The 43,196-nt window shown below is 65.5% G+C and carries 33 protein-coding genes, 1 tRNA gene, 2 pseudogenes and 1 CRISPR repeat array; of the genes and pseudogenes, 22 read left to right on the top strand and 14 right to left on the bottom strand.

The genetic code is table 11. From position 1 onward, the window contains the following. Nucleotides 1–138 precede the first annotated feature (138 nt). Nucleotides 139–3,558 carry an acyl-[ACP]--phospholipid O-acyltransferase gene (locus FV227_RS15665; protein ID WP_147859407.1) on the bottom strand — a complete coding sequence of 1,140 codons (3,420 nt, stop codon included), beginning with the start codon at nucleotides 3,556–3,558 and terminating at the stop codon, nucleotides 139–141. Between the two features lie 205 nt (nucleotides 3,559–3,763). Between FV227_RS15665 and FV227_RS15660 the strand changes: the two genes are divergently transcribed. The 3 genes from FV227_RS15660 to FV227_RS15650 all read left to right on the top strand — a co-directional run bounded on the left by FV227_RS15660 (nucleotide 3,764) and on the right by FV227_RS15650 (nucleotide 7,939). After that, entirely contained in the window at nucleotides 3,764–4,384 is a 621-nt protein-coding gene (locus FV227_RS15660; protein ID WP_246686535.1) for a WHG domain-containing protein, read from the top strand. A gap of 60 nt (nucleotides 4,385–4,444) precedes the next feature. Continuing rightward, a complete protein-coding gene (locus tag FV227_RS15655; protein ID WP_147727157.1) occupies nucleotides 4,445–6,076 on the top strand; it encodes an alpha-D-glucose phosphate-specific phosphoglucomutase in 1,632 nt (543 codons plus the stop codon). Between the two features lie 210 nt (nucleotides 6,077–6,286). After that, nucleotides 6,287–7,939, top strand: coding sequence for an ABC transporter substrate-binding protein (locus FV227_RS15650; protein WP_147859406.1), 1,653 nt, complete (start codon nucleotides 6,287–6,289; stop codon nucleotides 7,937–7,939). Between the two features lie 138 nt (nucleotides 7,940–8,077). Here FV227_RS15650 and FV227_RS15645 read toward each other — a convergent pair whose 3' ends face one another. Further along, nucleotides 8,078–9,016 carry a LysR family transcriptional regulator gene (locus tag FV227_RS15645; RefSeq protein WP_147727088.1) on the bottom strand — a complete coding sequence of 313 codons (939 nt, stop codon included), beginning with the start codon at nucleotides 9,014–9,016 and terminating at the stop codon, nucleotides 8,078–8,080. Nucleotides 9,017–9,113: 97 nt separating this feature from the next. Between FV227_RS15645 and FV227_RS15640 the strand changes: the two genes are divergently transcribed. After that, the gene (locus FV227_RS15640; protein ID WP_147727087.1) at nucleotides 9,114–9,491 is read left to right on the top strand and encodes a hypothetical protein; all 378 of its coding nucleotides are present in this window, start codon (nucleotides 9,114–9,116) and stop codon (nucleotides 9,489–9,491) included. A 70-nt stretch (nucleotides 9,492–9,561) separates the two neighbouring features. On the opposite strand, the gene FV227_RS15635 is transcribed toward FV227_RS15640, so the two are convergent. Next, complete coding sequence (locus FV227_RS15635; protein WP_147843372.1) at nucleotides 9,562–10,509, bottom strand: LysR family transcriptional regulator; 948 nt, start codon at nucleotides 10,507–10,509, stop codon at nucleotides 9,562–9,564. Nucleotides 10,510–10,646: 137 nt separating this feature from the next. Here FV227_RS15635 and FV227_RS15630 point away from each other — a divergent pair, with 137 nt between their 5' ends. The 4 genes and pseudogenes from FV227_RS15630 to FV227_RS15615 all read left to right on the top strand — a co-directional run bounded on the left by FV227_RS15630 (nucleotide 10,647) and on the right by FV227_RS15615 (nucleotide 12,633). Beyond that, entirely contained in the window at nucleotides 10,647–11,222 is a 576-nt protein-coding gene (locus tag FV227_RS15630) for a YceI family protein (protein WP_147859412.1), read from the top strand. Between the two features lie 52 nt (nucleotides 11,223–11,274). After that, on the top strand, nucleotides 11,275–11,880 hold the full coding sequence (locus FV227_RS15625; RefSeq protein WP_147859405.1) for a cytochrome b: 606 nt from the start codon (nucleotides 11,275–11,277) through the stop codon (nucleotides 11,878–11,880). Between the two features lie 98 nt (nucleotides 11,881–11,978). Next, a pseudogene (locus FV227_RS15620) lies at nucleotides 11,979–12,443 on the top strand (YceI family protein); the annotation flags it as partial. 7 nt (nucleotides 12,444–12,450) lie between these two features. After that, nucleotides 12,451–12,633 (top strand): hypothetical protein, encoded by a 183-nt coding sequence (locus tag FV227_RS15615; RefSeq protein WP_147727084.1) that lies wholly within the window; start codon nucleotides 12,451–12,453, stop codon nucleotides 12,631–12,633. Between the two features lie 6 nt (nucleotides 12,634–12,639). On the opposite strand, the gene FV227_RS15610 is transcribed toward FV227_RS15615, so the two are convergent. From FV227_RS15610 to FV227_RS15600, 3 genes are all read right to left on the bottom strand, one after another. Then, nucleotides 12,640–12,843, bottom strand: coding sequence for a hypothetical protein (locus FV227_RS15610; RefSeq protein WP_147727083.1), 204 nt, complete (start codon nucleotides 12,841–12,843; stop codon nucleotides 12,640–12,642). A gap of 130 nt (nucleotides 12,844–12,973) precedes the next feature. Beyond that, the gene (locus tag FV227_RS15605) at nucleotides 12,974–13,225 is read right to left on the bottom strand and encodes a hypothetical protein (RefSeq protein WP_147727082.1); all 252 of its coding nucleotides are present in this window, start codon (nucleotides 13,223–13,225) and stop codon (nucleotides 12,974–12,976) included. A gap of 25 nt (nucleotides 13,226–13,250) precedes the next feature. Then, nucleotides 13,251–13,412, bottom strand: coding sequence for a YqaE/Pmp3 family membrane protein (locus FV227_RS15600; protein ID WP_187274833.1), 162 nt, complete (start codon nucleotides 13,410–13,412; stop codon nucleotides 13,251–13,253). 437 nt (nucleotides 13,413–13,849) lie between these two features. Between FV227_RS15600 and FV227_RS15595 the strand changes: the two genes are divergently transcribed. Continuing rightward, nucleotides 13,850–14,923 carry a hypothetical protein gene (locus FV227_RS15595; protein WP_246686536.1) on the top strand — a complete coding sequence of 358 codons (1,074 nt, stop codon included), beginning with the start codon at nucleotides 13,850–13,852 and terminating at the stop codon, nucleotides 14,921–14,923. Between the two features lie 440 nt (nucleotides 14,924–15,363). Here the strand turns inward: FV227_RS15595 and FV227_RS15590 are convergent. Then, nucleotides 15,364–15,440, bottom strand: a tRNA-Arg gene (locus FV227_RS15590). Nucleotides 15,441–15,697: 257 nt separating this feature from the next. Further along, nucleotides 15,698–16,453, bottom strand: coding sequence for a DUF72 domain-containing protein (locus tag FV227_RS15585; protein ID WP_246686537.1), 756 nt, complete (start codon nucleotides 16,451–16,453; stop codon nucleotides 15,698–15,700). Between the two features lie 368 nt (nucleotides 16,454–16,821). On the opposite strand from FV227_RS15585, the gene FV227_RS15580 reads away from it, so the two are divergent. The 3 genes from FV227_RS15580 to FV227_RS15570 all read left to right on the top strand — a co-directional run bounded on the left by FV227_RS15580 (nucleotide 16,822) and on the right by FV227_RS15570 (nucleotide 21,143). Then, a complete protein-coding gene (locus FV227_RS15580) occupies nucleotides 16,822–17,901 on the top strand; it encodes a PQQ-dependent sugar dehydrogenase (RefSeq protein WP_147859411.1) in 1,080 nt (359 codons plus the stop codon). Nucleotides 17,902–18,000: 99 nt separating this feature from the next. Beyond that, complete coding sequence (locus tag FV227_RS15575) at nucleotides 18,001–18,579, top strand: c-type cytochrome (RefSeq protein ID WP_246686538.1); 579 nt, start codon at nucleotides 18,001–18,003, stop codon at nucleotides 18,577–18,579. 293 nt (nucleotides 18,580–18,872) lie between these two features. Then, complete coding sequence (locus FV227_RS15570) at nucleotides 18,873–21,143, top strand: CRISPR-associated endonuclease Cas3'' (RefSeq protein WP_147859402.1); 2,271 nt, start codon at nucleotides 18,873–18,875, stop codon at nucleotides 21,141–21,143. Nucleotides 21,144–21,246: 103 nt separating this feature from the next. Continuing rightward, nucleotides 21,247–22,703: direct repeats of the CRISPR family, unit length 31 nt; unit sequence GTTTCGATCCGCGCCCCCGTGAGAGGGCGAC. A gap of 44 nt (nucleotides 22,704–22,747) precedes the next feature. On the opposite strand, the gene cas7c is transcribed toward FV227_RS15570, so the two are convergent. From cas7c to cas5c, 3 genes are read right to left on the bottom strand one after another with little or no spacing between them, the layout of a single operon-like run. Then, the gene (gene cas7c / locus FV227_RS15565) at nucleotides 22,748–23,674 is read right to left on the bottom strand and encodes a type I-C CRISPR-associated protein Cas7/Csd2 (RefSeq protein WP_147859401.1); all 927 of its coding nucleotides are present in this window, start codon (nucleotides 23,672–23,674) and stop codon (nucleotides 22,748–22,750) included. Nucleotides 23,675–23,678: 4 nt separating this feature from the next. Continuing rightward, nucleotides 23,679–25,463, bottom strand: coding sequence for a type I-C CRISPR-associated protein Cas8c/Csd1 (cas8c, locus tag FV227_RS15560; RefSeq protein WP_147859400.1), 1,785 nt, complete (start codon nucleotides 25,461–25,463; stop codon nucleotides 23,679–23,681). Beyond that, nucleotides 25,460–26,134, bottom strand: coding sequence for a type I-C CRISPR-associated protein Cas5c (gene cas5c / locus FV227_RS15555; RefSeq protein WP_147859399.1), 675 nt, complete (start codon nucleotides 26,132–26,134; stop codon nucleotides 25,460–25,462). The genes cas8c and cas5c overlap by 4 nt, the downstream gene beginning before the upstream one ends. Nucleotides 26,135–26,731: 597 nt before the next feature. Here cas5c and FV227_RS15550 point away from each other — a divergent pair. After that, nucleotides 26,732–27,106 carry a hypothetical protein gene (locus FV227_RS15550; RefSeq protein WP_147859398.1) on the top strand — a complete coding sequence of 125 codons (375 nt, stop codon included), beginning with the start codon at nucleotides 26,732–26,734 and terminating at the stop codon, nucleotides 27,104–27,106. A 176-nt stretch (nucleotides 27,107–27,282) separates the two neighbouring features. Continuing rightward, complete coding sequence (locus tag FV227_RS15545) at nucleotides 27,283–28,311, top strand: hypothetical protein (RefSeq protein ID WP_147859397.1); 1,029 nt, start codon at nucleotides 27,283–27,285, stop codon at nucleotides 28,309–28,311. Nucleotides 28,312–28,634: 323 nt separating this feature from the next. On the opposite strand, the gene FV227_RS15540 is transcribed toward FV227_RS15545, so the two are convergent. Together FV227_RS15540 and FV227_RS29075 are read right to left on the bottom strand one after the other, a co-directional pair. Then, complete coding sequence (locus tag FV227_RS15540) at nucleotides 28,635–29,444, bottom strand: site-specific integrase (protein WP_348642517.1); 810 nt, start codon at nucleotides 29,442–29,444, stop codon at nucleotides 28,635–28,637. A gap of 846 nt (nucleotides 29,445–30,290) precedes the next feature. Continuing rightward, nucleotides 30,291–30,455 (bottom strand): hypothetical protein, encoded by a 165-nt coding sequence (locus FV227_RS29075; protein WP_187274831.1) that lies wholly within the window; start codon nucleotides 30,453–30,455, stop codon nucleotides 30,291–30,293. Between the two features lie 774 nt (nucleotides 30,456–31,229). On the opposite strand from FV227_RS29075, the gene FV227_RS15530 reads away from it, so the two are divergent. Further along, nucleotides 31,230–32,984, top strand: a complete 1,755-nt coding sequence (locus tag FV227_RS15530) for a patatin-like phospholipase family protein (protein WP_147859396.1) — start codon at nucleotides 31,230–31,232, stop codon at nucleotides 32,982–32,984. Nucleotides 32,985–33,820: 836 nt separating this feature from the next. Here FV227_RS15530 and FV227_RS15525 read toward each other — a convergent pair. Continuing rightward, nucleotides 33,821–34,627, bottom strand: a complete 807-nt coding sequence (locus FV227_RS15525; RefSeq protein WP_147859408.1) for an alpha/beta fold hydrolase — start codon at nucleotides 34,625–34,627, stop codon at nucleotides 33,821–33,823. Nucleotides 34,628–34,745: 118 nt separating this feature from the next. Between FV227_RS15525 and FV227_RS15520 the strand changes: the two genes are divergently transcribed. The 7 genes and pseudogenes from FV227_RS15520 to FV227_RS29880 form a co-directional block, all read left to right on the top strand. Further along, nucleotides 34,746–35,378, top strand: a complete 633-nt coding sequence (locus FV227_RS15520; protein ID WP_147859395.1) for a GntR family transcriptional regulator — start codon at nucleotides 34,746–34,748, stop codon at nucleotides 35,376–35,378. A 19-nt stretch (nucleotides 35,379–35,397) separates the two neighbouring features. Continuing rightward, on the top strand, nucleotides 35,398–36,918 hold the full coding sequence (locus FV227_RS15515) for an aldehyde dehydrogenase (RefSeq protein ID WP_187274835.1): 1,521 nt from the start codon (nucleotides 35,398–35,400) through the stop codon (nucleotides 36,916–36,918). 83 nt (nucleotides 36,919–37,001) lie between these two features. Further along, entirely contained in the window at nucleotides 37,002–38,390 is a 1,389-nt protein-coding gene (locus tag FV227_RS15510) for an MFS transporter (protein ID WP_147859393.1), read from the top strand. Nucleotides 38,391–38,842: 452 nt separating this feature from the next. Then, nucleotides 38,843–39,808, top strand: a complete 966-nt coding sequence (locus FV227_RS15505; RefSeq protein ID WP_210246723.1) for a serine hydrolase — start codon at nucleotides 38,843–38,845, stop codon at nucleotides 39,806–39,808. Nucleotides 39,809–40,199: 391 nt separating this feature from the next. Next, on the top strand, nucleotides 40,200–40,442 hold the full coding sequence (locus tag FV227_RS15500; protein ID WP_147859391.1) for a hypothetical protein: 243 nt from the start codon (nucleotides 40,200–40,202) through the stop codon (nucleotides 40,440–40,442). Nucleotides 40,443–41,401: 959 nt separating this feature from the next. Further along, nucleotides 41,402–42,931, top strand: coding sequence for an acyltransferase (locus FV227_RS15495; RefSeq protein WP_246686639.1), 1,530 nt, complete (start codon nucleotides 41,402–41,404; stop codon nucleotides 42,929–42,931). Between the two features lie 148 nt (nucleotides 42,932–43,079). Continuing rightward, nucleotides 43,080–43,196, top strand: a pseudogene (locus tag FV227_RS29880) (amidase); the annotation flags it as partial.

The following is a 43,196-nucleotide window of genomic DNA, read 5'->3' as shown; positions in this document are numbered from 1 at the left end:
CCCCCCCCCCCCCCCCACCACCCCCCCCCCCCCCCCGCGCCCGCGCCCCCCCCCCCCCCCCCCCCCCCCCCCCGCGCCCCCCGGGGCCCCCCCCCCCCCCCCCCCCGCAAGGGGGGAGGGAAGACGTGCCCTAAGCGATCACGCCGCCGTCGCCTCCTGCCCGCCCGCGCGCTCCTGCGCGAGCTTGGTCACCGCCACCTGATCGACCTTGCCGGTGCCGAGCATCGGGATCGCGTCGACCACCACCACCTCGGCCGGGATCGCGAGGTCGGGGGCGCCCCGGCCCTTGGCGAAGGTCTGGTAGGCGGCGCGCGTCGCGTCCTTGCGCTGGGTGAACAGCACCAGCCGCTCGCCCTTGCGCGCGTCCGGCACCGCGGCCACCGCGCTCGGGCTGTCCGGCCACAGGTCGGCGGCGGTCGCCTCGATGCCGGCGAGCGAGATCATCTCGCCGGCGATCTTGGCGAAGCGCTTGGCGCGGCCCTTGATCGCGACGAAGCCCTGCGCGTCGATGGCGACGATGTCGCCGGTGTCGTGCCAGCCGTCCGGCGGCGGCTCCAGCACGCCGGGGTTCTCGGCGCGCAGGTAGCCGAGCATGATGTTGGGGCCGCGCACCACGAGGCGGCCGCCCTCCTCGATGCCGGGGACCGGGTCGAGGCGGTGCTCCATGCCCGGCACCAGGCGCCCGACGGTGCCGAAGCGGTTGAACATCGGCGTGTTGACCGCGACCACCGGTCCGCACTCGGTGACGCCGTAGCCCTCGAGGATGCGCAGGCCGAACTTCTCCGCGTAGGTCCGGCGGGTCGAATCCTTCACCGGCTCGGCGCCGGCCACGACGTAGCGCAAGCTGCGCAGGTCGTAGGCGTGCGCCACCTTGGCGTAGCCGGTCAGGAAGGTGTCGGTGCCGAACAGGACCGTGGCGTTCGAGCCGTAGACCAGCTCCGGCACGATCCGGTAGTGCAGCGGCGACGGGTAGAGGTAGACCGGCACACCCGAGACCAGCGGCAGCACCAGCGCCGAGGTCAGCCCGAAGGCGTGGAAGATCGGCAGCACGTTGAACACCTTGTCGGATGGCCCGAAATCGATCCGGGCCGCGACCTGGGCGACGTTCGAGAGCATGCCGCGGTTGGCGACCATCACGCCCTTCGGCGTCCCCTCCGAGCCGGAGGTGAACAGGATCGCGGCCGCATCCTCTCCGGTCCGCGCCACGAGGGGCCTGCGCGCTGCCAGCAGTCCGCGGATCTTGTCGCCCGTCGTGATCGTGGCGCGCACGTCCTCCAGGTAGATCAGCTCGACCTTGTCCTTGATCGCCTCGACGAGGGGCCCGAGGCGGCCCTTCTCGATGAAGGCGCGCGAGGTGAAGATCTTCGTCACCTGCGCCGCCGTGCACGCGGAGAGGATGTTGGCCGCGCCGGCCGAGAAGTTGATCATCGCCGGCACCCGGCCGGCGGAGGCCAGCGCGAAGAACGTCACCGCGGCGCCGTTCGCGTTGGGCAGCATCAGCCCGATCGCCCGCCCCTCCCCCGCCAACGGCATCAGCTTGCGGCCGAGGATGTTGGCGCCCATCACGAGGCGGGAATAAGTGAGCTTGCCCGAGACCGGATCCTCCAGCGCCGTGCGGCGCCAGCCGAAGCGCTCGGCGGCCGCGATCAGCGCCGTCATCACGCTCCGGTCGATGTCGGTTGTGTCGAACACCAGCTCGGACATGATGCCGTAGAGCGCCGCGCCCGCCGCCTGCCGGCGCGCCTTGCCCTTCAGCTCCGGGTCGACCCCGAGCTTGACCGGCGGCATCACCGTGACGACCACCTTCGGCCACCAGCGCCGCTTCACCTGATCGCGGGACAGCCGCGAGAACACGGTCTTCTCGAGCCCCTCGATCCGCACCGGCAGGACCATCGCGCCGGACTTGTCGGCGATCAGGCCGGCGCCGTCGTAGACCTTCATCAGGCTGCCGGTGACGGTGAGGCGGCCTTCGGGGAAGATGATCAGGGTCTCGCCGCCCTTCACCGCGTTGATCAGCGAGCGGGTGGCGAGCGGCCGGGTCGGATCGAGCGGCATCGCCTTGGTGACCCGCAGGAACGGCTTCACCCACCAGCGCTGCGCGATGCCGTGGTCGACGGCGAAGACCGGCTCCTGGTCGAGCAGCGACAGGGCGAGCGGCGCGTCGAGGAACGAGACGTGGTTCAGGGCGACGATGCAGTTCGCGCCGGCCTTCTCCACGTTGTCGAGTCCGCGCACCTCGAGCCGGTAGAACGCCCGGAACAGGATCGACAGGAAGTCGCGGAACGGGCTCGTCTCCAGGGTGACGAGGACCACGACCGCGACGACGAGGTTGAGCACCGCCACGAGCGCCAGCAGCGTCGCGCTCGAGAAGCCGGCGCCCTGAAGCGCGGCGAGCGCCAAGGTGCCGCCGACCATGAAGGCCGCGGTCATCACGTTGACGGCGCCGATGATGCGGGCGCGCTTGTCCTTGTCGGTCCAGGCCTGCACCGCGGCAAACGACGGCACGATGTAGAGGCCGCCGGCCATGGCCAGCCCGAGGAAGTCGATCGCCACCCGCAGGCCGGAGCCCGTGCGCAGGAAGTCGGCGGCGCCGATCATCGCGCCGGGCTCGGGCGCGTGGTGGGCGACCGTCCAGGCGAGGTCGAGGCCGAACAGGGCCATCAGCAGCGCGCCGACGGGGGTGGGCAGCAGCACGATCCGCCCGCTGCACAGCCACGAGGCCAGGCCCGAGCCCAGCGCGATGCCGACCGAGAACACCGCGAGCAGCAACGTGACCACCGTCTCCGAGCCGTTGAAGTCGTGCCGCACCAGCAGCGGCAGCAAGGACAGCACCACCACACCGACGAGCCAGAACCAGCTGACGATGATCGAGCCGCGCCACAGGCGGCGGTCGCTCCACAGGTCGCGCAGCAGGGCCACGGTGGAGCGCGCGACGTTGCGGTCGACCTGCAGGTCGGGCGCGCCCTCGCCGGTACGCGGGATCGCCCGCGCCGCGAGCCAGCACAGCACGGCAAAGGCCATGATCAGGCCGCCGAAGACGAGGTGCGAGCCGCCCATGGCGCTGGCGAAGCCGGCGGCGATCGTGCCGAGCAGGATCGCGAGGAAGGTCGCGGCCTCGACCAGCGCGTTGCCGGCCGGCAGCTCCTCGCGGCGCAGGTGGTCGGGCAGGATGCCGTACTTGATCGGCCCGAACAGGGCCGCGATCGTCCCGAACAGCCCGAGCGCGACGAACAGGATCGGCACCGAGGCGAGGAAGAACCCGAGCACCGCGGTGCCGGCGGCGAAGATCTCGGCGAACTTCAGCCGCTTGGCGATCACCGCCTTGTCGTAGCGGTCGGCGAGCTCGCCCCCGAGGCCCGACAGGATGAAGAACGGCCCGATGAACACGGCGCTCGCCAGCGTCACCAGGATGCCGGAGTCGGAATCGCCGCCTTGCGAGACCTTGAACAGGATCAGGAAGGCGAGCGCGTTCTTCAGGAAGTTGTCGTTGAAGGCCGAGAAGAACTGGCACCAGAACAGCGGCGCGAAACGCCGGGCGGTCATCAGCGAACGGAACATGGCGGTCTCCCCGGCTGGGCCATGACTGGCTCAACCCGTGCGGTCGCGTCAAATCCCGGGCCCGGTGCGATCCACGCTGGACGACGGCATTTGAACAACGTGCAAACTAAGCGATCGCGGGCGGTGCGCAAGCTTGTTCTTGCACGCCGTGCAATCTATCGCTGCATCCCGTGCGCGACCGCACGGGACACCGCGGATGCATAGCGTGAAGACCGTTAAGAAGCGCGCCGCCGGCCCGCGCGGCGACGTCGACCGGGCCGGCTTCCTCGCGCTGGTCTGCGAGGCCGCCGAGGGCATCGTCCGGAACCAGGGCGTGCGCGCCCTCGGGATGCGGCCGCTCGCCGCCGCGATCGGCTACGCGCCGAACTCGATCTACAATGCGGTCGGCGATCTCGACGCGGTGCTGCTGCGGGTGAACGCCCGCACCTTCGCCCGGCTGCGGGACGCGCTCGCGGCGGCCCTCGACCCGGCGGGGTCACCGCGGGCGAACGCGGCGGCCCTGGCCTCCGCCTACCTCGCCTTCGTCGCCGCGGATTCGGCGATCTGGAGCCTCGTCTCCGACGAGGCGCCCGCGCGCGGCGCCGCGGTGCCGGACTGGTACTGGGAGGCGTTGGCCTCCGCGACCGGCCTCGTCGACGGAACGCTGGAGCCGCTGCTGCCCGACGCCGCCGAGCGCGCCCAGGCGGTGGCCGCCCTGTGGGCGTCGCTGCACGGGCTCGCCTCGCTCTCGACCTCGGGCAAGCTCGGGGCGCTGACCGACGCCGCCCCCGCGGACCTCGCGCGGATGCTCGTCGCCCGCTTCCTGGCGGCGGATCCGGCGGGCTGATTGACCGCTCCCGCGAAACCGGGTTGTTGGGCGGAAAGTCCCTGAGAGATCGAGCGAACCATGGTCCTGAAACGCGTGCCGACGACGCCGTTCTCCGATCAGAAGCCCGGCACGTCCGGCTTGCGCAAGAAGGTCGCCCACTTCCGCCAGCCGCACTACGTCGAGACCTTCGTTCAGGCGATCGTCCAGTCCGTCGCCGGCCGCGAGGGCGCGACCCTGGTGCTCGGCGGCGACGGGCGCTTCTTCAACCGCGCGGTGGTCCAGACCACGCTGAAGATCGCCGCCGCCAACGGCTTCGGCCGCGTCCTCGTCGGCCGGGGCGGCCTGCTCTCGACGCCGGCCGCGTCCTGCGTGATCCGCAAAGCCGGCGCGATCGGCGGCATCATCCTCTCGGCGAGCCATAATCCCGGCGGGCCGGACGGCGATTTCGGCATCAAGTTCAACACCGCCAACGGCGGCCCGGCGCCCGAGAGCGTCACCGAGGCGATCTATTCCGCGACGAAGACGCTGACGGAATATCGCATCGCCGACGTGCCCGACCTCGACCTCGACCAGGTCGGGGCGACGCGGATCGGCGACATGGTCGTAGAGGTGATCGATCCGGTCGCCGACTACGCCGCGCTGATGGCCGAGCTGATCGATTTCGACGCGATCCGCCGCCTGTTCGCATCCGGCTTCCGCATGCGCTTCGATGCGATGAGCGCGGTGACCGGCCCCTACGCCCACGCGATCCTCGAAGGCATGCTCGGCGCCGAGCCCGGCACGGTGGTCAACGGCGAGCCGAAGGAGGATTTCGGCGGCCACCACCCCGATCCGAACCCGGTCCACGCCCACGACCTCTACCAGCTGATGCTCGGCCCCGACGCGCCGGATTTCGGCGCGGCCTCGGACGGCGACGGCGACCGCAACATGATCGTCGCGCCGGGCCTGTTCGTGACCCCGAGCGACAGCCTCGCGATCCTGGCGGCGCACGCAAGCGTCGCGCCCGGCTACGCATCCGGGCTCGCCGGCATCGCCCGCTCGATGCCGACGAGCCGCGCGGCCGACCGCGTCGCGGCCCGCCTCGGGATCGGCGCCTACGAGACGCCGACCGGGTGGAAGTTCTTCGGCACGCTGCTCGATGCCGGCTTGATCACGCTCTGCGGCGAGGAGAGCGCCGGCACCGGCTCGAACCACGTCCGCGAGAAGGACGGGCTGTGGGCGGTGCTGCTCTGGCTCAACATCCTGGCCGCGACGGGCAAGCGCGCCGACGCGATCGTGCGCGAGCACTGGGCGGAGTACGGGCGCGACTACTACACCCGGCACGATTACGAGGAGATCGCCTCGGACGCCGCCAACCGGCTGATGGACGGGTTGCGGGACAAGCTCGCGGAGCTGCCCGGCCGGCGGATCGGCGACGTCACGGTCTCGGCGGCGGACGATTTCCGCTACGTCGACCCGGTCGACGGCTCGGTGAGCGAGCGCCAGGGCATTCGCGTCACCTTCGCGGAGGATGCCCGCATCGTCTACCGCCTGTCCGGCACCGGCACGGCGGGCGCGACGCTGCGCGTCTACATCGAGCGCTACGAGGCGGCGCCGGACCGGCTCGAGCGGCCGGTCGCCGCGGTGCTGGCTCCGCTGGTCGCCGTCGCCCGCGAGCTGGCGGAGATCGAGGCGCTGACCGGACGGGCCGAGCCGAGCGTGGTGACGTGAGCCGGAACCGATCCCGGTAGACTACCGGTTGCGGAGGTGCCGGGCGGCGCTTGGCATATTGTGTGCCTCCCATGTCGGCACGAGCCCACGCGGCGGAACGCAAGGAGGTCCTCCTTGCCCGTGGATCGGTGATGCCGTCCGATCGACGGAGGGCGTCGCCGTTTCCTTCGACGCGCGGATCGTTCCCGTTCCGCGATCGAAAAGTGCCCGATGAACAAGACTTCGCTCACGCGCCGCAACCTCGTGCTCGGCAGCGCCGCCCTCGGCGCGCTCGGGGTGGGCTGGCCGCTCGCCGCGCCCGGCGCCCTCGCCCAGGGGGGCTCGGCGCCCGGCGGCAAACCCGCGGGCACCCTGACCTACAGCATCTCGATGTCGGACCTGCCGCTCACCACCGGGCAGCCGGACAAGGGCGCGGGCGGCTACCAGTTCACCGGGCTGACCCTCTACGATCCGCTGATCGCCTGGGAGCTCGACGTTGCGGACCGCCCCGGCAGGATGGTGCCCGGCCTCGCGACGTCCTGGGAGAGCGACCCGGCCGACCGCAAGAACTGGACGTTCCACCTGCGCGACGGGGTGAAGTTCCACGACGGCTCGGCCTTCGATGCGGACGCGGTGATCTGGAACTTCGACAAGGTGCTCAACAAGGAGGCGCCGCACTTCGACCAGCGCCAGGCCGCCCAGGTGAGGCCGCGCCTGCCCGGCGTGGCGTCGTATCGGAAGCTCGATGCGATGACCGTGCAGGTGACGACGAAGACCGCCGACAGCCTGTTCCCCTACCAGATGCTGTGGTTCCTGATCTCGTCGCCGGCCGGGTTCGAGGCGGCCGGGCGCGACTGGTCGAAGTTCGCGTTCCAGCCTTCCGGGACCGGGCCTTACAAGATCGGCCAGCTCCAGCCCCGCGTCCGCCTCGAGCTCGTGGCGAACGAGGCCTACTGGAACCCCAAGCGCGCCCCGAAGCTCGCCAAGCTGACGCTGGCCTGCGTGCCCGAAGACCTCGCCCGCGTGAACGCGCTCCTGTCGGGCAACGTCGACCTGATCGAATTGCCCGCGCCCGACGCCGTGCCGCGTCTGAAGGCCGCCGGCATGCGGATCGTCGGCAACGACACGCCGCATGTCTGGAACTACCACCTCTCGATGGTCGAGGGCTCGCCCTGGCGCGACATCCGCCTGCGCAAGGCCGCCAACCTCGCGATCGACCGCGACGGCGTGGTGCAGCTGATGGGCGGCCTGGCCGCCCCGGCCGTCGGGCAGGTGCAGGCGTCGAGCCCGTGGTTCGGCAAGCCGACCTTCCAGATCAAGACCGACGTCGCGGCGGCCAAGACGCTCGTGGAGGAGGCCGGCTTCTCGGTGAAGAACCCGGTCAAGGCGACGATCCTGATCCCCACCGGCGGCACCGGGCAGATGCTGTCCCTGCCGATCAACGAGTTCATCCAGCAGAGCTGGGCCGAGATCGGCATCCAGGTCGAGTTCAAGACCGTCGAGCTGGAGGTCGCCTATACCGGCTGGCGCCAGGGCGCGGCCGACCCGAGCCAGAAGGGCGTCTCGGCCGGCAACATCGCCTACGTCACCTCCGATCCGTTCTACGCGATCCTGCGCTTCTACGATTCGCGCCAGATCGCCCCGAACGGCGTGAACTGGAGCCACTGGAAGAACGCCGAGGTCGATGCGCTCTGCGACAAGGTCAAGGCCAGCCTCGACCCGGCGGAGCAGGACAAGCTGCTGGCCCGCATCCACGAGATCGTGGTCGACGAGGCGGTGCAGGTCTGGGTCGTGCACGACACCAACCCGCACGCGCTCTCGCCGAAGGTGAAGGGCTACACCCAGGCCCAGCACTGGTTCCAGGACCTGACGACGCTGGCGTGATGGGGCGGCGCGGGTTTCCTTCGCTACCGGATCGCGCAGCAGATGCGTGACGGGTACTCCCTCCCCCGCAGAGGGGGGAGGGAAGAGCGTGGTCAGGGATGCGGGGTCGGCGATGCGCCGGCCCCCTGCCCCACCCCGTTAAAGCCGCTCGACCTCGGCCGTCTCGCCCGCCAGCCGCACCAGCACCTGCCGCAGCCAGCGGTGGGCCGGGTCGTCGTCGTAGGAGGCGTGCCACAGCATCGAGACCGAGACCGCGTCTAGCTCCACCGGCGCCGGGCTCACCGTCAGCCCGAGCGCGTCGGCGAAGTAGGTGGCGAGCCGCGCGTGCATCGTCGTGATCACCGGGGCGGCGCGTACCAGGAACGGCACCACCAGGAACCGCGGCGTCGTCAGCGCCAGCGTCCGCGCCCGCCCGAGCTTGGCCAGCGCGTCGTCCACGACACCGTGGGCGGTCTCGCGCAGGCTGGTGAGGATGTGCGGGAAGCGGAGGTAGTCGTCCAGGGAGATCGGCGGCGCGAGCCCGACCTGGCCGGCGTCGAACAGGCAGACGTAGGTGTCGCGGTAGAGCAGGCGCTGCTTGTGATGGGTCTGCCCCTCGAACCCGAAGCCGATGGCGAGGTCGACCCGGTCGGCGTCGAGCTCCTCCAGGATGTGCGTGCGGTCGACCGAGCGCAACAGCAGGCGGATGCCCGGCGCCTCGGCGCGCAGGTAGCCGAGTAGCCGGGGCCCGAGCAGGACCTCGGTGCTGTCCGGCAAGCTGACCGTGAAGGTCCGCTCGGTCGTGGCCGGATCGAACGCCGCCTCGCGCCGGACGATCGCCTGGATCTGCCGCAGGGCCGCGCGGACGGGCTCGGCCAGCGCCAGGGCGCGTGGCGTCGGCCGCATGCCGTCGGGGGCGCGGGTCAGCAGCTCGTCGTCGTACAGCCGGCGCAGGCGGGCGAGGCTCGAGCTCATCGCCGACTGGCCGATGCCGATGCGAGCCGCGGCGCGGGTCACGCTGCGCTCGGCCAGCATCGCGTCGAGGGCGACGAGCAGATTCAGGTCGATGCGGCTAAGATCGATGTGATCGATAGTCATCAGCGATACGATCGGTTTGATCCATGCTGCACTGCAGAACATATTCGTGACCAAGGCAAGGGCATCGGGCCCTTGGCAGCACGAAGGTCACACGATCATGTCCATCAAGACTCGCAGCCGCACCGTCGCCCTCGCGGCCATCGTCGCCCTCACCGCCGGCCTCGGCAGTGCCGGCGCAGCCGAGATCAAGCCGGCCGCGGCCGGCAGCGTCGACCTCGGGACCCTGTCCGGCGTCGCCTACTACACCGCCGAGCCGAAAGGGTATCGCGTCGTCGTCACCCTGGCGCCGCGCGCCGCAGCCCCCGCCGTCCGCTTCGAGACGGTCCTGGCCGACGACCAGAGCGTGACGCTCTCGACCCCGCGCCCGGCCGACTCGCCCGCCGAGACGATCGAGATCAGCCGCGTCGGCGACCGCATCCTGGTCCAGCCCTCCCGGACCAAGGCCGTCACGCTGGAAGCCGCGGCCGTCGACTGAGCGCTCTGGGCATGCCCGGCCGTGCCGACCCTCCCGGCCTCGCGACGAGGCCGGGAGCCGGCAGACGCCGTCAGGCCGGATCATGGAGCCGCCGACCGGACGACGCGCGCGCCACCTCCGCGCGGACATGCTCGCGGAACAGCCGGACCCGCGCCGGCAATTCGCGCCCCGCGAGGCTGACCGCCCGGAGCGTCCCGCCGCGGCTCGCCCAATCGGGCATCACCGGAACCAGCGTGCCGGCGCCCAGCGCCTTCGCGGCGACGAGGCTCGGGATGTGGCCGATGCCGACGCCGGCCAGCGTCAACCGCAGCACGGTGGCGAAATCCGTCGCCCGCACCACCGGGCGCACGTCGATCAGCGCCTCGCGCCCGAGCCGGTCCGACACCGCGATCTGCGAGGCGCCGACGCGCTCGCGCGAGAACACCACGTCGTGGTCGCAGAGCCCGGCGAGGTCGGCCGGAGCCGGCTTCCGAGCGAGATAGGCCGGGGCGGCGTAGAGGCCGATCGTCAGCTCGGCGAGGATCGGCGCCATGTAGCCGCTGTCCGGATGCGCGCCGCCGAGCCGCAGGGCGAGGTCGACGCGGTTGGCGGCGAGGTCCAGCCGGTTGTCGGTGATCAGCATTTCGATGGTGATCTGCGGGTAGCGAGCGCGGAAGCTCGCCACGAGATCGGGCAGCACCTCGACGCCGAAATCGATGGAGGCGGTGACGCGCAGGTGCCCGCGCGGTTCGGTGCGCGCGCCGCGCGCCGTCTCCAGAGCCTCGTCGAGGAGCGCAAGGCTCTCCTGGGCGCGGGCGTGGAAGACCAGCCCGTCGGCTGTCGGCGAGACCGCGCGCGAGGTTCGCGCCAGCAGCGTCACGCCGAGCACCGCCTCCAGTCGCGAGACGCGGCGGCTGACGCTGCCCTTGGTCTCGCGCACGAAGGCCGCCGCCTGGGTCACGCTGCCGAGGTCGACCACCGCGCAGAAGGCACGCACGTCGTCGAGATGCCCGGTGAAGGTTTCCGGAATCGCAACCATGCGTCTCCGGTTACCGCGCTTCCGCACCGCTGGGAAGCGGCCTATCTCGGCGCCTCCGAACGGCGCATCCCGCCGTGCCAGCGAGCCCGGAGCTCTTCGTGAAGCCCTTCAGCCCCTCCGCCCTGTCGATCGCACTCATGCTCGCCGCCGCCCCGGCGCTGGCGCAGACACCGCCGACCCGCGACCCGGCCCAGATCCAGGCCGGCGCCTACGCGGTCGATGCCGGCCACACCCAGGTCGGGTTCACCGTGTCGCACATGGGCTTCTCGAACTATTCCGGCGGGTTCTCCGAGGTTTCGGGCACTCTCGACCTTCAGCCGAAGAGCCCGGCTCAGAGCAGCCTCAAGATCACGATTCCCGTCGCGTCGGTCACCACCACCAGCACCAAGCTCACCGACGAGCTGAAGGGCGACCAGTGGCTCGACGCGACCAAGTACCCGGAGATGACCTTCGTCTCGACCAAGGTCACGCCCGAGGGCAAGGACAAGGCCAAGGTCGCCGGCAACCTGACGCTCCACGGCGTGACCAAGCCGGTAACCCTCGACGTGACCCTGGTCGGCGCCGGCGTGAACCCGCTGAGCAAGAAGTACACGGTCGGCTTCGACGCCAAGGGCACGATCAAGCGCTCGGAATTCGGCGTGAAGACCTACGTGCCGCTGATCGGCGACGAGCTGCACCTCACCATCGCCGGCGCGTTCGAGCGCACCGAATAGGCCCAAGCCGCGCACGACCGCCGGCCCCGAGATCGCGATGCCAGGAACGACCATGCCCGAGGCCGTGGCCCCTGCCCCGCTCCGGTACACCCGCGTCGCGATCGCCTTCCACTGGGCGATCGCGGCCCTGGTGCTCGCGCTCCTCGGCATCGGCCTCGCGATGACGCATGCGGACCTGGCGCCGATGCGCCGGTTCCAGCTCTACCAGTGGGACAAGTCGGTCGGCATCACCGTGCTCGTGCTGTCGCTGCTCCGGCTCGGCTGGCGCGCCTTCCACAGGCCCCCGCCCCTGCCGGCGGCGATGCCGGCCCTGGAGCGGGCCGCGGCGCATCTCGCCCACGGCGTGCTCTACGCGCTGATCATCGCGATGCCCCTGGTCGGCTGGGCGCTGGTCTCGGCCTCGCCGTTCAACATCCCGACGGTCCTGTACAGCGTCGTGCCCTGGCCGCATCTGCCGATCGTCACGGACCTCCCGAACAAGGCGGCGGTCGAGGCCGGATTGAAGCTGGTCCATGCGTCCGGCGCCTGGTTCCTGATCGCCCTTCTCGGGCTGCATGCCGGCGCCGCCCTGCGGCACCATTTCGTCCTGCGGGACGACACCCTGCGGGGGAGGCTGCCGTCGCTCGGCCCCACCCGCCGCGAGGTTTCGCCCCGATGACGTATCGCCTGCTGCTCGCCGCCGCGATCCTCGCCGCACCCGCCTGCGCCGAGGCCGCGGATTGGGCCGTCGACCCGGCCTAGAGCCGCCTCGGCTTCTCGGGGGTTCAGGTCGGCGTCCCGTTCAAGGGCCGCTTCAAGCGCTTCGAGGCCGAGATCGCCTTCGACCCGGCCGCCCCGGAGACCGGGCATGCGCTGGTGACCGTCGACCTCGCCAGCGCCGAGACCGGCGACGTCCAGCGCGACGAGGCCCTGTCGCAGGCCGACTGGTTCGCCACCAAGGCGACGCCTCAGGCCCGCTTCGAGGCGAGGCGCTTCGTGCCCAGGGGCGGCGACGCCTACGAGGCCGTCGGCAGCCTCACGATCCGCGGCATCCGCCACGACGCGACCCTGCCCTTCCGCCTCACCCTTGCCGGCGATGCCGCTCACGCCACCGGGCATCTCGATCTCGTGCGCACCGATTTCGGCGTCGGGCAGGGGCCGTGGGCGTCGGGCCAATGGGTCGCCCTCGAGGTCGGCGTCGACCTCGATCTCGTGGCGCGCCGGAAGGACGGTGCGCGCTAGGATCGCGATGCTCGAAGTGCCGGCTGCCTGCGACCTCGGCCGGCACGCTGCCGGTCGTCCTTCGCCGAGCCGGAGCCATTTCCGAGCCGACGCGGCCGAGGCCGCGCCGAACGAAGCCGAAGGCGCGAATGACCGGCGGCGCAAGGGCGCAGCCGGTCAGGATCTCGGCGCGACCGCGCTCGTCGACTAACGGCGATCACCGATCGCGAAACGTCGTCGCCCGGTCGCCCTCGAGCGGGCCCTTGGACCCCGGGACCAAGCCGCTGTCGATCAGCCAGAGGGCCAGCGCCGCGGCTGCGATCAGCGTCGCCAGCGATCCGAGCCGTCCGATATGCCGGCGCGTTACCAGCATCACCACGAGGATGCCGAGGAAGGCCAGCAGAAGCACGGTCATCAGCATGGGCCTATCCTTCGGATGGAGGTGCACTCCGGGAGCCTGCCGGGTCCGGAGACGCCCTCATGCGGAGCGGCCCTTCGACCTCATCGCGGCGGATCCGACATCTCGCGCCTCGGTGCCGGCTGCGACCTCCTCATGGCCGCGGCGCCGCGGGTGGGGTTGCCGGCGTCGTACCGGGCTGCGTCGGCGCCTGTGGGTTCGGAGGCGCCGGCGCCGGCTGCCCGGGCCCGGCCGGCGGAACACCAGGGCCGGTCTGCAATGTCTGGTCGGCCTTCGTCTGGATCTGATCGGCGGTCTGCTGGGTGATCAAGCCGTAGGACACGGCGACGGCCAGGGCGACGGCGAGGATCGCCCCGATGATCGTCTTCGCGAGCCTGCTCTGCATGAAAGCCTCCCCGGGTCCGACGCCCCTACGCAGCTTCCTTGCGCGTGACCACCAGGGCCCAGATCGTTGCCGGGATCCAGCCGATGACGGTGATGTGGAGGAGGATGCACAGGATGCCCTGGATCACCTTCCCGCGCAGGAACATTGCCAGCCACGGCGCCAGGAAGCAGATGATGATCATGACCATGGCGCGTCGCATCCCCAGACGATGTCGGCGGGTGCACGGCGTCGGCAATGCTGCCCCGCACACTCAGGCTGTTTCAGCCCGATTTGTTCCGACTCAGGCTCGCCCAAGCGGCGTGGGCGCGGTGAGAGAGCCTGTCGCAACGGTTGGCGTGCTTTGTCGTTTGACCGACCGTCGCGGATCGGCGCGGCAACATCGCGCTTCTCTTCGGGCTGCTCCTCCTGCCGCTGATCGGCACCACGGGGCTCGCCATCGATTACGGGCAGCTGCTCACCGCCCGGACCACCTGCCAGACCGCCGCCGACGCCGCCGCCCTCTATGCCAGCGGCGTCGCCAAGGCGCTGATCCAGCAATCGGACGGCAGCGCCGCTTCGGTCGCGTCCGCCAAGACCGAGGCGCAGACCCGTGCGACGGGCCTGTTCAACGCGCACGTGGCGCGGATGACCAACGTCATCGCGACGGGCGGAACCGTGACCGTCGCCAAGGTCGGCCAGCGCATCGACGCGCTGGCGACGTTCAACGTCGCGACCAGGACGTCGTTCGGCGGCATCTTCGGCGTCCGGAGCATGAATGCCTCCGGCTCCGCGAAATCCTCGGCCTCGATGCCGCTCTATACCGATCTCTACATGGCTCTGGACGTGTCGCATTCGATGGGCCTCGCCTCGACCACGGCGGGAGCCAAGAGCCTCTTCACCCTGATCAAGACGATGGAGAGGAACGCCGGCAACTCGGGCGCCACGGGCTGCGTCTTCGGCTGTCACGTCGTGCAGACCGGCAGCAGGCTGGCGAGCAGCTATCAGTCCATCGCCGGCAGCGCCGTTCCACCGATCACCCTGCGCATCGACGTCCTGCGCAATGCCGTGAACAAGACGATCTCCACGGCCCAGAGCGACGCCCTCGCCGCCGGCACCAGCAACTACCGGATCGCGCTCTACACGACGGGCCTCTCATCCGCGAACGGAACGACCTACAGCCTCAATCAGCTGGCGACGCTCAGCTCGAACTGGAACAGCCTGTCGGCCGCGGCGGCGAACATCGACCTGGGCCCGAACAACGGTGGCGGAACCGGCGACAGCTACCTCAAGGAGCCGCTGACCGATCTGCTGACTAAGATCCCGACGAGCGGCGACGGAACCAGCCAGGCGACGTCCCGCGCCTACGTCATCATCATCACCGACGGCCTGCGTGACGTGAAGGGTTCCTCCTGCACCTCCGGGCATTGCACCGCGGCGTTCGATCCGGCCGTCTGCCAGAGCTACAACAACAAGAACATCACCGTCGGGGTGATCTACACCACCTACCTGCCGATCCTGGCCGATCCGACCACGGGAAGCTCGGCGCTGGATGGCAACTATCGAAGCCTGGTCCAGCCCTACGTCTCGCAGATCGCGCCGAACCTGCAGGCCTGCTCCTCGCCGGGCTGGTATGCCGAAGCCTCCGGCGGGCCGTCCATCGATGCGGCGCTGGCGAAGATGTTCGGGCAGACGACCATGCAGCCGCAGATCACCAACTGATGCCGACGCGCGGCGCGGACGGGCGTGAAGCCTGGCGCCGCGACCCACGATGCTGCTTCGCGCCTGCGACCGCCGCGGGAACGCACCATCCGCTCATGCCGATCGGTGTCGATTATGACCAAGGGCGCCCGGCGCGCAGACCGATCGACGTGATCTTTCAAGGCTGGTCGAAGAGCTTGTTTCGGGCCCCGCATCAGCGATCGAGCGGGTCGCGGACCGTCCGCTCGCTGAGAGCGCACCCGAATTGATCGCGTCATGCGGCCGGTCGATGCGTGAGAGCGCGACGGAGGGCGAGATCCCGTTGCGAAGGCGTTGCTTCAGGCGATCGTCGATTGCGTCGAGAACGCTATCCGCATCATTGGCGATACGGCCAGCCCGGAACCCGTCATCGCCGGCGCTGGCTCACCCGCCGGGCAGGTGTTCGCGGTTCTGTACGGAATTGGCGCACCCGACACGATTCGAACGTGTGACCTTTGCCTTCGGAGGGCAACGCTCTATCCAGCTGAGCTACGGGTGCTGACCGTGCCGATTTCCTAGCCGATGCCGCTGCGCGGCGCAACGGGGCTGTCGCGGGGTCGAAGGCCGGGGGGATGACGCTCGAAGGGATTATGGCGAGGGCTCCTGCGGCAAAGGTCACACATTCGAATCGTGTCGGGTGGCGCGGGTGATAGAGCAGTCGTCGGCAGTGGTCGGCGATGCGCTTGCAGCTGCGGCGCGCGTGCGGCACTCGATGTGCGCCGCGCCTGTGCCGCGCCTGAGCACCTCGCGGAAGGGCTACGACGGCGTCGGGTTTTCGCTTTCCTGTTCGTGTCGGCAAAGGCGCTCACGCGTTGCGAGCGCGTCGCCAGTTGCCGCGAAGGCGGCGGTGTTATCGAAGATACACCAGCACTCGCGCCCCTGCGCGTTATCCGCAGCCAGTCGCTTAGCAACCGCGTCGAGAGCGGGCGGCTCGTAAGCGGAGTAGTAGATCTTCGGTGAACCGTGCAGTCGGTAGTAGCGGATGCCTTGATAGCCGCCTGGTTCATGTGCGCCGGGCACTGGCGCCGGATCGGCTGACACGCGAGCGATGCGTAGCTCGGCCAGCAACTTGTCGACATCGGGCATGAACCAACTGGCGTGCCTTGGTTCGCACACGACGGTGCCGTCGTAGATGGTTCTGAAGGCGTGCAGGAACCCAGCGCTTGTGTGTGGGTCAAAATGAAGGCTCGGCGGTAGCTGGAGCAGAAGTGCGCCAAGCTTTGGACCAAGCCCAGCAACTTCGTCGAGGAATCGCTGCAGCAGCTCCTCGGCCTGCTCGAGCCGCCGCTCGTGCGAGATCGTGCGCGGAAGCTTCACGGCAAAGCGAAATTGTTCGGGCACGGAAGCTGCCCATCGAGCGTAGGTGCCGACCCGATGGGGACGATAGAACGAGGTGTTAATCTCCGTCGCGTGGAGGCGCCGCGCGTAACGCTCCAGATGGCTCCCGGCTTCGGGAAACGCACCGGCGTATTCCTTTGGGACGTTCCAGCCAGCCGTTCCGATCGCGATCACGCCGACTGCTCCATCGTTTCGCCGAGACACCTGCGCTTCAGGCTCAGTCGCCGCATCTCGGACCGCATTGGTGAACCTCGCCCGGCTCTCTGGTTCCGAAAGAAAATACGGTATGCCAAAGCAGGTCCACGCCGAATCATAAGGACCGTTGCCACGGCGCGCTAAGCGCCGGCAGGGAGGAATGTTCGATGAATCGGAACCCGAGACTCCTCACGCTTGTGTCGATGACCGCTGTGCTGGCTTTCACTGGAGCGAGCTGGGCAAGATCTGTTCCCGAGCAGAAGCCTGGCGATCCGCCGGTCGTGACGAACAATGTCGATCGTCCGGAGACGGACAGCGATGCCGTTCTATCTCTGAAGTCGATGACGATGCCGATCACGGCGACGCCGGTCGACAAGCTGCCGTTAGACAAGCTGCATCTGCCGGACGGCTTCAAACTCGAGGTCTACGCGTCTGGTTTGGCGAACGGACGCACGATGCAGCTTGGCGACAAAGGCACGCTATTCGTCGGAACCCGCATCGCCGGCCGCGTCTATGCGGTGACCGATCGTGATGGCAAACGCGAGGTCAAGATCATCGCTAAGGGCCTGCACCGCCCCAATGGCGTCGCGTTTCATGATGGAACGCTCTATGTCGCGGAAATCTCCAAGATCTCGAAGTTCCCCGACATCGAAGCTAATCTCGATCACCCGCCGGCACCTGTGTCTGTCTACGAGGATTTGCCGAAGGACGAGGCCCACGGCTGGAAGTTCATCAAGGTCGGCCCTGACGGGAAACTTTACGTGCCGGTCGGCTCACCCGGGAACTCACTGATCCCGCCCGACACGCACGCGCAGATCCGCCGAATGGATCTCGACGGCAAGAACGTTGAAGTGGTCGCCCGAGGCGTGCGCAATACGGTTGGCTTCGACTGGAACCCAAAGACGCGTCAACTCTGGTTCACCGACAACGGGCGCGATTGGATCTCGGAGGACCTGCCCAACGACGAGCTGAATGTGCTCGCCGAGCCCGGCAAGCAGCATTTCGGCTTCCCCTACTGCCATCAGGGAAATTTCACCGACCCGGAGTATGGATGGGGTCATTCCTGTGATGAGTTCACGGCGCCTGTGGCGTTGCTGGGCGCGCACACGGCCTCGCTTGGCATGCGGTTTTCCAGTGGCTCGCAGTTCCCGGACGCCTATCGAAACGGCATCTTTATCGCTCAGCACGGGTCGTGGAACCGGACGAAGAAGTCCGGTGGACAGGTGGTTTTTGCCAAGCTCGACGACAGCGGGAAAGTCGTTTCGGTCGAACCGTTCCTTACGGGCTTTCTTGAGAACAACGATCTGATCGGACGGCCGGTCGACGTTCAGGTTGCGCCCGACGGCACGCTCCTGGTGTCTGACGATCTGAATGGTGCGATCTATCGGATCAGCTACGACGCGAATGCGAAGCACGCGTCGCGGTAATCATCGCGCGGGTCGTTCAGATGGGCGACCCGCGTCCTCCATGGATGCCCGATCGAGGGCTTCGCACCCGGGCGCCCGATGCATCGCAGATCTCGTTTGATGCCGACATTTCTCGCGAGCGCTCTTGCTGCGCTGCTCAGTCCGGGGATGGCGTCGGCCGCGTCGCCGTCGATCGAGACCTGCACCGGATGCCACGGCTCCGGCACCTCGCAGTCCGAGGGCGTGCCATCCTTGGGCGGCATGCCCGCGGTCTATGTCACCAACCAGCTATTCATGTTCCGCGAAGGGCAGCGCAAGGCCGATCCTATGAACGCGCTCGCCGAGCCGATGAGCGACGAGGATCTGCAGGCCTACGCTGCCGCGATCGCGGCCCTGCCCAAACCCGTCTCCCAGGGCGAGCCGGGCGAGCCGGCTCGGATGGCGCGTGCCGAAGCCGCGATCGGTAAGCATCGCTGCGCGTCCTGCCACGGGCGTGATCTCGGCGGCGACAAAGGCATTCCACGCATTCTCGGCCAGCGGGAAGAGTATCTCGGCAAGACACTGACCGCCTACAAGACGAGCGATCGGGCAGGGTTCGACCCGCAGATGAACGAGGTAGCCGGCGAACTGAGTGCCGCCGAGATCTCGGATCTCGCCTACGGCATCGCGCACGGCGCCCAGGGTTCGACGCCTCGATAGCCGCTGTTTAATGCGAACGGATGGTGGCGAGTGCTCCTGCGGCAAACGTCACACGTTCGAATCGTGTCGGGTGGCGCGTGCGATAGGTAGTCGTTGGCAGTGGTCGGCGATGCGCTAGCAGACGCAGCTGCCGCGCGCTTGCGGCGCTCGGTGTGTGCCGCGCCTGTGTCGCTTTCATTCAACATGGGAACTGATGCCTTATTACGGCGCCACCTATGCAGTTCGTTGCAACCTCTCGCGCCGTATGTCGGAGCGCTATGCCGCCTGCGATCATCGCCGTCGGAGGATCAGCCATGGGACCGGTCTTCGCACACTCGCGGCCCGGAGAACCAACTGAAGCCTGGGAGCCTCTGGCAGCGCATCTGGCGGTTGTCGCTGACCGCGCGGCGTGCTTCGCGTCGGCGTTCGGTTGGGCGGAAGCGGCCCGCGTCGCGGGTCTGCTGCACGATATCGGCAAGGTCTCGCCCGAGGTGCAGGCTTACCTGCGTGGTCTCGGGCCGAGCCGGGATCATTCGACCGCCGGCGCCCGGGTCGCTGCCGAGACGTTCGGCTGCGGTCTCGGCCGCTTGATCGCGACGATCGTGGCCGGCCACCATGCCGGGCTCGGCGACGGCGCGGATCTCGATCGACGCCTCGATCGAACGCTCACGCCGCTCCCGTCCTATGCCAGCTGGGAGCGGCATGCGACGGCTTTGCCGACGCTCGCGGCCCTGAGGCCTTCACGTCGGTTCGTCGAGACCACGGCGCCGGGCTTCAGCCGTGCCTTTCTCACGCGGATGCTGTTCTCCTGCCTCGTCGATGCCGACTTCCTCGAGACCGAGCGGTTCTACGCGCGCGGGAAGACCGTCGCGCGGGGCGGTCATCCCGATCTCGTCGCCCTGCGTGGTCGCCTGGCCGCCCACATGGCTCGGATCCGGGCCGGTGCGGAGGCGACCACGGTGAACACCGTGCGGGCCGCGGTGCTCGACTATGCGCTGTCGCGCGCCGCGCTCGCGCCGGGACTATTCACCTTCACCGTGCCCACCGGTGGCGGCAAGACGCTCGCCTCCCTCGCCTTCGCGCTGGAGCACGCCGCGCAGCATGGTCTGCGCCGGGTCATCCACGTCGCGCCCTTCACCGCGATCATCGAGCAGACGGCAGCGGTGTTCCGCGACGCGCTCGGCGCTGATGCCGGCGTGCTGGAGCACCATGCCAGCTTCGACTGGGAGGCCCCCGCCGATCGCGCGCGCGACGGTGGCTGGGGCACGGACCCGGTCTCCCGCCTGCGCAGGGCCGCCGAGAATTGGGATGCGCCGGTGGTCGTTACGACGGCCGTCCAATTCTTCGAAAGCCTGTTCGCCGACCGCACCGCGCGGTGCCGCAAGCTCCACAACATCGCCGGCAGCATCGTCGTGCTCGACGAGGCCCAGGCGATGCCGCTGCGTCTACTCCGGCCGTGCATGGCGGCGATCGCGGAACTCGCGGCCAATTACGGGGCCAGCATCGTGCTCTGCACCGCGACCCAACCGGCTTTGCGGCGCATCGACGGCTTTGAGAACGGATTGCCGATCGATGCGGACCGGGAACTCGCGCCCAATCCGCCACGCCTCTACGCAGCGCTCCGCCGCGTCTCGGTCGAGCGCCTGCCTGAGCCCGTTGCCGACGAGACGATCGCCCGACGCTTCGGGAAGGCGGAACGGATGCTGTGCATCGTCAACAGCCGCGCCCATGCTCGGGCGCTGTTCGACCGCATGCGAGAAATGCCGGGCGCGATGCATCTCTCGACGCTGATGTGTCCCCGCCACCGCCGCATGGTGCTCAACGACGCCCGCACGCGATTGCGGGCCGACGCGCCGACGCGGATCGTAAGCACCTCGCTGATCGAGGCCGGGGTGGATATCGATCTGCCGGAAGTTTGGCGTGCGGCCACCGGCCTCGATGTCCTCGCGCAGGCGGCTGGGCGGTGTAACCGCGAGGGGCGGCTCGCCCTCGGGCGGGTCGTGGTGTTCGAGCCGGCCGAGACCCCGGTGCCGCGCGACCTCCGCCTGCCGTGGGGCGCAGCCGATCCGATCCTGTGCGCAACCGACGACCCGCTGTCGGCTGAGGCCATGCGCAGCTACTTTTCGGAGTTGTATTGGCGCCGCGGGCCCGAGGCGTTCGATGCCGGCCACCTCGACGGATCAGTCTGGCCCATCCTCCCCCACATCGAAGAGCGTGCCGGAAACGGCGCGTTTCCGTTCGCATCAATCGCGAAAACCTTTCGTTTCATCGAGGAAACGATGGAGCCGGTGATCGTGCCCTGGCAGGCGAACCCCGCCGACGACGAGGCTGAAACTCTTCTCCGGAGCATCGCCGCCATGGAAAAACCGCTTGGCGCCGATCTTCGGCGCCTTCAAGCCTACACCGTTCCGATCCCGCCCAGGCTGCGTCTGGCATGGCTGGGGCAAGGCGTCCTTCGGCCGGTGCATACCAGACTGGGCGCGTCTTTGCTGCGGTTGAACGACCTAAAGCGTTACGATCCTTGTGCGGGCCTTCGTCTGGAGGAGGCTTCCGAGCGATCGCCATCGGACAACATCATCGGTTAGACCGGCGGGCCGCGGCCACCCCAGGCTGAGGCGAGATCACGATCGGGCGCGACGTGAAGCGTTGCCCTCGGTAAAAAGGCGTAGAACGCGTTACGGATCATTTGCATCGATCCGCGCGCCCGTGAGAGGGCGACCGGGCGATGGCTACGCCCCTTGCGTGTCGTTGGTTTCGATCCGCGCCCCCGTGAGAGGGCGACCGCCTCCCCAGCGCCGGCCGCATCGGCGGGAGGGGTTTCGATCCGCGCCCCCGTGCGAGGGCGACCAGCCTAACACTGGCCCAACGCAGGATAGAGGAGAGTTTCGATCCGCGCCCCCGTTAGAGAGCGACCCACTTCAATCGTGATGAGCCCCAGCTCCAGCGCGTTTCCATCCGCGCGCCCGTGAGAGGGCGACACGGCCCTAGCCGGCCTCCCCTGACGCAACAAAGGTTTCGATCCGCGCCCGCGTTGAGAGGGCGACCTTCACCGCCGCCGAGACCCGCGCGGAGGAGGCGGTTTCGATCCGCGCCCCCGTGAGAGGGCGACGCGGCATGGCGCGCCAGCACGGCGCCCCGCCGGTGATTCGATCCGCGCCCCCGTGAGAGGGCGACCCCTTCCCCAGCCACACCCCGAACGCAACGCCTGTTTCGATCCGCGCCCCCGTGAGAGGGCGACCAGCGTCCATGGACGCATCCATCTCGTCGCCCATGTTTCGATCCGCGCGCCCGTGAGAGGGCGACGCATCGGCCCCGCCCCTTCCTTCAGACGGAGAGAGTTTCGATCCGCGCCCCCGTGAGAGGGCGACACCATGCTTCCCGTCGTGATCGGTGGCAATGAACCGTTTCGATCCGCGCCCCCGTAAGAGGGCGACCCGGCAACGCGGCGAGCGAAGCCGCCTCGAGCGAGTTTCGATCCGCGCCCCCGTGAGAGGGCGACGGCAGCACGGACTGGGCCGGCATCGCGAGCTGGGAGTTTCGATCCGCGCCCCCGTGAGAGGGCGACACCCGCCGTCGATCGCAACAAGCGACCCGATCGGGTTTCGATCCGCGCCCCCGTGAGAGGGCGACCGGGGGCGTCATGGTCCACCCGGCTCATCGCGGCGTTTCGATCCGCGCCCCCGTGAGAGGGCGACTGTTGCTTGTCCGCGCGTTCCTCGATCTTTGGATGTTTCGATCCGCGCCCCCGTGAGAGGGCGACGGCCCGCCCGGCGCCCTCTCCGGCCAAGGGAGGGTTTCGATCCGCGCCCCCGTGAGAGGGCGACGTCGTCCGTTATCTTGACGAGGCAGAAGCGCTCGTTTCGATCCGCGCCCCCGTGAGAGAGCGACTAGCAGGTAGAGGCCGAGCCAAGACGTAACCCAGTTTCGATCCACGCCCCGTGAGAGGGCGACTTGCTACCCCAGCCGAGGACGTGCCGGCGGAGCGGGTTTCAATCCGTGCCCCGTGAGTGGGCGACTCGGCAACAACGCCGCACTGCGCACAGGCGCGGAGGTCTCGATCCGCGCCCCGTGAGTGGGCGACCTTGGCCTTTCACGCCTTCACAAACTGCCAACGCGTCGCGATCAGCGCGCCCGTGAGAGAACGACCAGCGCGGTCTCAGATCTACGACAGGCCGTTCATGGAGTGGCACTACCGCTCGATGATCTCCACCCCCTCCGGTAGGCCCTCGCGGTCGATCGTGATCGCATAGTCCGAGATGCTGCGTGCCACCGGCCAGTTGTCGATCTCCTGCGCGCCGATCTCCCGACGTTCGCCCTGATGCGCGCGCCACGTCTTCACCCGGTCGAACAGTGCGTGGGCGTGCGCATTGCCAAGCGCCGAGGCGTGGCGGAAGATCACGAGTTTTCGCGTGGCCATCTCGCCGCGGGCCGCCGAGCGGTCGTGCTCGAACATTGCGCTGAGCGCCTCGAACAACAGGTCGAGGTCGGCGTCCGAGAAGCCGGTGCCCTTCACTGGGTGCGAGGCCAGGGGCGCCGAGACGAATCCGTGGGCGCGGTAGAGCCCGTAGGGCACGATGTGCTTGCGCCCCATTGTGCGGCCGCCCTTGGATTCCGCGTCGGCTTCGGTGGTGGCGGCGAGTCGGGTGATGGAGATCTCCAGCGGCAGCACCGGCTCGACCGAGCGCGCGAAGGCGATCTGCACCGGCCCGCGAACCTGGCCCGCGTTGACGCCCGTGGTCATCACCGCGCCAAAGGTGCGGATGTCCCAGAAGTTGGCGCACATCCAGCGCGTCAGCGCGCGGCCTTTGTCGGCGTCCTTGGGAGCTTTCTTGAGGTCATCCGCCTTCGTGACCTCAGGCATCACCGCAGCCCAGGCACGCTTGTGCTCAACGTTGAGCGTCGCGCCGTCGCGCATGTAGATCTCGTGGCCGGGCGCGTCGGCACGGGCGAGCGCCACGTAGTTCCGGATCTTACGTTTGAGGGCGACGTCGGAGACCAGGCCCTGATTGGTTTCGGGGTCGAGCCGGGGCAGGTTTCCGGCGTCCGGGTCGCCATTCGGGTTGCCGTTAATTACGTCGAAGTAGAGCACGAATTCGTGTCGGCGCTGCACGCCCATGGTGTCAGACGTCATCGCCGATCTCCTCGTTGTCGCCCGCCTCCGCCTCGACCGCCGCCTGTAGGGTGGGCCGTCCGGCGAATTGCGCCTGTCGCTGATGGTAGTATCCGATGGCGAACCGCCCCTGCGCCTCGAGCTTGAGCGAGCGCGGCAGCGCCGGCGGCAGGCGCTCGACGATCTCGGCGATCTCGCGCTCGATCCAGCCGTCTTTGCGCTCTTTGCGCAGCTTGCCCATGTGGTTCTGGGCGCCGCGCAGTAGCAGCGGGAACACGCCGGCCGGCGTCGCCGAGGCGGCCCCGAAATAGCGGTCGCGGATCGAGGCGTTAACGGGCCCCAGGGCGAGGCGCTGGGCGGTTTCCAGAGCGGCGAACAGGCGCCCGAGCTGGTAGGCGGCGTGGGGGTCGTCCTTGGCGAGGCTCACCGGGATATCTCCTGTCTGATCACGGACGAGGCAGGCGCGGATGGCCGCCGCATGCCAACCGGTCGCGGGGTCGTCGCCCGCCCGGAGGCGTGTGATCGCCGCCGCGAGCCAGGTCCGCGGGTAGCGGCCACCGCCGAGCACGGCACGGGCGACCTCGCCGGCGAGCAACGGCGGGACGTTCTCGTATTTCTCCTGCAGAGCCGTCGTCCTGACCAACAGGCGGGCGATCGACGGCGCTCCGCCCCAGCCGCGCGGGAGGGGTTCGAGGCGCAGGTTCGCATGGTGCCGTGCGAGCCGTTGGGCGAAGCTCTCGAAGGTGTCGTCGAGCCAATAACGCACCGAAAGCCGGGCGGCGTTCGGGGCGAGGCCGAGGACGTGGAAACGCGTGCCCGCGACAACACTCGGCACGATCTCGGCGACGGCGCGCCCGGCTGCGACCGCGTCCAACGCATCGCGTAGCTTGGCGGCCTCCTGATCGTCCGCGGGCGCCGGCGCGAACATCTGGCCGAACCAATCCTCGGCCGCCGCGGCTTGCGCCTCGCCGACCGCCTCCGAGGTGTCGGCCCAGAACACAACGGTGGCATCGCCGATCGGCCGGGCGAGGCGATTGCGGCTGCCGCGGTCGAGCATCCGGTTCAGTGCTGCGCCGTAGCGGAAGGCGACGGCCTCGCCAACGGGGGCGTTGGCGCCCTGCACCTTCCCATAGGAGGTGAAGGCATCGAGGTTGAACGAGACGAGCGCTGCGCCCGAGGATTGCGCCCCGGCGACGCCCTTGATCGACGGATGGAGCCGAGCGGCGTTCGCGGGAAGTCCGGTGACGAGGCAGACGGTCGCGCCGCCCGCCGGCCCGTCGGCGACTGCAATGAGACGGCGCGCAGCGTCCCGCTGGTGGAGATAGGCGTGCTCGCTCCCGAGACGGAATACGAGGTTGGCGTCGAGGAGGTCGGCGCCGTGCGAGAGCGCGTCGAGGTTCGCCGGATCCCATCGGTCGAGGAAGCGCGCGAGGGCCAGGAGCCCGGGATCGTCCGAGTTCGCCAGCAGGTCCCGATGTAGGGCTTTGAAGGCTTCATGCTCCTCGGCGGTGCGACGGCCCGGCCCTGCCGTCCGCCCGAGCACGTAGGCCGACTTGTCCCAGAGCCGATTCGGGACGATCGCCACCGTGCGTTTGACGGCGGCTGGCACCTCCATCAGGCGCGGCTGCGGCTTGCGACTAGAATGATCGCGCAGGTCGAGGATGTCGACCACGTCGCCGTCTGGCGACAGGGTCAGGCAGAAACCGATCTTCTCGCGCGAGAAGCCGGGCGCCTCCGCCTCGCCGCGTTCGGCCATGCGCGTGTAGTAGCGGTCCAGCGCCTGCAGCACCGTCATGACACGGTGCCGTCGGAAAGGCAGGCGTCGACATCGAGGATGCCGGCCCGCAGCCGCGCCCGGAAGAACGTGGAGGCGCGCTCCGGCCCGACGATGTCGTGGAGCATAAAACCGAGGTCGCGCTCGCGCGGTTCGGGCGGAAAGGCGCTCTCCGGCAGCGGAGCTTCGGTCGGGATCAGCGCGAAGTCGGCGGGGAATTCGCGCGTGCCAAGGCACGGGCGATGGAAGCACTGTCCCGCCGCCGCGCGCCGGTTGAACATGCTGAGATACTTGGCCGGGGTGTCGTCGGGACCGGCCTTGTCGGTCAAGACGAAATGCGCGGCGATGACGTAGTCGACATCGACCAGCAGCGTGGTGGCGCGCTGTTGCCGGTGGTCCTCAACGACGAGGCCAAGACCGTCGGCCGAGCCGGCCCGCATGGCCCGCTCGGCAGTTGCGGACGAGATTTTCGCGCCGACCTCATTGCGTCGCAACGCCTGGAATCGGATCGGCTTGAGGACGTGGATGCGCTCGATCACCCAGCGGATCTGCGGCTTCCACAGCACAGCCTCGAGGATGCCCCGGGCGGCGGACGGCGTCATCACATCATAAGAGACGCGCTCCACCTTCATCTCAGGCCGCGTAAAACACGCTCGCTCGCCCCAGACGCGAAGCCGAATGCCGAAGCTCACCTATCGATCCCCGTCACGGAGGCGGGCCGATCGTGGGCTGGGTCGTTGCGCGCTCTCGATACAGATCCGCAACATCCGGCTTTCCCCGCCAGCAACCTCAACGCGATTTTGCGCGACGATAGCGACCATGAGCTCGGCTTGCGAGCGGACAGACATGCGTGCGGGTTGGAGCGCCGAGACCGTGATCATTCTGCAACTTCTGAACGTCGCTGCGGAGGCCGTGGAACTGGGGCTGCTCTACAAAAGCCCATAAACAAGATGCGCCCGAGTGGCTGGGGCAGGTCTTCGACGACGTTAGGACGACGCGGCTCATTGAAGTGATTGATGAGCTCGACCGGAGTGCCGTGGCGTAGGAGCCCATAAGGTCCCGAAGCGACCCTACGTGGAGTCTTTGCGGTCCCACCGACCCGCCGAACCGCCCACGTTTCATCATCGAGCGCTCAGATCGGCGAGCCGCCTCGGTTCCAGAATCAACAAAATCAATGACTTATCGGAAAGTTCATTTTGCTACGAAAACGCCTCCCCCAACTCGCTATAGAATATGTGTCAGGCTCCTCTGAGCCATGGCGCGCTCGATCCGAGCATCAGAGCAGGCAGATGCAAAAGAATTCACGCACGAGCATCGAGAGCATCCTCGTGATCGAACAGGTGTTCGCGGACCTCAAGTTCAGCTGGGAACAGGAGATGATGCGTCTCGCACTGGCCGCGTATTATCGCCAGGGTGGAACGGAATTTCCCGCTCCCGAGTGTTCAAGGATCGCGAAGGTCCGCGGCACTTACTACGCCTACATCGGCAACAAGGCAGGCAAGCTGGCTGTTTATCGCATCCGGGGTGAGCGGAGCTTCGCTCGTCAGGCTCGTTCATGGCCTAAGGCTATCGCAACGCCTGGCGACCGGGAGAATTTTACATCGTCGACTCTTGCCGTCTCTGTCGATCATTTCTTGCTGTCTTTGAGTGAAACTAAGCACTGATCTCGCAGGCCGCAGATCTTAACGCCTAGCTGGACCGCTAGCCTACGAACTTCCTAGCGGCTTCGAACCTCGGCGCTCGAAAAATCAACCGCCATTATGCGGAACGCCGCTCGCTGGTCGCTATAACGACTTCAGCACGGCGCCGCGCTCTCAAATCCCTCAGAAGGAACCCACAGATGACCCATTCGTCTGGCAGCACCCCCATGCGTATTTTCGACCAGCTCGATCCACTAGTGCTTCATCAGCGCGCAGAACTTATTCTCGAAGCCGCCTCACATATGTCACCACAGTGCTGGGCTGCAGAGCGCATTCTCGCGAACTTTAAGTGGTTTGACTATCGATTCCTCTCGCCGGTCCAGGCAACGAATCTCTTTGTCGAAGAATATATCCTGGTATATCGCCAGAAGTGGGGAGAGAATTTCGACACTGTTGCGGCAAGTAAGAAGCGAGCTACTGCTGCTGGCGGCCTCTTTCATAGCCGCAAGGAATTTAGCGAGTTTTGGAACGCTCGTGCGCACGCTGACTTACTGGGGGTTACTTACAGGCTCTACATCTGGACCGCGATGGAGACCGCGCTTCGTCGGGCTAAGCAGCAGCGTCTGTTGAGGGCCGGGCAGATGCGTCGGGCGGACTGCGTGGTGGCTATTGAAAAGCGGTCGGAGGAGGAACTTACCGGCGCCTGCTGGTTCTCCGAGTTTCCACACTATCGCATGGAGAACGATCACGCTCTGCCGGACCAGACCGCGCATCAGGAACATATTGCTCGTGCGGCTCGGATGCGGACTAACGGGTCCATCGCGATCGGTATGGCCATCGACAATGCACGTGTCTTGTCGGTCGATAAGGCTACCGCATTTTACGGAGCGGAGTTCGTCGCGACCGCTCGGGAGAGGTCTGCCGGCTTGGGAGCTGTGGCGCCGATCAAGGCACTCCCGGTTGAGCAGCTCATCCCGTCGTGTTTCGGCCTACCGGCTCCTTTGAATTCCGCAGCGGAGCGGTGCAATCGGTGCCCACTCGTCGCGCAGTGTCAGCCGGTCACGGATCGTCTCCTCGAAGATGTAGCCGCCCGGTATGGCTCGACGAACCCTGTGCTTGAACACCGTAGGCGGTCTGCAAAGAATCGCGCACGCCGCTTCCGCGAGAACAAGCGCTTAGTGGCGGCGTCTGCCAATCCGGACGCGATCATCGAGATCGAGGCTGCATAAGCGACCGGGACATCGCAGACTCTCTGGTGCTTGGAAGCCCTCCGGGTTCGACCGGAGGATTTCCGTCACACGCCGTAACGGGCTCTATAATTTAGGCCTCTCAAAAATGAAGCCAAAACAATGGAAAACGTTACGGGACGCCCAGCTCTCGCTGGGGTTCCAATCGATTAGAAGACCGGTCGATGATGATCATCCGGTCGTTCTAAGTTGGTGTCCGGCTGCCAAGGACAGACTCCGGCTTCTTGTGAGCTCGTCAGGCACTCCCTACACGCTGCTCCGGTTCTTCTAGGACTTCCATGCTGTGGCGGAAGAGCCACCTCGACTCATCCCAGACGCGCTGCGAGATCGGCAGCCCTCAGGTGCGTGTAGCGCTGGAGCATGCGCAACTCCCGGTGCCCCGAGATCGACGCGACCTCGACGACGTTGAACCCCTTCTCGAATAGGCGGGACACCGCCTCGTGCCGGAGATCATGCAGGTGTAGATCAGATAGCCCCACACGTCGCGTTAGGCGCTCCCAGGCGAGCCTGACAGTGTTGGGGGCAGCTGAGAACACCGTCGCGTCCTCGCCCGTCCTGAGCTTCCTGAGCGTATCCACCGCGCGGGTAGAGAGCGGCACGTCCCGGCTCGTTCCGTTCTTCGTCATCGGAAGGTGCGCAACACGCCGATCGAGATCGACATGCTCCCATCGGAGCGCCAGCAGCTCGCCTCGGCGCATGCCAGTCTCAATAGCCAGCACGATCAGTGGGTGAAGATAGGGAGTGCGCCCCCTGTCTGCGGCAGTGAGTAGAAGCACCTCTTCGTTTCCCTCGAGGCGACGGGTGCGCCCCTTCGGCGGTGACGGGCGGCGCACGAGTTTGCATGGATTCTGTGCGATGTGGATGTTCCACTCGCGACGAGCGGTGTCGATTGCATGCGAAATCGTGTTCAGCTCCCGGATCACGGTCGCTGCTGCCACCATCTTGAGGCGCTCGTCGCGGTAGGCAGCGAGATCTGCCGTCGAGAGCATGGTCATCGTCCGAAAGCAGACCGAGCGACGGAGGATCGCGTTGATCCGAGCAATTTCCGTAATGGCGCTGCGCTTTGTGGGCGAGACCTCGTCCCGGTAGCGCGTCAGGAGCTCCGCGAGCGTCATGCTCTCAGCTGGTCGCATGTCGGGGAGCGCACCGTTACGGTCCAGCTCAGCTTCCAAGCTGCGAGCCCAACGTTCTGCGTCGCTCTTTGCGTCGAAGGACTTCGAACGGGGCTGCATCCCCTTGCGGCGGACAGCGGCCTGCCAGCGTCCTCGAAGTTTCCTGATAGTCGCCATCGCAGCTGCGCCTCTCGTTTGAGCGCTGCACTCAAGGACGCCGCGGCAGGATCATCAAGGACTTTTCCTGTGATCGACGAAGATAGACAACGTCTCCTAAGGATGCCGAGCCACAAGGATGATCGCACCGACCCGGTTCGACCAACTTAAGCCACCAAATTCGCATTACTATTTTGTATGTGAGAGGAGATTTCATTTCTCCTGAAGCGCCACTTACATCGGACGCACCGTCGTATATTGGATCTATCCTGCGTCGCCTGACGTTGCTTGCAGGGCGCGATCCTCTCTGTGCGACGTCTCTCTGACGCTCTTATGCGCTGAAAGCTCTCTGTGACGCTCTCATGCGATTTGCACGATCTGAGCGCCTTAGACGATCTCTCGCTGGGTCTCTTGAGGGGTTCTTTTCGATCGCTCGATCGCATGTCTCATCGGATGAGACATTTTCCACAAAACGAGTTCGCATTGGATTTGAATGGGACAACGAGGGGACATCCAGGTGACATCGGTGAGACATTTGCCCCTAAGAATGTCTCATCGGTCGATAGTTCGCATTGGCTCCCGGATGGACATCGTCGTGACAGCGGTAGGACATGGATGTCTCATCCGGGACATGGCCTGTAAGCCTGATGGATCGTAGGCCTGGCCTAGGCCTGAACGGACCTGGCCTCGCTCTTACCAGGCCCAGTCGCGGTAGATGTCGATGCCTGGCACGGTTACGTTGGCGAAGGAGCTAACGCCGACAGCCGAGAAGCACTCGTCCTCCCATGGCTTGTTGGCGATGGGCATCCCCTTGAAGCGCACGCACTCGTAGCAGCCGTAGCGCTTCTCGACCTTCACACTCGTTCCCTTAGAGAGCTTGATGCAGAGGCTGCCGGTGCTCCGTGGGTTGCTGGGGTCCGAGCGGGCGCGGAACTGCTCCCAGCCCTCGCACTGATCGCCGGGATGGGCGGTGTTGGTGATCTAAGGGTGAGGCCGTCGTAGACGGCGACGTTCTGGCAGCTGAACTGTGTGGCCTTTATAATGTGCGGTCCGGGGTTCTTGGCGCACTTGGTCGGTGGGGCTCCCTGGTCGGCTGCCGTGGTCAGGATGAGGGCTGTAAGTATGTTCTTCATGCTCGCTGTCTATCGAAAGACAACGTCGGCGCAGGTGGCGCCGATACAGCCTTCCGCAATCAAACTCGGGACCTTAGCGGCGTCCCGGTCGGTGATTACCTAGCACTTCGTAAAAATTCATAGATGCAACATGCCGCCCATCCGCATCGTAGACCTCCACCATCCACCCTGAACAGTCGCGCGGCGCGCGGCTGAGAATCACGTCCAGCGCGACGCGCTCGGTGGGAACCCGCATCAGCGCCCAGGTCGGGCGCCGCTTTCCTATGCAGGAACGCTTGGTGAAGAGTGTGACAGCTTGTCCGTGTTGGAGAACGTCGATCTGGTGTGTGACCGGTGAAGCACTCTCATTTCAGTCATCCACTCTCCTAGCTTCGTCCATCGCCGTTTCGCACTTCGGGTGCGAACCGTCATGCCGAACTTGCAAACGCTAAAACTGTCGATCATACCCCGTGAGACAAATGAGATAGATCCTACTGATTAATTCACGCGAGCGGGAAGTATGAAATTATTTATTAAAAAGCTATTTATCTTAACCTTGTTTTTTCTTCTAGGGCGACTTGTAAGAAAGTTAATCGTATCGAGCCCGGCTAGCGTAAATCAATTCGATATCGAATTGGCATCAATAGACGAAGGTAGTTTCAGCGTTCAGCGCGTCTATTTGGCTTTAGAAGGAGGCGGGGCCAAAGGATTAGTCCACGTGGGAGCAGTGAAATCACTGGAGCATCCCAAAGTTAAGATCATGGGTATCGCTGGGACGTCAGCAGGCGCCATCGTTGCCGCTCTGAAGGCTGCTGGTTTTACTGCGGATGAGATGGTTGATCCGAAAAAGCAAACGGATCTCATCACTTGGCTGCGAAATCACAAAGTTCCTGTTGAAAGTGCCAAAGACTTCTTTGGTCCTGGAGGCTGGATAAAAATTTCAGCAATTCGACGTATTCTAAAGGCTTTTAGGAAGCTATCTCCAAAACAGTGGCTAATAGTTCTGGGAGCATTAATATTTTCTTCCTTAATCGCGTCAGCAAATGAAAACGCCAGCACCGTTGTTGTAGTCGTTTCAATATGGTTAGTTATCGCCTCCTGCTTTACGTGGTCTCTATTAAGCGGGTTGGTGTCTGCAACGTATTTTAGAGACATTATGGATAGTGCACTAAAAATTAAACTCGGCAGATGCACGCAGGAAAATCGAGTAACATTCGCAGATCTACACCAATCTGGCGGCTTGCCACTGAAAATAGTTGCGACCGATCTCACCGATCGTCAACTTAGGATGTTTTCTTATGAGGAGACGCCAGATGTATCTGTTGCTGACGCTGTGACTGCTTCCATATGCCTACCAATCATATTTGAATTATGGGAGCTGCCACTCAGCTCGAAAAATGAACCTCATCAATTTTTTGATGGGGGCTTGGTCTCGAACCTACCGGCTTGGCCCTTCGATGCTGAGCGCGCAGTGGACCCATTTGCAATCACCGTGGCCGTCGAAATTATTGAAAGCGACGGGAGCAACAGGAAAAAAATCAGTAGGGCGGGTTGGATGGGTGCTGCAATTAGCACTGCAGCATTTGGCGCTGGACTTCTCAACAAGCGAGCAATCGGGCGTCTCGAAGTCGTGGCTCTCGAGCCAGGAAACAGTGTGCTTGATTTTGACACCCCCAGAATAGGCATGTTCAAAATTGTAAGGGAGGCGAAAAAGGCCTCTGATGCAAGAATTATTAGTAGGATTATAGATAATCCGCGCATTCTCACTGCAGCAGCTTCTGCTGCTCGCAAACTTGTCATCAGCAGGTATCACAAATATCCTACTATGATTAAAGAAAAGAAAGGAGGCTCTCGTATCAGGGCGTCTATCGCCGTTCCTGACGATCAATACAATAAAACCCTACGCCTTAGATACTGCGCAGGATTCGAAGAGGACGCTGACGAAGGAATTATTATTCCTGTAGAAGGCTCGTTTTCGGGATATGCATGGAAAGAAAATACACCGTTTTTTCAGATTGTTCCATTTGCCTCCGATCTTTGTCTCCCGGGTCCTGAGAATGACCTGCGTCGTCGGCTTATATGGAAAGATATGGCATGGTCATTCTCCATCCCCATATCCAGCCCATCGAGAGCGGGCTCTGGTAGCCCATCGATGATCGTTGCCATCGATGGCAGCGACCTGCTAGATGAAACTTGTAGCGAACTGCAGGCGTTTACCGATGAGGTCGCATACTTGATCGAGAGCAATCTGAAACACGCAGTAGTAGCACTGTAGGAGCTTCGTTCCATGGCAGTCACAATTCTCAGGTCTGGAACAAAACAGGCCATTGTAAAAGATAAGACTAAGCGCGTTTCAAGTGATGTAGAGGCGTCGGCACACAGGATTTTTAGTCCAGTGTTAAAGATGGCTCAAAGCACCTCTGATCGTCGAAGGGCTAATCTCCGTGCCATAACTGATGAAAAGTTAAAATTAAGCGCATCTAGTTAGGTATTTCAAAATAATAGGAATAACGTGCTTGCAGAGAAAATCGTAGAACGTGATGCAGTTGCAAAACTCTGAGCTTTCTGTGCCAGGGATTTTGTTCAATCCGCCAAGGGTGGGATTGCGCCTTTGCGATAACGAAACGCGATGACTCAGGGTTAACGCGAAGACTTCTCAGAGCTCGCGTATACCTTTGAGTCCGTCCAATAACATCTGGTTGTGGTGTAAGCAGCCGGAATGGTAGCGGGTCTAGAGGGGTGTTGAAGCTTGATCTAGAAGTGACAGGTGGTCCCCAACCGCTCATCGACAGCATAGCGTGAGAGCTTGCGCTACAAAACCGACCTGGCGAGTTAAAATGAGCGGTGATCGCGCGCTGGTCCTGGAATCTGCGCCGTTCGGTAGCCCGCTGGTCTGCACGATGAGAGAGATTTAAAGCGCGATCGTCAACGTGCTGCGCGGCCGCACTGTGTGGCTCAGGATCCCGAAGGACATACCTCCACGCAGCAGGACGTTCTGCACTTACGCGCGTTGAAACGACGATGGGCTGTTTAGCCAGATCAACGACACGCATGTCGTGATAGACTATAGCCCAGCTGTATCGGATGCTGGCCGAGCGTGCGTCCAGCCCCTCATCCGCCCGTTGGAAAGAAGTCGGCAGCGGCGATTTCCTCGTCCAAGAATGTAGCCAACTCGCGCAGGAATCGCTGCGGCTCCTGCAATTGGGGCACGTGTGCGCAGCCCGACAGGATCGTGAGGCGAGCATCCGGCAGCCCGGCTGCCAACTCTCGAGACATGGGCGGTGGCGTAGCCTCATCCTGCTCGCCTACGAGCACCAGCACAGGCACGTCGACCGCCCTGAGGTCCGGCCGGAGGTCGAGCTCCGCCAGGGCGTCGCATGCGGCACGGAACACCGTCGGGTCGGTCCGCAAGAAGGCGGCGAGACGCTCCTGCATCAGAACGGGATTTGCCTGCTGAAATTCGGGTGCGAAAAGTCGGCGCATCGCGGTCTCGCTCAAGGCGCTGAGACCCTTCTCGCGAGAGATGGCGGCCATGTTCCGGAACGCCTGACGCCCCTGCTCGGAGAAGCATGCGCCGCAATCGGCCAGCACGAGGCGGCTGACTAGGCCGGGATGGCGAATTGCCATTTGCAAGGCCACGAACCCACCGAAGCCGTTTCCGAGCACGGTTGGTCGCCTGCCGAGATCCCGCAACGCTTCGGCCATGCGGTCAGCTACAGCTTCAAGGCCGCCGGACACTGACTCCGACGCGCCAAAGCCAGGCAGGTCTGTGACGATCACGCGGAACCGCTCCGCCAAAGGCTCAGCGATCCGGTCAAAGCTCGCCGCGTCGGCAAGGAGCGAGTGGAATAGAACGAGCGGCTCCCCTGCCCCCAATTCCTGCGCCGAAATCCGTCCGCCCGCGAGCGCAATCCGCATCCTTATCGTCCCCTTCCGCTTGGCCAGACCGCCGTTGCATCCGACCGACAAGCCGAAAAATTCGTTGACGTGATATTTCACAGATGCAATCTTAAGGCAACTTGATCGGGTCAGAACCGTGCTTCTCCGCGATAACATCTATCACGCCATCCGCGCTGAGATCTTGGCTTGCCGTATGCCTCCGGGAGTTGAGGTTAGAGAGCAGGAGCTGGCGGAACGCTACGCGGTGAGCCGCCAGCCGGTGCGTGAAGCGCTGCTGCGGCTCGAGCGCGAGCGTCTAGTCACAGTTCATGCCCGTCAGGGATATCAGGTCAATCGCATTTCGATTGCTGATGCCCGCGATCTGCTGGCGTTTCGCCTTGTGATCGAACCGGCTTGCGCATGCGATGCCGCTGAGTCCGGGACGACGGAAGCGCTGGAAGCGCTTGATGCCTACCGCACGCTCGATGAGGGCACCGACTTCATCGACTACAATCGTGCCTTCCACACCGCTTTGGCCCAGGCCTCCGGAAGTCCTCGCATGGCGGCCACGGCGCGGGACTTAATTGAGCAGGCCGACCGGCTCGTGCGGGTCAGCCTTGCGGGCATCAAGGGACGGGAACCTAATCAACTCATCGCGGAGCATGTCGCGATCATCGAGGCCGTCCAACGGCGCGATGCCCGCACAGCCCGGCGTCTTGTGCGTGAGCACGTCGCCCAGGCCCAGCGCCGCATCATCCCGGCGCTCGAACGCAGCGCTGTCATCCTTTGAGGGAGATCACCCCGTGAACATGATCACAAGACCGGACCTCGCCGTCGAGACGCGGGGCAACTTCGTCGATGGGCGCGAGATCGAGGCTGGGGACGGTCCGCTCATCGATGTGAAGAATCCCGCCACGGGGGCGGTAATCGCTCGTATCCCGAACTCGACTCAAGCGGATGTTGATCGCGCCATGCGCAGCGCCCGCGCCGCCTTCGAGTCGAAAGAGTGGGGCGGTATGGACGTCCGCTCGCGAGCCCGTCTGGTTAACCGCCTCGCGGATGCGTTCGAGGCCAACCTAGACACGCTCTTCAAACTCGAGACGCTGAATAACGGCCGGCCGATCAACGAGACCCGCGCTCAGCTCTCGCGCTTGCCGGACTTCTTCCGCTACGCCGCCGGCCTTGCTCTCGCGCGGCGAGACGCGGTGATCCCGGTGGAAGGGTCCTACCTGAACTACACCCGCCGCACGCCCATCGGGGTGGTAGCGAACTGCACGCCGTTCAACCACCCACTGATGATCCTGTGTAAGTCTCTCGCGGTCGTGCTGGCAACTGGCTGCACCACCGTGGTGAAGCCCTCCGAATACACTCCTCTGACAACTCTGAAGCTCGCCCAAATCTTCAGTGAGGCGGGCCTTCCCAAGGGCGTATTTAATATTGTTCTCGGTCTCGGGCCGACTACGGGTAAGCACCTCGCCGAGCACCCCGACATCAACAAGCTCGTTCTGACCGGTGGCACCGAGGCAGGTCGCATCGCAGGTAGTGCCGCCGCAAAAGTCTTTGCGCATCAAACGATGGAGCTCGGCGGTAAGACGCCAGTGATGGTCTTTGATGACTTCGACCTTGATCAGGCGGTGAATTACGCCGCGTTCGGCGCCTTCATCGGCGCCGGCCAGACTTGTGTCTGCGCAAGTCGCCATCTCGTCCAGGCCTCGATCTACGACGCATTCGTGGAAAAGTTGGCTGCGAAGGCGAAGAGCATCCGCATCGGCGATCCCTTCGATCCTGCCACTCAACTCGGGCCGGTGATTTCGGGCAAGCAGCGCGACCGGGTGCTCGCCTATGCCGGATACGGCCGCGACGAGGGCGCCCGGGCTGTTGCCGGTGGGCAGGCGGCACATGTTGTAGGCGGCGAGGACGGCTACTTCGTGGAGCCCACCGTCTTCGCCGACGTCCGCTCCGATATGCGCATCTTCCAGGAGGAGGTTTTCGGCCCCTTCACCAGCGTCACGCCCTTCAAGGACGAGGCCGAGGCCCTGCGCCTCGCCAACGACTCGCCCTTCGGCTTGGCTGCCGCGATCCGCACCCGCGATGTTGCCCGCGCCCATAGGGTGGCTGCGGCGGTGAAGGCGGGGATCGTGTGGGTGAACGACCATCACCGGCTTGATCCCGCCTCCCCCTGGGGCGGCGTCGATGACAGCGGGCTCGGCCGCGAATGCGGGCTCGAGAGTTTTGACGATCACTTCAACATCAAGAGTATCATGGTTGCGACCCATGATACCCCGTTCGATTGGTATCGCGACACCGCAGGCCAACGTCGCCTGAACTGACGAACACGAGAAACGGACGGAGGGCGACAGACCCGCGTCAGACGGGTGCACTCCGCGCTAATCCCTTATGCGGAGGAAACGCCATGACCTCGACCGTCAATGCGGGAGGCCGGCTCGACCGGCTTCCGATCGGCCCGTTCCATTATCGGATCATGTGGCTGATCGGCATCGGGATGTTCTTCGACGGGTTTGACATCTACATCGCAGCGACAGTCCTGGGCGCCACGCTGAAAAGCGGCTTCTCGACACTGCCGGAAAACGCTCTCTTCGTCTCGGCGACGTTCGTTGGGATGATGGGCGGTTCGTTTCTCACGGGCTTCCTCGGGGACCGCTACGGACGGCGGTTCACCTACCAGGCAAATCTCCTCGTCTTCGGTCTCGCGGCTATTGCCGCTGCCTTCGCCCCGAATATGACGACGCTTATCGCGCTGCGATTCATCATGGGCCTCGGCCTCGGCGCTGAGAACGTTGTTGGCTATTCGACCATGACCGAGTTCGTGCCGGCCCGCTCGCGGGGCCGCTGGCTCGGGCTGATGGCGGTGTTCGTGGTCACCGGTCTGCCAGTCGCCTCGCTCCTGGGTTATCTCGTCATCCCGATCTTCGGCTGGCGCGCGATGTTCGTGCTCGGGGGCCTCGGAGCTCTGGGCGTCTGGTATCTGCGCAAGAGCCTGCCGGAGTCACCGCGCTGGCTGGAAGTCGTAGGGCGTCACGCCGAAGCGGAGACCCTCCTGCAGCAGATCGAGACCCAGGCGGCTCGCGGCGGCGTGCTACTGCCCCCTGCCCCCCTATCGGCCCCGGCGCCGAAGGTCGCGTTCGCGACGTTGTTCAGGCCGCCACTCCTCGGCCGGATGATTGTCGGCTGTCTTTGCCTCATCGTCATCAACACGCTGCTCTACGGCTTCGTGACGTGGCTACCGGTCTTCTTCATCAAGCAGGGCCTCAGCGTCGCGACCTCTTATGGGTATTCGCTGCTGATGGGGCTTGGTGCACCCGTGGGAAGCGCCATCGGTGCCCTGACTGCCGACAGGTGGGGCCGGAAGACGACCATCGTTGGAGCGTCGGCCGCGGCGATCGTATTTGGGATCGCATATCCGTTGACGACCGACCCATGGCTTCTGCCTCTGGTTGGGTTCTGCCTGACCGTGCCGATCTACGTGCTCGTGGCGCTGCTGTTCGGCATCTACATCCCAGAACTTTTCCCTACGGAGGTGCGGCTGCGGGCCTCCGGCATCTGCAACACCTTCGGGCGCGGCGCGACGATCATCACGCCCTTCATTGTCATCTCACTGTTCGAGACCTATGGGATCAGCGGAGTCATGGCGCTGATGATCGGCTTGCTCGTTCTTCAGATCGTGACAGTCGTGACGCTCGGCGTTGAGACGCGTCAGCAGAGCCTTGAAGAGGTCGAACCGCTCCTTGGGTCGGATCGGCTCGTCGAGAGCGCCGCCGCAGCTCGGCAGGGTGTCGCGTAGGCGTCGAGCATCATCGCGATGATCCACGCCGCGCGGCGAGCGGCAGTCGATTGCGCGACGTCCTGGGGCATCGATTAGCGTCCAATTGAAAAACTCACTCATGATGTGAACTGACTATCAACGCCGACAGATGTTCGTTGAGCAATCAACGCCTTTATATCCGACTGTGACTGGAAATTTAGATTCTGGAAGGGTGGCCGATGCAGAGTTCAAATTGGAAGAGCGGAACAGCCGCACTTTTCTGCCTCAGCGTGCTCATGGCTGGTAGTGCGTTCGCGTCTGACGGTCGTTCGAACGCAATTGGCACCGTGCAGCAGGTCTACGATGGATGGCTCACTCCTGACGTCCAGGCAAACACCTTCAGAAACATCGATCGGCTATTCCCGACTCGGACGGTGAATCGGGGTGGGCCTGCTATACCACTCGAGACTTCATCGAAGCCAATTACCGACGTGAAGTTCCAGTCCAACGGCAAGACGGTAGACCTTTTTGACTATCTCTCGCTCAATCGTGTGGCTGGCCTCCTGATTTTGAAGGACGGAAAGGTCGCCTACGAGGATTACGAGTTGGGTAACAGCGAAGCGACCCGCTGGATGTCGATGTCGGTCGCGAAGTCGATCAGCTCCACCCTGGTCGGTGCAGCCATCAAAGATGGCTTCATCAAAAGCATTGATGACCCGGTTACCCAATACCTCCCGGAGTTGGCGGGAGGCGCCTACGAGGGCGTAAGCGTTCGAAACCTTCTTCAGATGGCATCGGGCGCCAAGTGGGACGAGACTTACACAGACCCAAACTCTGACCGCCGGCACATGCTGGAGCGACAGCTCGAGGGGAAGCCAGGCACGATCGTGGCCATGATGGCCAGGCTGCCTCGCGCACACGAGCCGGGAGCGGCGTGGAATTACAGCACCGGCGAGACCCATCTGGTAGGCGCCCTGGTGCGTGCCGCGGTCGGGCGCCCCGTTTCTGTCTATTTGTCGGAGAAAATCTGGTCGAAGCTCGGCATGGAGCAGGATGCGACTTGGTGGGTCGAGTCTCCTAACGGCTTGGAGGTCGGAGGAAGCGGATTCAGCGCTACCCTGCGTGATTACGCACGCTTCGGCCAGTTCGTGCTGAACAAGGGCGTAATCGATGGCGAAAGCGTCGTTCCCGAGGGCTGGTTCGATCAGGCCGGGTCACCAAAGGAGCTGAGTGGGAAGACGGTCAATTACGGCTTCATGTGGTGGCCACTCGCGGCGCCTGCAGGAACGCCGAATGAAAGCGCGTTCACGGCTCGCGGGATTTTCGGACAATATGTCTACGTAAACCCGAAAGAGCATGTCGTGATCGCCATGTGGAGCGCTCGGTCAAAGCCGACAGGTGCACCTCCGATTGTGGATGTCGACTTCTTCGCAGCAGCAGTCAGTGCGCTTCGGTAAATTTGTGATTCTTCCTACTCAATAAGCCTTTTTAACCGCCAAGGAACAGCAGGAAAACTCTATGGCTCCAGATAACGCCCCCAAGGCTAAGAAGTAAATTTTGTAGTATATGGCCTCTTCACCGTAGGCAAAGTGACACAGCTCTGAACGATCTCTGCTTCCGAACGAATGACTTCTCGCATAAGCTTTCAAAGTGCCGAAGCGTTCGAGCACGGTGCACGCACGTAAGCTCGCATAGTCCGGCGCTGCTTTCTCGGATGATGCCACCAGAGCCTTGGATCAACGAATGACCGGCATGCGTTCACGTAGCGGACCGCCGATCCTTGAAGAACATGTTCCGGGCTCGGGCTTGGTTTCAGGCGTAAGCGCGAACGAGAAAAGGTCCACGAGAATGAACAAGGCGTTCGGTGTTCAGGTGACGGTGACACCACCCGGCGCGCAGGAGGCGAAGACCGCCCCTGTGATCGTTGTCGCCAAGGATGATCAGGATGCTGCGCTTGTCGCGGCCGAAGCCGCGGGTGAAGGTGCGCAAGCAGACACTCTGCGGGAGCTAACCGAAGAAGAGGTCATGGAGCACGATCTCGACCTGAGTGAACATGGGATCGTGAAAGCCCTGTCCATTCTGAACCTCTAAGTGAGATTCGCTCGCCAAGGGTTGGATCCGTGAGCTGGGGAGCACAGAAGGCATTCCCCAGCCGCTCCGCCTCATCTTCTAGGACTTCGTCCTGCTAGCAGGATCCGAATGCTGCGTTGTCGTCAAGCTCAGACTGAAGTGCTCTAGCCTCGGAAGCTGGAGTGACATCGGGCTCGATCTGAAATCTCGCTAATGGAGGGCTATCGAAAAAATGGTCGAGGCTTCGCTGGGCAGACATTGTGCCTCTGCGTTTCAGCTCGCATCTCGTCAGCCGTTTGAGCGCCGTCGCCGCGACATTCATCGAAGGCACCTTCAGCGCCCCGATGTGGCCCAATTGCGCCGCGACGGGCTTTTTCACAGCGAAGATGTGGACGTTGACACGCTAAGTTATTGAAGCATCTGGAGGCACTTAGCACATCGGAGAGCCGGGTCCTCCACCTTCGGAGGGCAACGCTCTATCCAGCTGAGCTACGGGTGCTGACCGTGCCGATTTCCTAGCCGATGCCGCTGCGCGGCGCAACGGGGCTGTCGCGGGGTCGAAGGCGGGGGGATGACGACGTGGGATCGCCGTTGCCGCGGTCCCACCGATCGGCGAGGCGTCACGGCGCACGTCGCTGTCCGCGGCGCTCGGTGCGCATCGCGCCATGGTGCTACGGGCCGGCGAAGAGGGGGATTGGGGTTCTGCGATCCGAGCGAGGCTTCGTACGCCACCCGGGCAAAGTGTTCGAGCGATACCGGTATCCTTATACTGTAGCCCAAACGGCAGGCCCGGCCAAAGACGGCACGGCCATCTTGTATCGGCCATGTTTCTGATTGTTTCTGGCGGGCATCCGCGCTGCGACGCTCAGCGTGCAACACCGTTCGAAGCGCCGGCGATGCAGACTCGTCTCGACCGACATCATCCTCCCGCCGTCACGGCCCCGACGCATTCGGGGCCGGCAGGCGGCGCCCTGGCGGCCGTGAGCATCGCGCGGCCCGGCGGGGCGCTGGCGAACCTGCAGCTTCTGCGGGCGTTCGCGGCGAGCCTCGTCCTGGTGCACCACGTCGCCGTGTATGCCCAGGCGCTGCGTGGCGCCGCACGGCCGTTCGCGACCCTCGACACCCTGATGGGCGTCTGGGGCGTGGCGATCTTCTTCGCCCTGTCGGGCTTCCTGATGGCCCGGCTCGTCACCCGCGATGCGCCGCTCGTCTTCCTCGCGCATCGGGTCAGCCGCATCTTCCCGACTTACTTCGGGGTGGTGGCGCTGTCCGCCGGCCTGTTCGCGGCGCTGGGCCTGCAGTTCGGCGGCATGTCCGTGCTCGCCCTGTCCCTCGCGCCCGGAGGCGCGCGAAGCTCGCCCCTCAACGTGGAGTGGACGCTCGCCCTGGAGCTGTCGTTCTATGTCGGCCTGTTCCTCCTGGCCTCGGCCGGGCAGGCGCGGCGCCTCGTTCCCCTCGCCGCCGGCTGGCTCGTCCTGCTGGCGGTCGCCTTTCCGCTGCTGCCGCCCGACAGCCGCAGCCTAATGCCGCCGCCGCTCTACCTGGTGCCGGTCACGGCGGCCTGTGCGCCCTTTGCGGGCGGCCTGCTGCTGCCGCGGCTGATCGCGTCGGGCTGGATGCGTCCGGCGACGGCGCTCCTCGCCCTGCCCTTCCTGGTGCTCTGCGTCTTCGTCGACACGGCGGCCGCGCGCTGGCTCGGTGGCGTTGCCGCGGTGCTGATCGTGGGCGCCGCCGTCACGGCGCCGCCCGTCCGCCGGGAGGGGCCGGTGGCGCGGGGGACGATCGCGCTGGGGGATTGGAGCTACGTGCTCTACCTCGCGCATCCGCCGGTGCTGCTGCTGGCGGGCTGGGCTTGCCCGCCGGACTGGTCGGGGCCTGCCTATGCCGGCGTCTGCCTCGCGGGCTCGCTTCTGGCCGCCGCGCTCCTCGGGCCCCTCGACGTCGCGTTCTATCGGCGCGTTCGCGGCCGGATCGACGCTGCGGGTCCGGTCGCGCTGAGGCGGGGCGTGACCGCCTTCCTCGTCGTGTTCACCGGTTGCGCCCTCTGGGGCAGCACCGAGACGGCGCGCAACGACTGGGCCGAGAGCCGGGCCCGCGATGCGGTCGCCGCCCTGCCCGCCCAGGCATGGACGTCGCGGGCGGCGGCCGTGGCGGCCATCGCCGCGCGGGGCCTCGCCCTGCCCCCCACCCTGCGAACGGCCGTCGAGACGGTGGAGCGCATCTCCCCAACGGAGCTCCTGGTCGGGGCCTACGCGCTGGATCCGGACCAGCCGAGCCGAAGCATGCATCTCGCCCTGTTCTGCGGCGGGCGCCTCGCCGCCTTGGACAAGCCGCGGCGCTTGCGCCGGGACCTCGCGGCTCGGCCTGGCTTCGAAGCGATGAGCGAGCGGCGGATCGGCTATCGCCTGCGCATCACTGCCGATTCCTGCAGCCGGGAGAACGCGGTCGCGGCGCTCGTCAACGAGACCGGCCTGATGACGGCGCTCGCCGTCCCGCGAGCCGGGTGGTGATCGGGATCCACGTCGGCGGGGGCGGCGGGCGATGACCGGCATGCGTCGTGGCGATGCCGGGCCCTGGTTCGTCGATTGCATCCGCGTTCCGCCGCGTCGCCGCGCCGAGCGCGACGCCGCGACCTGTGATCCGAGCCGAGGAGCGCACATGCCGACGCATCACGAGATCCCGGCCACCCCCGACAAGATGGTGCTCGGCTACTTCGACGCCGCGCTGCCGCCGGTGCTCGAGATCGCGTCCGGGGACACGGTCACCCTCCATTCC

Source organism: Methylobacterium sp. WL119 (assembly GCF_008039875.1).
Taxonomy (GTDB): Bacteria; Pseudomonadota; Alphaproteobacteria; order Rhizobiales; family Beijerinckiaceae; genus Methylobacterium.
Note: the sequence above shows the minus strand (reverse complement) of the source record. Positions and strands in the feature narration are given on the sequence as shown.

Coding starts and splice junctions, on each gene's coding strand:
- FV227_RS15640 (WP_147727087.1), top strand. CDS start 9,114: ATGTCCATCAAGACTCGCAGCCGCACCGTCGCCCTCGCGGCCATCGTC.
- FV227_RS15525 (WP_147859408.1), bottom strand. CDS start 34,627: ATGCGGATTGCGCTCGCGGGCGGACGGATTTCGGCGCAGGAATTGGGG.
- FV227_RS15610 (WP_147727083.1), bottom strand. CDS start 12,843: ATGCTGATGACCGTGCTTCTGCTGGCCTTCCTCGGCATCCTCGTGGTG.
- FV227_RS15625 (WP_147859405.1), top strand. CDS start 11,275: ATGCCCGAGGCCGTGGCCCCTGCCCCGCTCCGGTACACCCGCGTCGCG.
- FV227_RS15600 (WP_187274833.1), bottom strand. CDS start 13,412: ATGGTCATGATCATCATCTGCTTCCTGGCGCCGTGGCTGGCAATGTTC.
- FV227_RS15515 (WP_187274835.1), top strand. CDS start 35,398: ATGATCACAAGACCGGACCTCGCCGTCGAGACGCGGGGCAACTTCGTC.
- FV227_RS15530 (WP_147859396.1), top strand. CDS start 31,230: ATGAAATTATTTATTAAAAAGCTATTTATCTTAACCTTGTTTTTTCTT.
- FV227_RS15510 (WP_147859393.1), top strand. CDS start 37,002: ATGACCTCGACCGTCAATGCGGGAGGCCGGCTCGACCGGCTTCCGATC.
- FV227_RS15540 (WP_348642517.1), bottom strand. CDS start 29,444: ATGACGCTCGCGGAGCTCCTGACGCGCTACCGGGACGAGGTCTCGCCC.
- FV227_RS15500 (WP_147859391.1), top strand. CDS start 40,200: ATGAACAAGGCGTTCGGTGTTCAGGTGACGGTGACACCACCCGGCGCG.
- FV227_RS15650 (WP_147859406.1), top strand. CDS start 6,287: ATGAACAAGACTTCGCTCACGCGCCGCAACCTCGTGCTCGGCAGCGCC.
- FV227_RS15595 (WP_246686536.1), top strand. CDS start 13,850: ATGACCAACGTCATCGCGACGGGCGGAACCGTGACCGTCGCCAAGGTC.
- FV227_RS15655 (WP_147727157.1), top strand. CDS start 4,445: ATGGTCCTGAAACGCGTGCCGACGACGCCGTTCTCCGATCAGAAGCCC.
- FV227_RS15550 (WP_147859398.1), top strand. CDS start 26,732: ATGCAAAAGAATTCACGCACGAGCATCGAGAGCATCCTCGTGATCGAA.
- FV227_RS15605 (WP_147727082.1), bottom strand. CDS start 13,225: ATGCAGAGCAGGCTCGCGAAGACGATCATCGGGGCGATCCTCGCCGTC.
- FV227_RS15580 (WP_147859411.1), top strand. CDS start 16,822: ATGCCGATCACGGCGACGCCGGTCGACAAGCTGCCGTTAGACAAGCTG.
- FV227_RS15635 (WP_147843372.1), bottom strand. CDS start 10,509: ATGGTTGCGATTCCGGAAACCTTCACCGGGCATCTCGACGACGTGCGT.
- cas8c (WP_147859400.1), bottom strand. CDS start 25,463: ATGACGGTGCTGCAGGCGCTGGACCGCTACTACACGCGCATGGCCGAA.
- FV227_RS15570 (WP_147859402.1), top strand. CDS start 18,873: ATGGGACCGGTCTTCGCACACTCGCGGCCCGGAGAACCAACTGAAGCC.
- FV227_RS15630 (WP_147859412.1), top strand. CDS start 10,647: ATGCTCGCCGCCGCCCCGGCGCTGGCGCAGACACCGCCGACCCGCGAC.
- cas7c (WP_147859401.1), bottom strand. CDS start 23,674: ATGGGCGTGCAGCGCCGACACGAATTCGTGCTCTACTTCGACGTAATT.
- FV227_RS15545 (WP_147859397.1), top strand. CDS start 27,283: ATGACCCATTCGTCTGGCAGCACCCCCATGCGTATTTTCGACCAGCTC.
- FV227_RS15665 (WP_147859407.1), bottom strand. CDS start 3,558: ATGTTCCGTTCGCTGATGACCGCCCGGCGTTTCGCGCCGCTGTTCTGG.
- FV227_RS15615 (WP_147727084.1), top strand. CDS start 12,451: ATGCTCGAAGTGCCGGCTGCCTGCGACCTCGGCCGGCACGCTGCCGGT.
- FV227_RS15645 (WP_147727088.1), bottom strand. CDS start 9,016: ATGACTATCGATCACATCGATCTTAGCCGCATCGACCTGAATCTGCTC.
- FV227_RS15575 (WP_246686538.1), top strand. CDS start 18,001: ATGCCGACATTTCTCGCGAGCGCTCTTGCTGCGCTGCTCAGTCCGGGG.